At 56.9% G+C, this 54,027-nt stretch carries 64 protein-coding genes and 2 pseudogenes (1 of these 66 cut by a window edge); 49 read left to right on the top strand and 17 right to left on the bottom strand.

Going from position 1 to position 54,027, the window contains the following annotated elements:
• Positions 1-530: the final stretch of a nucleotide 5'-monophosphate nucleosidase PpnN gene (gene ppnN / locus LIY45_RS02430; RefSeq protein ID WP_017477293.1), read on the top strand. 844 nt of this gene lie to the left of the window's left edge; only the last 530 of its 1,374 coding nucleotides appear in the window; its start codon lies off the left edge, out of view; its stop codon occupies positions 528-530.
• Between the two features lies 1 nt (position 531).
• On the opposite strand, the gene LIY45_RS02425 is transcribed toward ppnN, so the two are convergent.
• Positions 532-924, bottom strand: a complete 393-nt coding sequence (locus LIY45_RS02425) for a RidA family protein (RefSeq protein WP_017477292.1) — start codon at positions 922-924, stop codon at positions 532-534.
• Positions 925-1,140: 216 nt separating this feature from the next.
• Between LIY45_RS02425 and LIY45_RS02420 the strand changes: the two genes are divergently transcribed.
• Positions 1,141-1,482, top strand: coding sequence for a hypothetical protein (locus LIY45_RS02420; protein ID WP_226475266.1), 342 nt, complete (start codon positions 1,141-1,143; stop codon positions 1,480-1,482).
• 15 nt (positions 1,483-1,497) lie between these two features.
• Here the strand turns inward: LIY45_RS02420 and LIY45_RS02415 are convergent, their stop codons facing one another.
• Both LIY45_RS02415 and LIY45_RS02410 read right to left on the bottom strand, forming a co-directional pair.
• The gene (locus LIY45_RS02415; RefSeq protein ID WP_023659079.1) at positions 1,498-1,827 is read right to left on the bottom strand and encodes a YXWGXW repeat-containing protein; all 330 of its coding nucleotides are present in this window, start codon (positions 1,825-1,827) and stop codon (positions 1,498-1,500) included.
• Between the two features lie 161 nt (positions 1,828-1,988).
• A complete protein-coding gene (locus LIY45_RS02410; RefSeq protein ID WP_226475192.1) occupies positions 1,989-2,885 on the bottom strand; it encodes a LysR family transcriptional regulator in 897 nt (298 codons plus the stop codon).
• A 97-nt stretch (positions 2,886-2,982) separates the two neighbouring features.
• Here LIY45_RS02410 and LIY45_RS02405 point away from each other — a divergent pair, with 97 nt between their 5' ends.
• Positions 2,983-3,636, top strand: coding sequence for an NAD(P)-binding domain-containing protein (locus tag LIY45_RS02405; RefSeq protein ID WP_226475191.1), 654 nt, complete (start codon positions 2,983-2,985; stop codon positions 3,634-3,636).
• Positions 3,637-3,722: 86 nt separating this feature from the next.
• Here LIY45_RS02405 and mqo read toward each other — a convergent pair whose 3' ends face one another.
• On the bottom strand, positions 3,723-5,369 hold the full coding sequence (gene mqo, locus LIY45_RS02400) for a malate dehydrogenase (quinone) (protein ID WP_226475190.1): 1,647 nt from the start codon (positions 5,367-5,369) through the stop codon (positions 3,723-3,725).
• 482 nt (positions 5,370-5,851) lie between these two features.
• Between mqo and LIY45_RS02395 the strand changes: the two genes are divergently transcribed.
• Positions 5,852-7,039: an MFS transporter gene (locus LIY45_RS02395; protein ID WP_063032214.1), complete on the top strand. Its 1,188-nt coding sequence runs from the start codon at positions 5,852-5,854 to the stop codon at positions 7,037-7,039.
• An 87-nt stretch (positions 7,040-7,126) separates the two neighbouring features.
• On the opposite strand, the gene LIY45_RS02390 is transcribed toward LIY45_RS02395, so the two are convergent.
• Entirely contained in the window at positions 7,127-7,348 is a 222-nt protein-coding gene (locus tag LIY45_RS02390) for a hypothetical protein (RefSeq protein ID WP_177036280.1), read from the bottom strand.
• A 145-nt stretch (positions 7,349-7,493) separates the two neighbouring features.
• Entirely contained in the window at positions 7,494-7,859 is a 366-nt protein-coding gene (locus tag LIY45_RS02385; RefSeq protein ID WP_226475189.1) for a DUF6124 family protein, read from the bottom strand.
• A 607-nt stretch (positions 7,860-8,466) separates the two neighbouring features.
• On the opposite strand from LIY45_RS02385, the pseudogene LIY45_RS02380 reads away from it, so the two are divergent.
• Positions 8,467-8,678, top strand: a pseudogene (locus tag LIY45_RS02380) (pyocin activator PrtN family protein).
• Between the two features lie 47 nt (positions 8,679-8,725).
• On the opposite strand, the gene LIY45_RS02375 reads toward LIY45_RS02380, so the two are convergent.
• From LIY45_RS02375 to LIY45_RS02365, 3 genes are read right to left on the bottom strand one after another with little or no spacing between them, the layout of a single operon-like run.
• Positions 8,726-9,955 (bottom strand): hypothetical protein, encoded by a 1,230-nt coding sequence (locus LIY45_RS02375; RefSeq protein ID WP_226475188.1) that lies wholly within the window; start codon positions 9,953-9,955, stop codon positions 8,726-8,728.
• 5 nt (positions 9,956-9,960) lie between these two features.
• On the bottom strand, positions 9,961-11,937 hold the full coding sequence (locus tag LIY45_RS02370) for an ATP-binding protein (protein WP_226475187.1): 1,977 nt from the start codon (positions 11,935-11,937) through the stop codon (positions 9,961-9,963).
• Positions 11,938-11,949: 12 nt separating this feature from the next.
• A complete protein-coding gene (locus LIY45_RS02365; RefSeq protein ID WP_226475186.1) occupies positions 11,950-13,041 on the bottom strand; it encodes a DNA cytosine methyltransferase in 1,092 nt (363 codons plus the stop codon).
• Between the two features lie 1,258 nt (positions 13,042-14,299).
• Between LIY45_RS02365 and LIY45_RS02360 the strand changes: the two genes are divergently transcribed.
• From LIY45_RS02360 to LIY45_RS02350, 3 genes are read left to right on the top strand one after another with little or no spacing between them, the layout of a single operon-like run.
• Positions 14,300-14,638 carry a hypothetical protein gene (locus tag LIY45_RS02360; RefSeq protein ID WP_226475185.1) on the top strand — a complete coding sequence of 113 codons (339 nt, stop codon included), beginning with the start codon at positions 14,300-14,302 and terminating at the stop codon, positions 14,636-14,638.
• Between the two features lie 28 nt (positions 14,639-14,666).
• Positions 14,667-15,344: an SOS response-associated peptidase family protein gene (locus tag LIY45_RS02355; RefSeq protein ID WP_226475265.1), complete on the top strand. Its 678-nt coding sequence runs from the start codon at positions 14,667-14,669 to the stop codon at positions 15,342-15,344.
• 33 nt (positions 15,345-15,377) lie between these two features.
• The gene (locus tag LIY45_RS02350) at positions 15,378-16,712 is read left to right on the top strand and encodes a P-loop NTPase fold protein (RefSeq protein WP_226475184.1); all 1,335 of its coding nucleotides are present in this window, start codon (positions 15,378-15,380) and stop codon (positions 16,710-16,712) included.
• A gap of 78 nt (positions 16,713-16,790) precedes the next feature.
• On the opposite strand, the gene LIY45_RS02345 is transcribed toward LIY45_RS02350, so the two are convergent.
• The 3 genes from LIY45_RS02345 to LIY45_RS02335 form a co-directional block, all read right to left on the bottom strand.
• Positions 16,791-17,585, bottom strand: coding sequence for a DNA adenine methylase (locus LIY45_RS02345; protein ID WP_226475183.1), 795 nt, complete (start codon positions 17,583-17,585; stop codon positions 16,791-16,793).
• Positions 17,586-17,744: 159 nt separating this feature from the next.
• Positions 17,745-18,794 carry a phage portal protein gene (locus tag LIY45_RS02340; protein WP_226475182.1) on the bottom strand — a complete coding sequence of 350 codons (1,050 nt, stop codon included), beginning with the start codon at positions 18,792-18,794 and terminating at the stop codon, positions 17,745-17,747.
• Positions 18,794-20,551, bottom strand: a complete 1,758-nt coding sequence (locus LIY45_RS02335; RefSeq protein WP_046035102.1) for a terminase ATPase subunit family protein — start codon at positions 20,549-20,551, stop codon at positions 18,794-18,796. The genes LIY45_RS02340 and LIY45_RS02335 overlap by 1 nt, the downstream gene beginning before the upstream one ends.
• A 154-nt stretch (positions 20,552-20,705) precedes the next feature.
• Here LIY45_RS02335 and LIY45_RS02330 point away from each other — a divergent pair, with 154 nt between their 5' ends.
• The 12 genes and pseudogenes from LIY45_RS02330 to LIY45_RS02275 all read left to right on the top strand — a co-directional run bounded on the left by LIY45_RS02330 (position 20,706) and on the right by LIY45_RS02275 (position 26,954).
• A complete protein-coding gene (locus LIY45_RS02330; RefSeq protein WP_226475181.1) occupies positions 20,706-21,536 on the top strand; it encodes a GPO family capsid scaffolding protein in 831 nt (276 codons plus the stop codon).
• Between the two features lie 40 nt (positions 21,537-21,576).
• A complete protein-coding gene (locus tag LIY45_RS02325; RefSeq protein WP_226475180.1) occupies positions 21,577-22,599 on the top strand; it encodes a phage major capsid protein, P2 family in 1,023 nt (340 codons plus the stop codon).
• 4 nt (positions 22,600-22,603) lie between these two features.
• Positions 22,604-23,305: a terminase endonuclease subunit gene (locus LIY45_RS02320; protein WP_226475179.1), complete on the top strand. Its 702-nt coding sequence runs from the start codon at positions 22,604-22,606 to the stop codon at positions 23,303-23,305.
• Between the two features lie 103 nt (positions 23,306-23,408).
• Positions 23,409-23,870: a head completion/stabilization protein gene (locus LIY45_RS02315; RefSeq protein WP_178902643.1), complete on the top strand. Its 462-nt coding sequence runs from the start codon at positions 23,409-23,411 to the stop codon at positions 23,868-23,870.
• The gene (locus tag LIY45_RS02310; protein ID WP_017477259.1) at positions 23,870-24,082 is read left to right on the top strand and encodes a tail protein X; all 213 of its coding nucleotides are present in this window, start codon (positions 23,870-23,872) and stop codon (positions 24,080-24,082) included. The genes LIY45_RS02315 and LIY45_RS02310 overlap by 1 nt, the downstream gene beginning before the upstream one ends.
• A gap of 45 nt (positions 24,083-24,127) precedes the next feature.
• A complete protein-coding gene (locus tag LIY45_RS02305) occupies positions 24,128-24,451 on the top strand; it encodes a phage holin, lambda family (protein WP_177026838.1) in 324 nt (107 codons plus the stop codon).
• Positions 24,448-25,290 carry an N-acetylmuramidase family protein gene (locus LIY45_RS02300; RefSeq protein WP_226475178.1) on the top strand — a complete coding sequence of 281 codons (843 nt, stop codon included), beginning with the start codon at positions 24,448-24,450 and terminating at the stop codon, positions 25,288-25,290. The genes LIY45_RS02305 and LIY45_RS02300 overlap by 4 nt, the downstream gene beginning before the upstream one ends.
• The gene (locus LIY45_RS02295) at positions 25,287-25,490 is read left to right on the top strand and encodes a hypothetical protein (RefSeq protein WP_226475177.1); all 204 of its coding nucleotides are present in this window, start codon (positions 25,287-25,289) and stop codon (positions 25,488-25,490) included. Before LIY45_RS02300 ends, LIY45_RS02295 begins: the two co-directional genes overlap by 4 nt.
• The gene (gene lysB, locus LIY45_RS02290) at positions 25,487-25,930 is read left to right on the top strand and encodes an Rz-like lysis system protein LysB (protein WP_226475176.1); all 444 of its coding nucleotides are present in this window, start codon (positions 25,487-25,489) and stop codon (positions 25,928-25,930) included. The genes LIY45_RS02295 and lysB overlap by 4 nt, the downstream gene beginning before the upstream one ends.
• Positions 25,845-26,030: pseudogene (gene lysC, locus LIY45_RS02285) on the top strand (Rz1-like lysis system protein LysC); the annotation flags it as partial. The gene lysB and the pseudogene lysC, both read left to right, overlap by 86 nt.
• Positions 26,027-26,509, top strand: coding sequence for a phage tail protein (locus tag LIY45_RS02280; RefSeq protein WP_226475175.1), 483 nt, complete (start codon positions 26,027-26,029; stop codon positions 26,507-26,509). The pseudogene lysC and the gene LIY45_RS02280, both read left to right, overlap by 4 nt.
• Positions 26,499-26,954 (top strand): phage virion morphogenesis protein, encoded by a 456-nt coding sequence (locus tag LIY45_RS02275; protein ID WP_226475174.1) that lies wholly within the window; start codon positions 26,499-26,501, stop codon positions 26,952-26,954. The genes LIY45_RS02280 and LIY45_RS02275 overlap by 11 nt, the downstream gene beginning before the upstream one ends.
• Positions 26,955-26,976: 22 nt before the next feature.
• On the opposite strand, the gene LIY45_RS02270 is transcribed toward LIY45_RS02275, so the two are convergent.
• A complete protein-coding gene (locus LIY45_RS02270) occupies positions 26,977-27,888 on the bottom strand; it encodes a hypothetical protein (RefSeq protein ID WP_226475173.1) in 912 nt (303 codons plus the stop codon).
• Positions 27,889-28,058: 170 nt separating this feature from the next.
• Here LIY45_RS02270 and LIY45_RS02265 point away from each other — a divergent pair, with 170 nt between their 5' ends.
• From LIY45_RS02265 to LIY45_RS02205, 13 genes are all read left to right on the top strand, one after another.
• Positions 28,059-28,637: a phage baseplate assembly protein V gene (locus tag LIY45_RS02265; protein ID WP_226475264.1), complete on the top strand. Its 579-nt coding sequence runs from the start codon at positions 28,059-28,061 to the stop codon at positions 28,635-28,637.
• Positions 28,634-28,978 (top strand): GPW/gp25 family protein, encoded by a 345-nt coding sequence (locus LIY45_RS02260; protein ID WP_226475172.1) that lies wholly within the window; start codon positions 28,634-28,636, stop codon positions 28,976-28,978. Before LIY45_RS02265 ends, LIY45_RS02260 begins: the two co-directional genes overlap by 4 nt.
• On the top strand, positions 28,975-29,886 hold the full coding sequence (locus LIY45_RS02255; RefSeq protein WP_226475171.1) for a baseplate assembly protein: 912 nt from the start codon (positions 28,975-28,977) through the stop codon (positions 29,884-29,886). The genes LIY45_RS02260 and LIY45_RS02255 overlap by 4 nt, the downstream gene beginning before the upstream one ends.
• Complete coding sequence (locus tag LIY45_RS02250) at positions 29,886-30,587, top strand: phage tail protein I (RefSeq protein ID WP_226475170.1); 702 nt, start codon at positions 29,886-29,888, stop codon at positions 30,585-30,587. Before LIY45_RS02255 ends, LIY45_RS02250 begins: the two co-directional genes overlap by 1 nt.
• Positions 30,584-32,473 (top strand): phage tail protein, encoded by a 1,890-nt coding sequence (locus LIY45_RS02245; protein WP_226475169.1) that lies wholly within the window; start codon positions 30,584-30,586, stop codon positions 32,471-32,473. Before LIY45_RS02250 ends, LIY45_RS02245 begins: the two co-directional genes overlap by 4 nt.
• A gap of 8 nt (positions 32,474-32,481) precedes the next feature.
• Entirely contained in the window at positions 32,482-32,859 is a 378-nt protein-coding gene (locus LIY45_RS02240; protein WP_226475168.1) for a phage tail assembly chaperone, read from the top strand.
• A 129-nt stretch (positions 32,860-32,988) separates the two neighbouring features.
• Positions 32,989-34,158 carry a phage tail sheath protein gene (locus LIY45_RS02235; RefSeq protein WP_226475167.1) on the top strand — a complete coding sequence of 390 codons (1,170 nt, stop codon included), beginning with the start codon at positions 32,989-32,991 and terminating at the stop codon, positions 34,156-34,158.
• 57 nt (positions 34,159-34,215) lie between these two features.
• The gene (locus LIY45_RS02230; protein WP_177026851.1) at positions 34,216-34,731 is read left to right on the top strand and encodes a phage major tail tube protein; all 516 of its coding nucleotides are present in this window, start codon (positions 34,216-34,218) and stop codon (positions 34,729-34,731) included.
• A 44-nt stretch (positions 34,732-34,775) separates the two neighbouring features.
• Positions 34,776-35,117, top strand: coding sequence for a phage tail assembly protein (locus tag LIY45_RS02225; RefSeq protein WP_177026852.1), 342 nt, complete (start codon positions 34,776-34,778; stop codon positions 35,115-35,117).
• 8 nt (positions 35,118-35,125) lie between these two features.
• Positions 35,126-35,245: a GpE family phage tail protein gene (locus tag LIY45_RS02220; RefSeq protein WP_177026853.1), complete on the top strand. Its 120-nt coding sequence runs from the start codon at positions 35,126-35,128 to the stop codon at positions 35,243-35,245.
• The gene (locus LIY45_RS02215; protein WP_226475166.1) at positions 35,235-38,381 is read left to right on the top strand and encodes a phage tail tape measure protein; all 3,147 of its coding nucleotides are present in this window, start codon (positions 35,235-35,237) and stop codon (positions 38,379-38,381) included. Before LIY45_RS02220 ends, LIY45_RS02215 begins: the two co-directional genes overlap by 11 nt.
• A 6-nt stretch (positions 38,382-38,387) precedes the next feature.
• Positions 38,388-38,828, top strand: coding sequence for a phage tail protein (locus tag LIY45_RS02210; protein ID WP_226475165.1), 441 nt, complete (start codon positions 38,388-38,390; stop codon positions 38,826-38,828).
• On the top strand, positions 38,825-40,129 hold the full coding sequence (locus LIY45_RS02205) for a phage late control D family protein (RefSeq protein ID WP_226475164.1): 1,305 nt from the start codon (positions 38,825-38,827) through the stop codon (positions 40,127-40,129). The genes LIY45_RS02210 and LIY45_RS02205 overlap by 4 nt, the downstream gene beginning before the upstream one ends.
• A gap of 5 nt (positions 40,130-40,134) precedes the next feature.
• Here LIY45_RS02205 and LIY45_RS02200 read toward each other — a convergent pair whose 3' ends face one another.
• Positions 40,135-40,593: a hypothetical protein gene (locus LIY45_RS02200; protein WP_226475163.1), complete on the bottom strand. Its 459-nt coding sequence runs from the start codon at positions 40,591-40,593 to the stop codon at positions 40,135-40,137.
• 171 nt (positions 40,594-40,764) lie between these two features.
• Between LIY45_RS02200 and LIY45_RS02195 the strand changes: the two genes are divergently transcribed.
• Positions 40,765-41,616, top strand: coding sequence for a hypothetical protein (locus LIY45_RS02195; protein ID WP_226475162.1), 852 nt, complete (start codon positions 40,765-40,767; stop codon positions 41,614-41,616).
• 187 nt (positions 41,617-41,803) lie between these two features.
• Here the strand turns inward: LIY45_RS02195 and LIY45_RS02190 are convergent, their stop codons facing one another.
• Positions 41,804-41,965 carry a hypothetical protein gene (locus tag LIY45_RS02190; RefSeq protein ID WP_226475161.1) on the bottom strand — a complete coding sequence of 54 codons (162 nt, stop codon included), beginning with the start codon at positions 41,963-41,965 and terminating at the stop codon, positions 41,804-41,806.
• A 217-nt stretch (positions 41,966-42,182) separates the two neighbouring features.
• Positions 42,183-42,521, bottom strand: coding sequence for a helix-turn-helix transcriptional regulator (locus LIY45_RS02185; RefSeq protein WP_226475160.1), 339 nt, complete (start codon positions 42,519-42,521; stop codon positions 42,183-42,185).
• Positions 42,522-42,605: 84 nt separating this feature from the next.
• On the opposite strand from LIY45_RS02185, the gene LIY45_RS02180 reads away from it, so the two are divergent.
• From LIY45_RS02180 to LIY45_RS02115, 14 genes are all read left to right on the top strand, one after another.
• Positions 42,606-42,806: a DNA-binding protein gene (locus LIY45_RS02180; RefSeq protein WP_083360378.1), complete on the top strand. Its 201-nt coding sequence runs from the start codon at positions 42,606-42,608 to the stop codon at positions 42,804-42,806.
• 29 nt (positions 42,807-42,835) lie between these two features.
• On the top strand, positions 42,836-43,309 hold the full coding sequence (locus LIY45_RS02175; RefSeq protein ID WP_226475159.1) for a YmfL family putative regulatory protein: 474 nt from the start codon (positions 42,836-42,838) through the stop codon (positions 43,307-43,309).
• Complete coding sequence (locus LIY45_RS02170) at positions 43,306-43,602, top strand: ogr/Delta-like zinc finger family protein (RefSeq protein WP_226475158.1); 297 nt, start codon at positions 43,306-43,308, stop codon at positions 43,600-43,602. Before LIY45_RS02175 ends, LIY45_RS02170 begins: the two co-directional genes overlap by 4 nt.
• Positions 43,602-43,973, top strand: a complete 372-nt coding sequence (locus LIY45_RS02165) for a hypothetical protein (RefSeq protein WP_226475157.1) — start codon at positions 43,602-43,604, stop codon at positions 43,971-43,973. Before LIY45_RS02170 ends, LIY45_RS02165 begins: the two co-directional genes overlap by 1 nt.
• Positions 43,974-44,045: 72 nt before the next feature.
• Complete coding sequence (locus LIY45_RS02160) at positions 44,046-44,279, top strand: hypothetical protein (RefSeq protein ID WP_226475156.1); 234 nt, start codon at positions 44,046-44,048, stop codon at positions 44,277-44,279.
• 6 nt (positions 44,280-44,285) lie between these two features.
• Positions 44,286-47,000, top strand: coding sequence for a toprim domain-containing protein (locus LIY45_RS02155; RefSeq protein ID WP_226475155.1), 2,715 nt, complete (start codon positions 44,286-44,288; stop codon positions 46,998-47,000).
• A 30-nt stretch (positions 47,001-47,030) separates the two neighbouring features.
• Positions 47,031-47,237 (top strand): hypothetical protein, encoded by a 207-nt coding sequence (locus tag LIY45_RS02150; protein WP_226475154.1) that lies wholly within the window; start codon positions 47,031-47,033, stop codon positions 47,235-47,237.
• A 53-nt stretch (positions 47,238-47,290) separates the two neighbouring features.
• Positions 47,291-47,602, top strand: coding sequence for a hypothetical protein (locus LIY45_RS02145; RefSeq protein WP_019818225.1), 312 nt, complete (start codon positions 47,291-47,293; stop codon positions 47,600-47,602).
• A 58-nt stretch (positions 47,603-47,660) separates the two neighbouring features.
• Positions 47,661-47,924: a hypothetical protein gene (locus tag LIY45_RS02140; RefSeq protein WP_226475153.1), complete on the top strand. Its 264-nt coding sequence runs from the start codon at positions 47,661-47,663 to the stop codon at positions 47,922-47,924.
• A 2-nt stretch (positions 47,925-47,926) separates the two neighbouring features.
• Complete coding sequence (locus LIY45_RS02135; protein WP_226475152.1) at positions 47,927-48,529, top strand: hypothetical protein; 603 nt, start codon at positions 47,927-47,929, stop codon at positions 48,527-48,529.
• Positions 48,522-50,516 carry a DNA cytosine methyltransferase gene (locus LIY45_RS02130; RefSeq protein ID WP_226475151.1) on the top strand — a complete coding sequence of 665 codons (1,995 nt, stop codon included), beginning with the start codon at positions 48,522-48,524 and terminating at the stop codon, positions 50,514-50,516. Before LIY45_RS02135 ends, LIY45_RS02130 begins: the two co-directional genes overlap by 8 nt.
• Complete coding sequence (locus LIY45_RS02125; protein WP_226475150.1) at positions 50,509-51,135, top strand: hypothetical protein; 627 nt, start codon at positions 50,509-50,511, stop codon at positions 51,133-51,135. Before LIY45_RS02130 ends, LIY45_RS02125 begins: the two co-directional genes overlap by 8 nt.
• The gene (locus tag LIY45_RS02120) at positions 51,132-51,383 is read left to right on the top strand and encodes a hypothetical protein (RefSeq protein ID WP_226475149.1); all 252 of its coding nucleotides are present in this window, start codon (positions 51,132-51,134) and stop codon (positions 51,381-51,383) included. The genes LIY45_RS02125 and LIY45_RS02120 overlap by 4 nt, the downstream gene beginning before the upstream one ends.
• Before the next feature lie 11 nt (positions 51,384-51,394).
• A complete protein-coding gene (locus LIY45_RS02115; RefSeq protein ID WP_226475148.1) occupies positions 51,395-51,670 on the top strand; it encodes a pyocin activator PrtN family protein in 276 nt (91 codons plus the stop codon).
• Here LIY45_RS02115 and LIY45_RS02110 read toward each other — a convergent pair.
• Entirely contained in the window at positions 51,645-52,796 is a 1,152-nt protein-coding gene (locus LIY45_RS02110) for a site-specific integrase (protein ID WP_226475147.1), read from the bottom strand. The two genes, LIY45_RS02115 and LIY45_RS02110, sit on opposite strands and share 26 nt — an antisense overlap.
• A 103-nt stretch (positions 52,797-52,899) precedes the next feature.
• Between LIY45_RS02110 and dusA the strand changes: the two genes are divergently transcribed.
• Entirely contained in the window at positions 52,900-53,910 is a 1,011-nt protein-coding gene (gene dusA, locus LIY45_RS02105; protein WP_226475146.1) for a tRNA dihydrouridine(20/20a) synthase DusA, read from the top strand.
• Positions 53,911-54,027 lie beyond the last annotated feature (117 nt).

Here is a 54,027-nt window from a genome sequence, read left to right as displayed (position 1 = left end):
TGCCGTTCCCGGTGATCCTCACCGGGCCGAAACACGCCGCGCCGTACTTGCAACAGCTGCACGCGTTTGTCGGCGCCACCTTGGGCGAAGCAGCCCAGGCCCACTACCAGATCATCATCGACGACCCGGCTGAAGTGGCGCGGCAAATGACCGCCGGCTTGAAAGCGGTCAAACAGTTCCGCCGCGAGCGCAATGACGCGTTCCACTTCAACTGGCTGCTGAAGATCGACGAAGGCTTCCAGCGCCCGTTCGACCCGACCCACGCCAACATGGCCAGCCTGCAACTGAGCCACGCCCTGCCGCCCCATGAACTGGCGGCCAACCTGCGCCGAGCGTTCTCGGGGATTGTGGCGGGCAACGTCAAGGACAAGGGCATCCGCCTGATCGAGCAGAACGGGCCGTATGAGATCCATGGCGACCCGGCGATCATGAAGCCGCTGGACGAGTTGCTGAAGGCGTTTGTGGAGCAGCACCGGATGAAACTGCCAGGCGGCGCCGCCTACGTACCGTGCTACCGCGTGGTGCAGTGAGTCAGCGCTGAACCGCTACGCACTTGATCTCCAGCAGCAAGCCTGGATTGGCCAGTTCTGATACGCCAATGACCGTCCAGGCGCACAACCCTCGGGGGAACACGCGGTTTTTCACTTCACGGAAAACCGCCATGTGTTCACTCAGGTTCACATGGTAGGTGGTCATGTCGACCACGTCTTCGAAGGTGCACCCACCCTCCTCCAACACCAGCCGCAGGCTCTCCCAGGCTGCGATGAACTGCGCCTCGGGGTCGGTGATGACTTCCAGGTTTTCCGTGCGGCCGACCTGGCCTGCGCAGTACAGGGTCTTGCCGACTTTTACCGCCGGGACGTAGCCGGCGCGTTCGACGATGGGGTGCATCGAGGTGGGGATGATGAGGTGGCGGTCGGTCATATGTTGTATCTCTTTGAGCAGCAGTATTCGATGCCGGGAAGAAAGCGGTTGGGCTATCTTTTTACCGCCTGGCGCTGCTCAGCGCATCCAAAAGTTTGCCCAAGGAACCTGGTCATGAACAACAAAACTTTGGCCTATCCCCGTCATATGCATGACGACTGACCCAAATCTGGAAGAACCAAAGTGCGCAAACTTCCGCTACTTTTCCTGACGCTGATGCCCTCCCTCGCCCTCGCCGAAGCCATCACCTGGCCCGACCTGCCCGACACCTGCTTCGTCAGCGGCCGTTCCGCCACCAGCGAGGATGTGGACAGCGGTTGTGCGGCGTTTCTGATCAATGTGAAGGGCAAGGCGGCAGGCACGCCGATCAAGCTGGATATCCCGCAATACGCGATGCATGTTGACGAAGGCACAGGGAAGGAAACACCGGTGATCCTCATCCAGGCCGAAGAGAACGGTGATGTAAAAGCCGTGGGTTACAAGGAGCTTGGCACCGGCCAGCTAGGCGCGGCGCTGCTCAGGGAAGTTCGGCTTCTGGGTACACAGAAGCCGATTTAAGCCATTGGAAAACGGTCAGCGAACCCAACCGCCGCCTTGCCAGTGATAGCCATCATTACGCTGCTCCCAATGCGGGTGAACGTAACGATAACCCGGCCGCACCGGCTCCCAGTGGCCGTGGACTGCCACATAGCGTCCGCCTTCCCAACGCCAGTAACCGCGCGACCACAAATAACCTGGCCGCCCTTCCGGCTCGACCTCGATGACCTGCACCGGCGGCGGTTGCGGTGCGACGACTTCTACATATTCACGCTGCACCGGTCGTCGATCATGCACGACCCGCTCCTCTACACACCCGGAAGCCGCGACGACCAGAGCCGCCAATGCCGCATAACGTAACAACATACAGAATCCTCGGGCGTCACCGCCCAGCGTTTATAACGGTAAAAAAATGCCCCCTTGTTCCAGCCGCGCTCCTGCTTGGCTATAAGACTTTTTAACAGGTGCCAACTGTCAGCTTGCTGAACCCACGGGTGGACGCTGGGTAAAGAAAAACTGACCTTGGATCAAGGCGGGCCGAAACGCAGCAGCACCGCGTCGACAAATTTCCGCAGCTTGGCGGTGCGCTGGCGGTGCGCGGTGTAGAGCAGATGCATCTGCCGACTTGGCGCTTCAAACCCTGGCAGCAAGCGCACCAGTTCGCCACGCTTCAGGGCCGAGCGTAAAAAATCTTCTGGCCCCAGGACAATGCCAAAGCCATCCAGCGCCGCAGTCATCAACGCCCGGCTTTCATTCACGTGCAGGCGGCTGGCAACCTGGGCCTTGTGCAGGATGGAGCCTTGGTAGAACGACCATTCGCGATCAGCCGGGCGTGACCAGTAGGCGTATCCCAGGCACTCGTGGTGTTCAAGGTCTGCGGGCGTGAGTGGCGTGCCTCGCTCGGCCAGGTATTCCGGCGACGCGCAGACCACCAGGCGGTAGGGCTGCAGCGGCCTGGCGGTAAGGCTGCTGTTCGCCAGCGGGCCGATGCGAAACGCCACCTCGTAGCCCTCCTCCACCAGGTCGACAAACCGGTCGGTCAGGTGCAGGTCGATTTCCACCTCGGGGTTGTCCCGTAAAAATTCGGTCACCAGTGGCATCAGGCTGTAGGAGCCAAAGGTCACGGGAGCGCTGACCTTGAGCTTGCCCCGTGGCGTGTCGTTCATGATCTGCGCGAGGGAGTCCGCCGCCTCTGCTTCCGTCAGGATATGTTTGCAACGCTCGTAGTACGCGCTTCCCAGTTCCGTCAGGCTTTGCCGGCGCGTGGTGCGATTGAGCAAGCGTGCGCCCAGGCGCTGCTCCAGGGCCGCCACATGCTTGGCCACCATCTGCGGCGACATCTCCAGGCGCTCGGCGGCCCGGGCGTAGGACCCCAGCTCGGCAGCCATCACAAAGGCACTCATGCTTGAAAGGCGGTCCATCATTCACTACTCCCAGTAACAACACCCAGACCAGAACGGCCATTTATCCTCATCCAGTAGCCAATCATCATAACGACTCTCTCAACCAAGGAGCACCGACATGAAAATTGGCATCATCGGAGCAGGCTTTATCGGACGCGCCGTTGCGCAGTTGGCGCTGGCCGCCGGCCATGAAGTGATGTTGAGCAACTCCCGTGGCCCGCAGTCCATGAGCAGCGTGCTGAGTGGCATTCGTGGGGTTCAAGTGGGCACTGCGCAAGACGCGGCGCAATTTGGCGAATTGGTGCTGCTGGCCATTCCGTTCGAGCACTACCGCAGCGTGCCGGCGCAGTGGCTGGAAGGCAAAACCGTGATGGATGCCAACAACTACTACCCGAATCGCGACGGGCATATTCCCGTGCTCGACCGTTTTGAAACCACCACCAGCCGGTTGGTGGCCGAGCACCTGTCGCAGTCGAAGGTGGTGAAAGTGTTCAATGCCATCCTGGCGCCGGACCTGACCCAGGACGCCCGCACCCGCGGTGCGCCGGACCGGCGTGCACTCCCGGTCGCAGCGGACGACCCGGCCGCCAAGGCGCAAGTCATCGCCCTGCTGGACGAGATCGGCTTCGACGCAGTAGATGCCGGTGGGCTGGATGAGAGCTGGCGGTTTGAACGCGCCAAACCGGCGTACTGCATACCTCTGGATAAAGAGGGACTGAAAGCCGCGTTGGCAGCTGCAGAGCGCCAGGTCGAGTTGCCCGTGCGCTGGTAACACCTGCAAAAAGCCCGCTGACCGTTACCGGTTCAGCGGGCTTTTTTTACATCGGTTTGATCCTGAATCAGGACCTCGCCAACGTCTTACAACGCGATGTCAGAAGCTGGCTTGCTCGGCTCAGCCGCAGGCTTGGCAGCCTCGGTGGCTTTTGGAGCAGTCAGTTGCGGAATCGCTGGCGGAGGCGTCAGCTGCAGAATGTTGGCGGTGTAGGCCCATTCTTTAGCCACAGCTTCCGGGCTGTCGTTCAGCTTGGTGCCGTAGCTAGGCACGATCTGGTGCAGCTTTTCCTGCCAGGCCGGCGAAGCAACCTGTTCCTTGAACACTTTCTGCAGCACGGTCAGCATGATCGGAGCCGCGGTGGAAGCGCCTGGCGATGCACCCAACAGGCCTGCAATGGTGTTGTCAGCCGAGCTGACCACTTCGGTACCGAGTTTCAGGACGCCGCCCTGCTCTTCGTCACGCTTGATGATCTGCACACGCTGACCGGCTTGCCACAGGCGCCAGTCTTCTTTCTTGGCGTTCGGGAAGTACTCTTGCAGCGCCTTGAAGCGGTCGTCATCCGACAGCATCAGTTGGCCAGCGAGGTACTCGACCAGTGGGTATTCGCGGATACCGACTTTGGTCATTGGCCAGATGTTGTGGGTGGTGGTGCTGGTCAGCAGGTCCAGGTACGAGCCTTCTTTCAGGAACTTGGTCGAGAAGGTCGCGAATGGGCCAAACAGAATCACGCGCTTGCCATCCAGCACGCGGGTGTCCAGGTGCGGAACCGACATCGGCGGTGCGCCAACGGAAGCTTTACCGTAGGCCTTGGCCAGGTGCTGCTCGGCAATCGTTGCGTTATCGGTCACCAGGAACGAACCGCCAACAGGGAAGCCCGCGTATTCCTTGGCTTCAGGAATGCCCGACTTCTGCAGCAGGTGCAGTGCACCGCCGCCCGCGCCGATGAACACGAACTTGGCGTCGGTTTCAGTCTTGGTGCCGTCTTTCAGGTTTTTGTAGCTGACGCGCCACGAACCGTCGGCGTTCTTGGTGATGTCCTGCACTTCACTCGACAGTTTCAGGTCGAACTTCGGCGTAGTTTGCAGGTGAGCGACGAACTGGCGGGTGATCTCGCCGAAGTTCACGTCCGTACCGATCGGGGTCCAGGTGGCCGCGATTTTCTGGTTCGGGTCACGCCCTTCCATCATCAGCGGGACCCATTTGGCGATTTGCGCCGGGTCTTCGGAGTACTGCATGCCGGCGAACAGCGGGCTCGCTTGCAGCGCTTCGTAACGCTTCTTCAGGAACTTGATGTTGTCATCGCCCCACACAAAGCTCATGTGCGGAGTGGAGTTGATGAACGAACGCGGGTTCTTCAGGACGCCCTGCTGAACCTGCCAGGACCAGAACTGACGGGAGATCTGGAACGCTTCGTTGATCTCGACCGCTTTCGGGATTTCAACGTTGCCGTTCTTGTCTTCCGGGGTGTAGTTCAGCTCAGCCAAAGCGGAGTGACCGGTACCGGCGTTGTTCCAGCCGTTGGAGCTTTCTTCGGCCACGCCATCGAGGCGCTCGACCATCTCCATCGACCAATCCGGTTGCAGCTCATTGAGCCACACACCCAGGGTTGCACTCATGATGCCGCCGCCGATCAGCAGCACATCGACTTTCTTTGCCTCTTCCGCGTGAACGGAAGTGATCCCCATCGACAAAGCCAGCCCCAGCAGGGCAGTGTTTACTTTTTTAAACATCAGTAGCACCTATGATAAAACGCCATCCGCCCCACCGCCCCTGATCATGGGCAACCCTCAATCACGCTGCGCCAGGCAACGCACCGCGGGGTTTGCACATTCATTCGGGGACCGCAGGGTGGGCACACAAGGCCGACGTATCGACCTCACTTTTATGTCCCTTCTGCGCTGACTTCTTATCATTATTGGCTTCAGCTACCTGGGCGACAGCCAACCGCCGGGACGTATACGGGTGTACGCACCGGAGAAAGACTAGACCAAGACGGCGCGCAGAATATCACGGCAAACAGGCGGTATGCGCTGTTTGGCCAATTGACAGCTCTAAATCGCGGGTTTTAACGCTCCAGTGTCAAGCTCGACAGGCGCGACGTGGGGTCACAGGGATGGAACTCTGCCGAAAAAGGCTGTTCTAGACACCTTCGTCGCTGCTTGCGTAGCATCGGCGGCTCTCCACCGTGTCATCCATCCAAACAGAGCGATCCATGTCTATCCACCAAACACCCGGGCACGTGTTGCCCGCGCGCAGCGCCGCCAAAATGGAAGCGGCCATGGCCGTGGGCGCGTTCGCTATCGGCACCGGCGAATTTGCCATCATGGGCCTGATGCCCGACATCGCCCACAACCTCAACCTCAGTGAGCCACAAGTGGGCCACGCCATCAGCGCCTACGCATTGGGCGTGATGGTCGGCGCCCCGCTGCTGGCGATCCTCGGCGCCAAGTTGCTGCGCAAACACATGCTCCTGCTGCTGATGGGGCTGTATGCCCTTGGCAACCTGGCCACGGCGTTTACCCCGACTTTCGGCTCGCTGGTGGCTTTCCGCTTTATCAGCGGCCTGCCCCACGGCGCCTACTTCGGCATCGCCGCGGTGGTCGCCTCCAGCATGGTGCCCAACGACAAACGTGCCGGCGCGGTCGCGCGGGTGATGATGGGCCTGACCCTGGCCATGCTGCTCGGCAACCCCATCGCCACCTTCCTCGGTCAACACCTGGGCTGGCGCTCGGCGTTCGCGCTGGTCAGCGCCATCGCCCTGTGCACCATCGCGCTGGTCTGGCAATTCGTACCGGACCGCCACGACGAACCCCGCAGCGACCCGCGCAAAGAGCTGCGCGCCTTCACCAAACCACAGGTGTGGATGGCGCTGTCCATTGGTGCTATTGGGTTTGCCGGGATGTTCTGCGTGTTCAGCTACCTGGCGCCGACCATGCTCGAAGTGACCAAAGTCTCGCCGCAGTGGATCCCCTTCGGTCTGGCCGCGTTTGGCGTAGGCGGCATCATCGGCAACATCGCCGGCGGCAAGCTGTTTGATCGCCTGCAATTTCGCGCCGTGGGCTGGATCATGGTGTGGTCGATGGCCGTGCTGATCTTCTTCACCTTCGCCGCCAGCTCGCTGTGGGGCGTACTGCTGGGCATCGGCCTGGTCGGCACCATGATCGCCATGGCCGCGCCGCTGCAAATCCGCTTGATGGACATTGCGCATGAAGCACCGAGCCTCGCGGCGGCGTCCAACCACGCGGCGTTCAACCTGGCGAATGCGCTGGGGCCGTGGTTTGGCGGGATGGCGATTACGGCGGGGTATGGGTGGACCAGCACGGGCTACATCGGCGCTGCCACGGCACTGGTGGGCTTGGGCATCTACCTGATCGCCCGACGTATGAAAGGCGGTCACTAAAGCCCACCCACGATCCAATGTGGGAGCGGGCTGGCTCGCGAAAGCGGTGGGTCAGTCACTGAGTAACTGGCTGCCCCACCCGCTCACTCAGTCATCATGCATCAACCCCGAACCATACTCCCCGTAACTACTCCCCAGCGCATTGCCCCCAAAATTCATCTTGGCGGCCTTGCTGGGGCTATGGTCCCCAAAGGCCTGGCATCCCCCTGAAAAACATGGGTCGCTACTCACGTCCGACGAACCCGTCGAACAAGCGGCCAACAGCAACGTGCCAGCGATCATCGCGACTTTGACGAGATTGGAGATCATTTTTCAGTTCCCTTTGGGCTGGAGGCGTATAGGTCCTCTCTCAAGGAGGATCGTAGACCTCAAAAGCGCAGGGAATTATGAAACTTTGCAGGATGACAGGATGGGTTCAGGTTGCCGCCTTGAGGTAAGGCGGCAGGGTTCGGCGTCAGGCGGTGGCCGTGCTACCTACAGGCGCGACTTGCTCCAAGGCTCGGTCAACGAGTAGAACACTCAGGTCGATTAGCTGCTGGATGCCCAAGACGATAGCGCGGTGGGGTTCTTCTAGGTCGAAAGCCAAGGTTGCAGCCATTTGGTTGGCGGATTCCAGGTTTTCGGCGGCGTTGGCTAGAAGGGTTTCGGTGTCTATGTTGGGGCTGACGCGGAATAGGTTGCTGCTAGGTTGCTCGGCGGGTACGTCGTTATCGGATGACGGCAAGTAATGATGGATGGCACGCTGAGCCGCAGCTTGAAGCTTGGCGTCAGTGGGTGCGGCATTTGGGGCGTGAGGCGGGTTCGGTGTGATTTTGTACATGGCGAAGCTCCTTTAGCGTTTAAGGAACTGCCTATCTCACTTCCACATGAGGGGTGGCAGCTGTACGCAGGTGTGGAAGACCAGGGCTAAAGGACCCGGCGCACCGAAGTGCCCCGCGCACAGCCGCCATAAGCAATCATACAGACGTAAAAAAACGCCGGTAGGTGTTTATTGGCGATTGAGCGCCTTCAGCTTGGTCGGACTTCCACATCCGGCCGCTAGATTGGTAGCGGCTTGAGGAGGTTAGCTATGGGGGATCTGAAGGGCAAGCCGATAAAAGCGTAGGAGTTTTCTCAAAGAACAATGTCGATCAAATCAAAATACATAGTTACAAGAACAACACAAAACAATATAAATCCAGCGAAGCGATATTAAAAAGCATCTACAACTTGCTTCAACTCCTCCAATAGCATTACAGACAATCCGAAACTTTTTAAGTCAGCAGACTTTAGCCAAGAAACAACAGCCAAGACATTCATATTTTATTTCTAGCAACTTCAGCAATTTTCTTTGGAAATAAACGGGACGATTTTATTTAAGATTGAAACTAGATTATTAGGCATCAAATAAATCTGTCCCATTTACCTCATACAGTGGGCAAGCAGTAATACCACTCAGCCAAGTACGTACCGATCATATGGATTTAACCGTTGAGAAATTCAAAAATAAATGCTCAGCTGGGGAAATAGATATCCCTATAGTTAGGCTGGGAGCTGAATCTCAAAAAGCCGCACTGTTCATGTATCTGATCTGGCCAAGTATATAGATAAACAAAGAGCTAGAGCGAAATCAGATCATGAAAAACTGATGGGAAGATAAGAACCCTAGGGCAGAGTCTTCTAGGCCTCTGCCCCCTATACTTCCAACTATCCGCGCTCAGCCAGTAACCGCATAACTTTAGCATGCTCTTTCCTAGCCCAAGCAACATATGAAATCACATCATATCTTGCAGACTTCATCAGCCTTACAGATGAGTTGAGAGCGAGCTCAAATTCTTCATCATTTGAAAGGTGCTGATCAACATCAACGATTTTAGAAATTGACTCAATAACAGAGACCCGACACCTGCTAACCGCAACCTCAGAGTCTTCACTATTTAAATTTACTCCGCCTGCCGCCAACCCAAACACATCAACTGCCTTAGTAGGCATTTTAGTACACCAAAATCCAAAAGAAATCATGTCACATGTAGAATTAGGATCAAGCTTTACGTTATACCCAAACAACTTTAACATTTTTGATTTAAAAGATGGAGTTTGAGAAGTCAGAGCACTTAAAACCCACTTGCCTATTCCTGCACTTACCAAATTATTGAACGAGAGATTGTCAACCTTTGATATATCGATTTTACGATCAACCAAAACATCAGCAGAAAATATATTTAGCTCATTACACTTATCGTATACAGCCTGATCAACATCAAAAATATCCTCCAAAACCTTTACAAATCGCTTAAAGGTTTCCACATGAACCATGTCTTGATTGGTGCGAGTCGTAATGAAAAAAAGCCAATCATCACTCCGATTGTCCGCTTGAAATCTAAGAAGCTCAAAAAGAGCCTCATAATAGTTATTCTGCTCATCTTTAGGTGGAGACTCTAAAAAACTCCCACAAAGATCAATATTTATCACATCGTATGTCGGGGCTTGTTTAATAACATTCTGATAAGCAATGGAACTTTTATTTGACAACCTTTGAAGCTGATCTTGATGCACTCCAGATGAAGGATCAATAAACTCTAACCCACGGAGTTCATCGAGCGAAATCAGCTGATCCATCGTAGATGCCTTATCTTCTACAGCTATCGCGTTCAAACCCGTAAACCTAATCCGGACTTTTTTCTCCGCACAAGTAGAATACAAAGCTCTAACATCAAGCAAATCGGGGCCAGGCAAACTCAAATACTCTAACGACCTCGCTTTAGACTTCAAATCAAGAACATCTATTAAGCGACCAATTACATTATTCCACTGATTACTACGAATATATTGCTTTCGCGGCTTATGCCACGGCAAAAAATCTCTCTTAAGAGTGACTTTTGCATGGCTAACATCTTCATAACCAAGCCCCGAATCCAGTTCGTCTCCGCGATCCATGCCTATCATTTCTTAACATCCAGTAGAAAGATATTACCGATTGCACTGATGAGTTTTTCTACTTCGCCAGGCTTCAAACTAGACAACAAACCATACGATTCTAAAATGTTAGCAACTGCAATGAGCTTATCTTCGTGAAGGGCTATTCGAGCCTTCTCCGTACTGGAGACAGAGCGAGCTGATGGAAGCACAACTCCGCGATCAATACTAATTGTACCTGGAGAATCCAAAAGCGAGGGCTGCTCCCCCTTCGATGAAGAGTAAAATTTAACAGGCTTAGAATCCGTAAAATTTTCAACCACAGATTCAATACTAGCCTTTATTTCATCAACTTTTGCTTTGTTCTTCTCAGCAGCGTCGCCCTTACTCAGCGCTTTATTTTTACTCATGAACTGACGAAGTGCATTATGCATCCACTTCTTTAAATACTGATAATGCGGATGAGCGATATTATAAGATTCCCGATCTATATTTAGCGCCGGATCTAGTCCTTTTATAGCAAAGACCTCGCCAGTTAGCTGCCTAAGGCGAGTCTGTTCAGATATCTGATACTCAAGAAAGCCAGCATCAAACAAAGTGCCCGTCGCACCATTGATACGAATCAGACAACCATTATGCTCTAGCGGAACAACTTTATGATTCCATAGCATATAATATTCAAATTCTAGCTCTCCACCTCGATAGCTCTCAGGCACGCTGCTCAACGAGGGATTTGCACTCCCAACGAACATAAGTTGGCCTTTTTTTCTATCGGCTTCCCCTGCAATAGAAATAGGCCTGCGCAACTCAATATCGTCAATTAACACTACAAAGGGCAATTCGCTCTCGGTACGCTTCGCAGAAAACTGCAGCTTAGATTCAAGTGTTTCCCCTGGAGAAAGCTCAACTTTTGTAGCTGAACTACCGCGCCCTCCATTGCTAATTAAATACACATCAACATTGTCAGATGACTTTATATCAAATGGGTGCTTTTCAATATACTTAACCGGAACGGAAAGACTGATGGACCATATCATCCTCAAGTAAGAATCTATGCTTTCCTTGAGCTTTACGTTTCCGCGCTTGGTATCAACCGTTAATTGAGAAACTTCTAACACAAGTTTCTTGAATTTTTCTAAAGGCTTATCTTCTGGCAACCAAGGCAATACAGCTGTGGTTATAAGCCGCTCGCTGTCATTTGGATCCACTTCTCCTATGTGAAAATCTGGAATTCGAGGAAGTTCTTTCAACTCATCCTCAAGATCAAACTCGACCTCGTCAGGATCCTCTTCAGCTTGTCGCTGAAACTGAATAGCATTCCAAGTAAGTTTGGACTGCAAGCTCTCCCTTACAAAAGGACGAACCTTCAGCAAGGTAATTTCTGTTCCCGAGTGCTCTATATCTTCGGCTGGCACATAGGTAATTTCGGCTCTACCTGTGACGTAAGTATCCTCATCAACCTCAGCCACAACCTCAGACTGAGGACGAAGAATAATGTCACATACCAAGCGCTTATCTGCGCCTTTAACTTTTGAAACTATAACGATGTGATGGGTAATTTGCGACACCGAAAACAGCCCGATACCCAATTTACCAATAAGGCGTCGTCCATTTGGACTTAAATTTTTATCATCCTCACTGGTAACCTCATGCTCCTTTCCGTCCTTACTTCTCTTTAAACTCCCACCAATATTACAAATGATGTGAGCTAAGGTTTTCTCATCTAATCCATGACCATTATCACGGACTACTATTTGAGAAAATCGAGGGGCATCAGTAAATACTCGGACTTCAGTTGCATCTGCGTCATAGGAGTTCGCAATCAACTCACGAATTGCAGAGGCTGGCTCCCGATAAATACCGTCTGTAATACGAGCAAAAACCCGCTCATTGGTTTTCAGTGTAGCTACCACAGGCTCGTCATAGAGCTTCGTTTTCGACAACTGCTCCCGAAGAGCAATCTCCTCTTCGGATAGTTTACTGTTCTCAGCTACGTCTTCCATAACATATTTGCCTTACAGTACTTGTTCCATTATAGATTCTGCAATTTTCTCGGCTACCGGCGGCGGTACAGCATTCGAAATTTGCTTGACCTGCTGACTCATATTCCCCTCAAGCACATACTTAAAAGGAAAACCTTGCAACTGCAGCGCCTCAAAAATACTCAGACGACGCTTACCATTTGGGTGCACATGTATCTCACGATTTCCATACGCCACCGTCCTGCTTGGTTTTTTCCAGTCCAATTGAATAAATGAACGGCCACCGACGGGCATTATCCCCGTTTCAAAGCGCTTCGATTTCGGTCGAGATGTCCAGTGGTTCTGGTGATACGGAATCGACTCCGCGACCAAGTCGCTAGATAGATAAACAGGATCAGGTAAATCACTAATCACATCACTGACAACCTTTTCTTTCAAAGGAGATGATGCAGGAAATACAAACTCACCAACACCAGAAGCCTTACAGACTCCGACAATAAACAAACGTCTGCGTGACTGGGCAACTTGATAATTACTAGCGTTCAACTCTTTCTCATAAATATCAAAGTTCAGAGACAGCTCCGCACGCAGCCCCTCTAGAAAATCTTTATTTTTCTGAGCACGTATTTCTGGGACGTTTTCAAATACAAAAAATTTCAACCCGAATTTATGGTAAAAAGAATTTACGATAGCCGCATACTTGAGAGCCAATTGATTTCGCGGATCCTCTGCATGACGCCCTACATTACCACGTGAAAAGCCTTGGCAAGGAGGACCACCGATGATTCCGGAAATCTCTGGACTCTCACCACACACCTCAACTATAGCGTCACAAAGCTGTTCTACAGTGGTATCCAAGAGGTCCACAACACGACCCAAACCTCCAGGATGATTTCTGTTATATGATTTTATTGCCGCAGAGTCATAATCAGCCGCATAGCAAACTTCAAAGCCGGCATTAGTAAAACCTAAATCAAGACCACCTGCGCCACAGAACAAACTAACAACTTTATGCGAACTAGATGAGAGGCCGTTGCCTTCAGTCTTATTTTTTACTATAGCCATATTAGCGACTGAAGCTTCCATTAAAAAAACCCGCTCAAAAATTACAGCTTTATACCACATTCAATGCAAGCACTCAATCCGACATCACCGAGACCGCCGCACTGAAAATTACGACTCAATCGTTGCCTTAAGCCATGGCCATCCTTTGTAAACGTCTCTCCGGCCACGCAAATGCGTATACCTTCTGAGCGAAGAAAAGGGGACAGATTTATTTAATATTGATCTAGCCTCGCACGATCAACCCCAGCCCCTCTAACCCATTCCTGATAAACTGCCAAACCTTCGCAATCTCCGTCCCAGATCCCAATGCCCTCAGACATAGCGCCACCGCAAGCCCTGTCCCGTCGCTTCAGCGTTGCCCCCATGATGGATTGGAACTGCTAATCCTGTAGGCCACGTATTCCGTGCATTACAGAGCCGGCCTGAAAACCGTGTACCACTTTCGTACCACCCCTCCTGTAAATCTGCACCGCAATCGGGCCGCGCACGCCACCATGCTGACGTCCTGGCTCAAGGTTCTATCGCTCCAATCCCGACACGACTGACAAGCGCATCCAAGCGGCAACAGCCATGTGCGCGAGAGCATCTGCGCATGATCGTCATGAGTGCATAGAGGAGCGCGCGCAGGCGCCGCGTGTATAGCGATTGCGTTTTTTGGGTTCGGCGTCGGAAATAGGTAAGACAAGCAATTTCAGCCACAGAATCGGCCCTACCCCTTTATTTCTGCGGCTTTGAGGGTAAAGCGGAAAGGTAATATCTAAGTAATAAATAGGTTATGCAATTACTTCTACTAAAGGTAATATCAGAAAACAATAAAACCCTTTAAAATCAACATCTTAATAAAAAATTACTTAAAGGATTACTAAAAATAACTTACCCAGGTAATTCACGAACCCCAACGAATCCGGGGCTTTCAGGCGCTTGCCTAACGCCATATTTCCTAATTACTTTTTTCCGACGCCTTTCCTGAAAAAGCCTACAAGCATCACCAAACCCCTTCAGCTATTTCCCTACCCTCGCAGGGTTCCGCAGGTTTTCACCTCTCCCAAAACGCCAACCAAGCGCCCAGCCTGGGCCGTCGCGAGGGGGTTGCAGAAGTGCAGAAAAAATGACCCATTTAGCCCGCAGGCGAGGTGGGGGGACGACGGCGCGCGCCGGGTGATGAAGCACGTCACAGCCCCTTTTGTAGCACGTCAACTCCCCGAATTGCGCGACTTAGCACGCCACTGCCCAACCTCCTACAGCTCGTCGCCAAAAGTCCCACAATTTGCCAAGCTAGATTACTGTATGCACATACAGCATGCGGAACCACACCCCCATGAACATAGACGAAGACACCTGCGGGTGGCTTGGCATCCCCACGCCTCTCGAAATGCACAAACAGCACGCCCGCCTACTGGAGAATGAGATCCAGGAACTGAACCTGCAGCTGCGTAAAGCGAGGGAGGATATTCACGGCCTGGTGCAGATGCTGGCCGAGGCCGAGGCCGTCAAAACACAGTTCCGTGGATACCTCGCCGAGAGAGGCGCTGAAGCCGCCGCCATGCGCAAACAGATCAACGATCTGACGACCTCGTCAAGGGCTGACAAGAAACGCGCCGATCAACTGAAAGAACTGCTTGATGGCCTCATCATTCGTCCAAAAAACATCGTCTAAGCTCAGGTTTCAGATTGAGGGCTTGACCATGTGCGGAAGACTTTCCCAGTACAGCGGCATTCACGACTTCGTTGCGGCACTGAGCATGCCCAATGCTTTGGCGAACTCCGTGGGTGAGCTGCCCCTGGACCGGTACAACGTCGCCCCGACAACTCAAGTCGCCCTGCTCCACCTGCAGGGTGATCTGCTGCACGCGGACATGGTGCGATGGGGATGGCGCCCGCACTGGGCCAAGGATCGTGCAGCGCCGATCAATGCCCGCGTCGAGAAGGTGGCTCACGGCCCTTTCTTCCGCGCGATCTGGCCGCACCGCGCGATCACACCTATCGACAACTGGTTTGAGTGGGTGGACGAAGGTGGTCCCAAGAAACAGCCTTATCTGATCCGGCAACGTGGTGGTGCTCCGATACTTTGCGCGGCCATAGGCCATTTACCGGACGCGGATGAAGGCCCGGCTGAAGATGACGGTTTCGTGATTATCACTGCCGACAGCACTGGAGGCATGGTGGACATTCACGACCGACGGCCGGTAGTGCTTACACCAGAACTGGCCCGAGAATGGTTGGACCCGGCAACGCCCAAAGAGCGTGCTGAACAAATGTTATTGTTTGAAGGGAAGCCTTCGGAAAGCTTTGAGTGGTTCAAAGTTGACATCAATGTTGGAAACACGCGTAATAAAGGGCCAAACTTAATAAACCCTATCTGAAACCACACCTAACCACTGCCACAAGGATGAAGCATGAAATTAGTAGCCGCGCCCCTGAACATAGCGAACAACGGAAAGTTTGAGGGTGATCTATTTGAGCGAAAAAGCTTCGGCGTTTCACTATCCAATATAATTAAAAACTCGACAGATCCTCTAGTAATCGGCCTGGACGGTAGTTGGGGTGAAGGTAAGACCACATTTGTAAAGATGTGGCAAGGTTTGCTTACAGATGAAGGTCTTCCAAGCATATATATAGATGCTTTTGCCAATGATCATACAGATGATGCGTTCATGGTGGTTGCGAGCGCTATAACGGACTACGCAAGTTTAAAACTTCCAACCCCAATAATAAAAGAACTTATAGACAAAACCAAAAAAGTAGGCGCCCAACTATTTTCGTGGGGCACAAAAATAGCAATCAAGGCGCTGACCCTTGGAGTAATAAAGGGTAGCGACATTGATGATTTGAAAAGCATAAGCAAAGACGTATCAGACAGCTTTAGCAACACCGCAGAGAACCTCATAAAAGAAAAACTTATAAGCCACAAAGATGACTTAGAAAGCATTCAATCGTTCAAGGATTTTTTGTCCACTTTACCAAGCCTTCTCGCCGGCAGAGAGGACGGCCCACCACTAACATTAATAATCGACGAACTTGATAGATGTCGCCCATCCTTCGCAGTTGAAATACTCGAAAAAGTCAAACATCTGTTTTCTGTAGAAAACATTACATTTGTTCTTGTAATGAATAAAAAGCAACTTGAAGAATCAATAAAATTCACTTACGGACCAAACATTGATGCGCATACATACTTACAAAAATTTCTCACTTTAGAAGCAACTCTTCCAAAACGCCTACAAGAACAACATAACGACATCAGAATTTACTGTGAGAGTTTATATACGCGTCATGATCTACCTTCCGGCCTCGACACAAACTTTATCAGATTCACATCAGGACTCGCCAACCATCTAAACCTCTCACTACGACAGATCGAAAAAGTATTCGCAAATATCACACTCTCACTTAGCTCCTTCTCATCGCCTTCACAATCAACGGCCCCTATCCTCATACTGATTTGCACCATAAAATCTATCAGGCCAGATCTATTTGTACGAATTGTAAAAAGCGAATTAACTTTTACCCAATTACGTGAAGAGATAAACTTTATTCATAAAAATAAAACTGATCACTATTTAATAGTTATGATGCTTTGGGCAGAATATTGTCTGATGCCGGATGCAGAGTTTGACAAGCTCCCACCTGACCATGAACTCGTAAGATTAGGTCAATCCATGTGGGGCGATCATCGCGACGGCATACTTACTAGGCATGTAAAATCACTCACAAACTTTTCGATAAGATGACTTAAAATTTGGCGAGCACTATCAACTCGCCAAATTCACTCACAAAAAGCGACTAAAGAGGTTTTTACTCTTTCTAAATTAGAAAAGGCCTCCCAACGCTGCTGGTTCCCAATTCATGATCACCAGCTCTCCGCTGACCTCGGCCTTCCCCTGCCGCTGATTAGTAGTGCTGTACCGAATATCCACCATCTCGAAGTAGAACCCCTCAAATACACGTCGGATATCAAGGTGGTCGTTGATACTCACCATCACCTTGCCCTTGCAACGCCGCATAAACTCGGCCATCCGCTCGTAGTTTTCAAAGGGAAAGTCCACGCCATACCCGGCAGTCTGCCAGTAAGGCGGATCCATGTAATGGAAGGTGTGTGGCCGGTCGTACCGTTCAGCGCATTCAAGCCAGCCCAGGTTCTCGACGTAGGTACCCGACAGCCGTTGCCAGGCAGCAGAAAGGTTCTCCTCGATCCGCAGCAGGTTAATGGCAGGGCCAGTGGTGGCGGTACCGAAGGTCTGTCCGCTCACCTTGCCGGCAAAGGCATGGTGCTGCAGATAGAAAAACCGCGCAGCCCTCTGGATGTCGGTGAGCGTTTCCGGCCTGGTCATCTTCTGCCATTCGAACACCTGGCGGGAGCTGAGCGCCCACTTGAACTGGCGCACGAATTCCTCCAGGTGGTTCTGCACCACGCGGTATAGCGTCACCAGATCGCCGTTGATGTCATTGAGGACTTCAACCGGCGCAGCCTGGGGCCGCATGAAGTAAAGCGCGGCGCCGCCGGCGAAGACCTCGACGTAACATTCATGCGGCGGGAACAGCGGAATAAGACGATCTGCCAGGCGACGCTTGCCGCCCATCCACGGGATTATTGGTGTGCTCATAAGTGATCCTTGTTTCGACAATTGGATTCGCTTAGGCTTCGCACCCCCTGCGCAGTGGGGCGAGGCCTTGGTTGGAGCACTCGGCTGGTTCGAGTGTTTCAGCGTCGAACCGGTGTTGACGCACCGGTTCGTCGCCTCGTTTTTTCTGCGCAGGGGGTTTTAGGCCCCCACGGGAATGTCATAGGGTTTGAAACGCACGACCTCCTCCCCGAGCCAGTCATTCACCTGCGCCATCCGCGCCTGAATCGGCTCCAGCTCATTGGCCGCATAGATCTGCGCCGCCTCCCTAATCGATCCAAACCCACCCGCGTTCTGCGGCACGATGCCCATCAACTGCGGCGGAATGCGCAAGCTGGCCAGCACGTCGTCGCGGGTCTGGTTTTTGATCGAGTTGAATTCGTCCTTGGCCGTCACTTCACTGACCGGAATGATCTGCAGTCCGTCCTTTTTGCCATTCGGTGAGTACACGAACAGGTTGCGGAAGTTGCCAGGCCCCTTGGAGTCCTTGAGCGCCTTGCGAAGAGAATCGACGTCCGCTTCGTTTTGCGCGGCGTCGGTCATGTAAAGGATGAAACCGGCGTGACTCCCGTTCTCGTAGTACTTGCGGCGGAACAGCGTGGCCGACTCATTCAGCAACGCCGACTGCAAGGCGCTGATCCACTCGGGCAGTCCGTACACTTCCTGGTGCAGATCCGCCTCCCGCAAATGGAAAACGGTACCGGGTTCGAACTCGTGCTCCTCCTTCCATCCCTGGACCATGAACTGCCGGCCGTCCTTGCCCGAGCGCATGTACTTCGCCAGCGGCGGTACCAGCTCGCGCACCGGGCCGAGCATCGAGCGCCGTCCCTCCAGATAGCCGTTACCCAGGCACAGGAAGTCCAGGGCGAACTGTTCGAACGCTGCCCGCGACAGCAGCCGGTGTGGAATGAAGGTTTTGCTCAGCAAATTGCGCTTGAACATCAGCCCCGAGTGAAGGTGCACGCTGGAACCCACAGACCGTGCCAGACCGTCCAGCGACAGCGGCGGCTCGTACCACCGCCCGTTAAACCAGCATTCCAGATAATCAAACACCTCCCGGCCACTCAACACTGGTGACGGATCGCCAAAGCTGAACGCCTCCATCTTGCTGTCACTGCGCGGGATGAACTCCTGCGTTGCAACCGTGGCGGCCTGGGCTACCTGCTTGGTATTTCTGCGGCGGTTCGACATCAAAAAATCTCCATCCGCCCGGTATTGGCAGTGGTCTGCCCCTCCAGCGGTTCGTTGTGCAATGCGTGAAAGAGCGCCCACGCCAGGTCGGCGTGGCCGGTGTTGTCGTTTCGGCCGGCGGTATAGGTGAATTGGCGACCGCCTGCGGTGATGGTCTTGCGGATCGCCATCAACGACTGCGCCATGTCGGTCCAGCCGGCGTCGAACTCAAGCCGGCCCCGGTGGATCACGTCGTAAGCCTTCAGCACCAGGCGGGTCTTGACCTCAGGTGAATAGCTGAACGTGGTGACATTGGGGAAGAATTGGCGCACCAGCTGCGCCACGCCGCTGCCCAGACCGGTGACGTCAATGCCGATGTACGTCACCCAGTAGCGGTCGCAGACGGCTTTGATCACGCTCGCCTGCGCCGCGAAGTCCATGCCTCGGAATTGGTGACGCTCCAGCACCCGGAACTTGCCCCCAGGTACCAAAGGCGGTGCGACCACCACCAGACCCGAGCAATCACCGGTTTCCGCCGGGTCATACCCCACCCACACCTGGCGGTCGCCGAACGGTCGCATCGCAAACGGCTTGTAGTCCTCTGCCCACTCGACCCAGCTGTCGACCATGCAGGGCTGCAACACCGTCAGCGGGAAAATGCTAGCGCCGTCGTCGACGAATTCGCACATGAGCAGGTTGGCGAACGCTTCCGGGCTGTACTCCCGCCGCAGTTCTTCAATGTCGAACAGGTCGCAACCGCCCTGCTCCGCGTCGAGGATGGTGACGATCTGTCGCCACAACCGGTCTTCGCAGAACCTACCCTGCTGGAGCGCCCCGTGGGATACGTCGACTTTGGTGTGCTGAGCCGCCGGCTTGCCCTTGTTGAAGCGCTCGCCCGTCCAGAAGGTGTAGGCCTCATGGGCCATGGTCGACGGCGTCGAGAAGTAGGTTTTACGCCACTTCTTGTGCATCGCCATACCCGATGCAACCTTGTTCAGCTCCTCAAACTTGAACGTCCAGAAGAATTCGTCGAAGTAGAAATTGCCGTGGTAGCCCTGAGCCGTGCGCGCGTTGGTACCGAGAAAAAACAGTTCGGCGCCGTTCGGCAGCACGATGGGATCACCGGTCAGCTCAACGCCGATGACCTCGCGGGCAAACGCTTGGATGTAACCACGGAACAAGTAGGCCTGGTTCTTCGAAGCCGACAAGAAAATCTGATTGCGTCCGGTTTCCAGCGCATCAATAAACGCCTCACGTGCGAAGTAGTAAGTGGCGCCGATCTGCCGGCTTTTGAGGATGACGCGGGTGCGCTGATTGCCCGCCCGATGCCAGTCTTTCTGGTAGTCGAAACATCCATCGATAAACGCCTCGCGCAGCAGCTCGATCTGGTCTTCGCTGATGTCGTTTTTCGGGGTCTTTTTCTTCGGGCCTTCGTTGCGTTTTGCGAGGTTGGGGTTGAGTTCGGTTTCGGTACCGCCACCCTGGAAGCGCTGGATGCGAGCCTGTCGCTCCAACTGCCGGTGAAGCAGGTCGATCTCTTTGAAGTCCCCGCCGCTCTTGCCTTCCTTGAGGATCAACTGCACAAGACGCGCTTCCAGCGCCCCACCGATGCGCTCGACGTTATCCGCCCGGTCCCACTCGTCGCGGGCCTTCCAGCTGTGTAGCGTTTTTTCCTTTTCGCCCGTAGCCTCGGCAATCTCGCAGATACGCCAACCCATCCAATACAGGAACTTGGATTGGCGTCGGGGATCGATTGGGAGCAGTTCAGTCGTAGTCATGGCCGCGATGCTGCCGCCCGCGCCTGCGAGTCAGTAGCGCCGCCCCTTGTAGTCCCGCTCTCTACAATCCCGTCCCGTTGCCGCAACTCGCGCGCGTCACGACCATGCCCCTCATTGCAACGCACTTAGCGCCCAACGCATTGAGGATTCCCGCATGAAGAAATTCCGCAGCAATTGGTTCCGCGTCGCCGTCGAGGGCGCTACCTCTGACAAGCGCACCATCAAACGCAGCTGGCTGGAACAGGCGGCGAAGAACTTCAATCCAGCCACGTATGGTGCTCGCATCTGGCTGGAGCACTTCCGCAGCCTGCTGCCCGACAGCCCTTTCAAGGCCTACGGTGACGTGCTCGCGGTCAAGACCGAAGAAGTGGAAATCAACGGCCAGAAGAAGCTGGCCCTGTTCGCCCAGGTCGAGCCGACGCCCGATCTGATCGCCATGAACAAGGCAAAGCAGAAGATTTACACCTCGATCGAAATCGACGACAGCTTCTCGGACACCGGCGAGGCCTACATCGTCGGCCTGGCGGTGACCGACTCCCCGGCCAGCCTGGGCACAGATGTACTGTCTTTCTCCGCGCAGAAGCCAGAATCCAGCCCATTCAAAGACCGCCATTATTCCGCGACATCGATGTTCACCGAGGCGGTGGAAACTGAGTTGCAGTTTGAGGAAATCGAGGACAAACCCAGCCTCGGCGCCCAGCTCTTCAGCAAGGTGCAGGCACTGCTCGGCGGCAAACAGGCGAAGGACGATGCCGAATTCGCCCAGATCGGCCAGGCCGTCGAAGCGATTGCCGACCACGTCAAAGACCTGCCGGATCAAATCGCCGCCGAGAAGAAATTCTCCGGCGAGCTGAATACCAAGGTTGAGCAGCTCAGCAAAGACCTGGTCGAGCTGAAAACCACCCTCGGCAAAACCCAAGACCATTCCCAAACCCAGCGACCACCGGTAACCGGCGGCGGCAAACAAGCCCTGGCTGAGTTCTGACCTGCGGCCTACACCGCCCAGCCCACCATCGGAGACACCCATGCGTAACGACACTCGAAAACTCTTCACCGGCTACCTCAGTCAGGTCGCACTGCTCAACGGCGTTGAATCGGCCACTGCCACATTCAGCGTCGACCCAACCATCCAGCAGCGCCTGGAAACCAAGATTCAGGAGTCGAGCGAGTTCCTGACCAAGGTCAACGTCATCGGCGTTGATGAACAGGAAGGCGAAAAGGTCGGACTGGGCGTGGGCGGCACCGTTGCCAGCCGTACCAACACCAACGTCAAAAAACGTGAGCCGCGCAGCATCGGCACTCTGTCGAGCGATAAGTACAAGGCCGAGCAGACCGACTTCGATACCTTCGTCAGTTACAAACAGCTCGACGCCTGGGCCAAGTTCCCGGACTTCCAAACCCGCCTGTCCAGCGCCATCGCCCAACGTCAGGCGCTCGACCGTATCCAGATCGGTTTCTACGGCACCTCGGCTGCCGAGCAGACCGACCGCACCGCGCACCCGCTGTTGGAAGACGTCAACATCGGCTGGCTCCAGCAGTACCGCACCCACGCGCCCGACCGCGTGCTGAAGGAAGGTGCCGTCGCCGGCAAGATCACCATTGGCAAAACCGGCGACTTCAAGAACATCGACGCACTTGTCTACGACGCCATCCAGTTGCTCGACCCTTGGTACCGCCGCAATCCAGGGTTGGTGGTGCTGACAGGACGCGAACTGGTCCACGACAAGTTCCTGGCCTTGGTCAACAAGGACCAGGACTCGACCAACACCCTGGCCAGCGATCTGATCATCTCGCAACGCCGCGTCGGGGGCTTGCCGCTGTACGAGGTGCCGTACATCCCCGAAGGCACGATCCTCATCACTACCTTCGCCAACCTATCGGTGTACTGGCAGATCGGCGGGCGCCGCCGCTACCTCAAGGAAGAGCCGGAGTGGAACCGCGTCAGCAACTTCGAATCGTCGAACGAGGCGTACGTGGTCGAGGAATACGGCCTGGGTTGCCTGCTGGAAAACATCACCCCAGTCGAAGACGCCGGCGGCGAGGGTTAATCCCATGGCACTCAGCATCGCCCAAGCCCACCAACGCCGCGCTCGCGCGGCCATGGAAGCAGCGAAAACAGCACCGCAGCAATCCATGACTGGTGCGACCGCTTATGAGCATCAGTTGAATCAGTTGCTGCAAGACCGGTTGCGCCTGAAAGCCATCCAGTCCAACGAGGGCAAGGCTGCACTCAAGGCACAGTTGTTGCCCGAGTACATCCCGTATGTCGAGGGAGTACTTGCATCGGGCAACGGTGCTCAGGACGACGTCTTAACCACCGTCATGGTCTGGCGCATTGACGTCGAGGACTACAGCGGTGCCCTGGACATCGCCGACTACGTGCTCAAGCACAAGCTGATCATGCCGGACCGTTTCGAACGCACCACCGGTTGCCTGGTGGCGGAAGAAATCGCCACGGCCGCGCTGAAATCGCAAAAGGCCAATGGCAGTTTCGACCTGAGCATCTTGCACCGCACCGTCGAACTGACCGACGCCGAAGACATGCCCGACCAGGCCCGCGCCAAGCTGTACCTGGCAACCGGCCGCGCGACGTTGGATGGCATCACCGCCGAAGAGCCAGGCCAGCCTGGACAGATCCAGGCTGGCACTGACCTGCTCAAACGCGCCATCGAACTGCACGACGGCTGCGGCGGTAAGAAAGATTTGGATGGCGCAGAACGCCTCCTGAAAAAGCACGCTGCCACCAGCAGCTAACCGAGCGTCCCCACGCACCCCGCCGGCTCGGGGCGGATCGGCCAGGCCGCTCCTCCTGAACGTGAAGCCCCGACCACCGGCGACCTATTTTTCGAGTGCAGTCATGAGCGCATTTGTTGCCAGCGGCACCGTCGACAGCGGCCACATCAACACCGACCCATTCTGGCCGTCGATTGACTTAGACGGTTTACGCTCCACCTTGCGCATCGACGCCAGCGTCACTCCGGCTCGTCTGGAGACTGCCGTGATCGCCGCCGCGATCAATCTAAATAACGAACTGAGCGAATGGCGAACGACCCAACAGGCTGCGGGCTACAACACTCTGGCCGAAGTTCCGGGTGACCGCATCAAAGACGTGTCGGTAAAGGTTCATCTCTATCGCCGCGCGATCGAAGCCGGCACCGGAGCCGAAGTCTGCGAGCGTTACCGCGACTACAGCGCCACCAATGCCGGTAGCCAAAAAGCTGAAGAGCTTACCCCCAACATCGACGACTACCGCCGCGACTTGCGCTGGGCTGTGCGCGACTTCCTCGGCCGCAGCCGCACCACCGTGGAGCTGATCTGATGCCTGTCGCCGTCCGCGCCAATCAGAACGACACCGTCGACGCCCTCTGCTGGCGCCACTACGGCCGCACTGCTGGCGTCACCGAGGCAGTACTTGAAGCGAACCCAGGCCTGGCCGACCACGGCCCAATCCTGCCGCAAGGCCTTGTCGTCAACATGCCCGAAGTCCAAACCAGCGCGCCCCAGCGGCAGATGGTGAACCTATGGGACTGACACCGCAGCACCAAGCCCTTGAACCCACCAACCCTGGACAACGGAATGAAGCGCATGCCTGACCGTCCCGACACCTGGGCCTGGCTCGCCGCCTGGCTCGAACAGAACTGGCCGACTCTTTACGCCGGAGTCCTCGCCCTGATCATCGCCGCCCTGCGGATCATGTACGGCGGCGGCACCCTGCGCCGCATGGTGGTCGAGGCTCCGCTGTGCGGATCCTTGGCACTGGCCGCCAGCCATGGCTTGGCGCTGCTGGGCATCCCGACCTCCACCGCGCCATTTTTCGGTGGAGTGATCGGCCTGCTCGGCGTTGAAGGCACCCGCGCTGCGGCCAAGAAGTTTTTCAACCGAAAGGTAGAGCAACTATGACCACACTTCGCCACGGTGACCGCTCGCAAGCGGTGCTGATGCTGCAAAAGAACCTGAACAAGCACGGCGCCAGCCTGGTGCCGGATGGTGACTACGGCGATGCTACCGAGGCTGCCGTTCGCGCTTACCAGGTCAAAGTCGGTCTGGTCGCCGATGGTGTAGCCGGCAACAATACGCAAACCAGCCTTACCGGCGGCGATTGCGCCCAGCTGCTGCGCAACAATGACCTGGTGCTCGCTGCCGAACGCCTCGGAGTGCCGCTGGCGAGCATCTACGCGGTCAACGAAGTGGAATCCAAGGGGAAGGGCTTTCTCGACAACGACAAGCCGGTAATTCTGTTCGAACGCCACATCATGTACCGCCAGCTCGCCACGGTTCGAAACGCTGGCGATGACCCGGCCGAACTCAAGCGGCACGCCGACCAGCTCGCCACGGCCAACCCCGCCCTGGTCAACCCGAAGCCCGGCGGATACATCGGTGGTACCGCCGAGCACCAGCGCTTGGCCATGGCCCGACTGATTGACGACTCCGCCGCCCTAGAGTCGGCTTCCTGGGGCGCCTTCCAGATCATGGGTTTCCACTGGAAGCGCCTCGGCTATGCCAGCGTGCAGGACTTTGTCGCGGCAATGAGTGCCGGCGAATCACAGCAGTTCGACGCCTTCACCCGCTTCATCGAGACCGACCCGACGCTACACAAGGCTCTGAAAGCGCGCAAATGGGCCGAGTTCGCCAAGCTCTACAACGGGCCGGACTATCTGCGCAATCTCTACGACACCAAGCTCCAGCGCGCCTACGAGCGGCACGCCGGTTGCGAGTGTGGGCAAGGAGTGGCGGCATGATCGACTTCGACGCGGTAGAAAAACTGCGGGTGCAGGACGGTGACGTGCTGGTGGTGCCGGAGTCGTCCGAGCAGGACGACATGCAGCTCTTGGCCGAGTCCATTCAGATAATGAACGGTGCCAGAGCGGTGATCGTGCGCGGCCCCATCAAGCAGCTCAACATCGCCGCGATGAACAAACTCGGCTGGTACCGCGCGTGAGCACCCTGCGCCAGGCCCTATACGGCTTCGCCCTGCTCGGTGCCCTGGCGCTGCTGATCTGGGGTCAGGAAAAACGGATCGACGTCGCCGAGGGCCAAACCCAATTGGCGAAAGATGCGGCCAAGACGGCCCGCGATGACGCCGATCGCAACCTGGCGACCGCCAACACGCTTAGCACCACCCTGAAGCAGGAGCGCGATGCACAGAGCAACCTGCGCACTCAGCAGGACCAACTGCGCTTGAGCCTGGCAAAACGCGAGCGAACCATAGAGGACCTGAAACGTGAAAACTCCGAACTACGCGACTGGGCTGCTCAGCCTTTGCCTGACGCTGCTCGCCGGTTGCGCGAGCGCCCCGCCCTCACCGGCGCCGCAGCTTACCGTGACTGGCTGTCCGGCCGTGGTGCCGTGCCAACTACCGGCGACCAGCCCGCGCAATAACGGTGACCAGTTGACCGATCAGGACCGCGCCGAAGCTGCATGGGCCGATTGCGCCGCCCAGGTAGACATGGTCTACAAACACCAGCAGGCCCAACCATGAACAAGCCCGAAAGCCTGCGCGCCCACCTGCTGGCCACCGTTGCGGAGTTCAAGCACAACCCCGACCGCCTGCTGATCTTCATCGACAACGGCAGGGTTCGTTGCACCGCTGCTCATACCCTGTCGTTTGAATACAGCTTTGACCTGCAGATCATCCTTACCGAGTTCGCCGGCCACCCCGACAGCGTGATCCTACCGATCCTGGGCTGGCTCAGCGTCAACCAGTCCGAGCTGCTGGAAAACCTCGACAAGGTCAAAGACGGCATTCAGTTCGAAGCCGACATCCTGGACAAGAACAAGGTGGACCTCAGCATTACCCTGCAGCTAACAGAGCGCGTAGTCGTGGGCAGCGACGACCAGGGCAACACCACCGTCAAACATCCGAATGAACCGCAGCGAGTGGCTGGCTATCTCGATCCGAATTGGAAGCCCGGGGCCCAGGGCAACACCAGTGAATGGATAGTGCCAGATGTCCAGTAACCTAGAAGCGCTGGAGACATGGGCGGCGGTGCTATTGGCACGGCTGGAGCCTGGGGAGCGCAGCAAACTTGCGCGGAGCATCGGCCAAAAACTGCGCCGCAACCAGCAGAAACGCGTGGTAGCGCAGGAAAATCCGGACGGTAGTAAGTACGCCCCTCGAAAAAAGCGGGACCTGCGAGGTAAACAGGGGCGGGTTCGCCGCAAGCTGGCGATGTTCCAGAAACTGAGAACCGCGAAATACCTGAAGATCCGAGGCGAGGCCAACAGCGTTTCAGTCGGTTTTACCGGGCGTATCGCCCGGATTTCTCGGGTTCATCAATATGGTCTGAAAGACCGCGCTGAACGTGGCGCTCCTGAAGTGCGCTACGAGCAACGCGAATTGCTTGGATTTACGGACGATGACATCGAGTTAATTCGCGATCACCTACTCAGTCACCTCATATAGTCCTTACTCCAATACAAACGAATTATTTTTTACTACTAGAAACAATATCTATAATTTTCTCTAGCACTTCCAGCTCGCTTTTCTCCAACTTTCGCGACTCTATAATTTCAGTAGTCTGGTCCTTACTCAAAAACTTACCTTCAGAGAAAAAGCACCCATTTTTCACCAGCTCCAGAACCTCGGCACCTTTTCCACTCTCAAAGGTAAGTTGAATAAGCGCCAAAGTTTCTTCCCGCTTCCGTTTTACTGCCTCGTAGTATCGAAATTCGTCCATTGCGGATCGATACTGTCGAAGGAAGAAAAATGCCACTAACTCTATAAAAAAGAGAATCCCGAATTTTGGTGCTAAAACAATAACAAGCTCAGCCCCTTTATAAGCAGTGGAGTTCAACGTTTCCATGTAGAAAAACGCGAGACCTGAGAATGCTACAAAAACGCCTACCAGTAGATATACACCTGACCTACCATATAAATTCTGAGACAAATTCCTCGACGTCGAAGCATAATATGAGAAAAGTTCAGATGCTGAAAAATTTGCGTGATCTCCTCGTTCAATAACCTCAGACAAAGCTATAACCTCCGCACTTCTAATTTTAGAAGTAACAACCGAAGACTGTGACACTTCTGAGAGTCCTGAAGACTCAGCCAATGAACGTTTCCGCCTCAACAACTCAACAGGATAAGCATTAAATATCAATCTAAAAAGAACTGGAAAGAACAGCACCATCAACGCGATCATAAAGTCGCTGTAGCGCTCAGACATGACCTGCGCAGGATTTCGACCTATAAGCAGATCGATAAAAACTCCGCCTAATACGCCAACACTTGCGAACCCCCACAGATACAGTTCCATCTCTCGACTATGTTTCTCACGAACTATTACTTCACGCACAATCTCAGCATCACCATTCACCTTATCCGATCCTGTACTCATCACGTCTTCCCTGCCCAAAGTTGGCTCATAAAAGTCCCAGAATAATACATGTTCTCGAGAGCAAAATATCAAAAAGCCATCACGATTAGGATTGAGACGTAGCCTGTATCGAAGGCGCCTACAAAATGCAGATGATGTCTCGACGCGCGCGAGCAATCACCATCGGCGCCATGAACGATCTCGCCGCCCTCGCCCGCATGCTCGAAAACCTCATCCGTTTCGGCGTCATAGCCGCCGTGCAGATGGAGCCCCCGCGCGTGCAGGTTAAAACCGGGGCACTGACCACCGCCTGGCTGCCATGGCTCGCCCTGCGCGCCGGAGCTGACCGCGAGTGGGACCCACCGACCGTCGACGAACAGGTGATCCTGTTCAGCCCATCCGGCCAACTCGCAAATGGTGTCGTCATCACCGGCCTGCCCAGCGATCACATTCCCGCCAACGGTAACCGAGCCGGCCTACATCGTCGAACCTACGCCGACGGCACGGTGATTGAGTACGACAGTGTCGCCCACCACCTCAACGCCACCCTGGTCGACGGCGGCACCACCAACCTGATCAGCACGGGCGGCATAAACCTGGTTGGCGATATCACACACAAGGGCGACTACACCCAGACAGGCAACCAAAACGTCACCGGCAAGGTCACCGTCTCGATTGATGTCGTTGCGGCCGGGGTCAGCCTGGTCAAACACCCACACACAGGCGTCAAGTCCGGTGGCGATCAATCCGGGGGGCCTATCCCATCATGAACAGACAAACCGGCGGCGCCATCGACAACCGCGCCCATATCAGCCAGTGCATCACTGACATTCTCACCACCCGACTCGGTACCCGCGTGATGCGCCGCGAATATGGCAGCCTGCTGCCCGAGCTGGTGGACCATCCGTTCAACGATGTCATCCGTTTACAGGTCTACGCCGCCACGGTCATGGCACTGATGCGCTGGGAGCCACGCATCAGCCTCAGCCGCGTGCAGTTCACCGGGGCCAGCTTGCAAGGCCAAGCCGTGATTGATCTGGAAGGCAGCGTGGTCGACACCAATGAACCACTGAGCCTCAGCTTACCGCTGCAACTGGGAGGCAGTGTATGAACAGCTTCGCCGCCATCGACCTCAGCCAGCTCCCACCGCCGCAGATCGTCGAGCAGATCGACTTCGAATTGATCCTGGCCGAGCGCAAGGCTTACATGATCAGCCTCTGGCCGGCCGAGGAACAGGCTGAAATCGCCGCACGACTCGACATGGAATCGGAGCCGCTGGCCAAACTGCTGCAAGAGAACGCCTACCGCGAAACCATCTGGCGTCAACGGGTCAACGAAGCCTCCCTGGCTAACCTGCTCGCCACCGCTCGTGGGACCGACTTGGAACAACTGGCGGCCAACTTCAACGTGAAAAAGCTGGTCATTCAGGAAGGCAAGCCATCGGCGGTGCCACCTGTGCCAAGGCTCATGGAGAGTGACGACAGCCTACGCGAACGGGCGCAAATGGCCTGGGAGGGACTGAGCACCGCCGGCCCTCGCAACAGCTACATCTTCCACGCCCGAGCAGCGGACGGCCGGGTTGCCGACGCTACCGCTGAAAGCCCGTCGCCCGCAGTGGCGGTGGTCACGGTGCAATCGCTGCTCGGCGATGGCACGGCCTCCCCTGACTTGCTCGCCCTGGTCAACACATACCTCAGCGACGAAGACCGCCGGCCGGTGGCCGACCGTTTGCTTGTCCAGGGCGCGGAGATTCTCAACTACCAGGTCAAAGCCCAGCTCTTCCTGCTCTCCAGCGGGCCAGAGTCGGAACCGATCCTTGCAGCCGCCGAGCAGCGTTTATTGGCCTACGTTCACCAACGGCGTCGCTTGGGCATGGAGGTCTCGGAGTCAGCCCTGCATGCGGCTTTGCATGTTGAGGGCGTGCGCAAGGTCGAGCTGGAAGGCTGGGTCGATATCGTCGCGACCAAAGCCCAGGCGCCCTTCTGCACCAAAGTCACCGTCACCCGAGGCGCCGAATAATGACCGCCCAGCAGCTGCTGCCGGGGAACTCCACGCCGCTGGAACGCCAAGCGGCGCAGGCGCTCGCGCAGATCCAGCGCGTACCGATCCCTCTACGCCAGCTCTGCAACCCTGGCACCTGCCCCGTCGATCTTCTGCCGTACCTGGCCTGGGCCTTTTCGGTTGACCGCTGGGACAGCAAGTGGACGGAAGCGGCGAAGCGCGCCGCCATTCGTTCATCCCACTACATCCACTCGCGCAAGGGCACCATCGGGGCACTGCGCCGCGTCGTCGAGCCGCTGGGCTACCTGATTGAGGTGCTGGAGTGGTGGCAGACCACGCCCTTGGGCGTGCCAGGGACGTTCGCCATCAAGGTGGGCGTGCTGGAAACCGGTATCACCGAAGAGATGTATCAGGAGCTGACCTGGCTCATCGATGACGCCAGGCCGGTCACCCGCCACCTGACGGGTCTGGCCATCAGCCTCGAAACCACCGGGACCACCAACATTTTCGCCAGCGTTTACGACGGCGATGAGATCGACGTTTATCCGCCCGTTCTCCGCGACATCGTTACCACTGGCGTCATCGGCGCCGCTGGTCGCGAACACACCATCGACACCGTCGACATCTATCCGCCGGTACCGGGCGTTATCGACCTCGCGTGCCACATCCGCGCCGCCGGCCGGGAACACACCATCGACACTCTGGACATCTACCCATGATCGATCCCAACTCTCAATTCTTCGCGATTCTCACCGCTGTCGGTGAAGCCAAACAGGCCAATGCGGACGCCCTGGGCATTCCCTGGAAACTCACGGAACTGGGGGTGGGTGATGCCAACGGCACCGACCCGATCCCCGACAGGACGCAGAAGAAACTGATCAACGAGCGTCGACGCCGGCAGTTGAACAAGCTATCGATCGATCCGGCCAACCCAAACATCCTGATTGCCGAACAGATCATCCCCGCCGATGAAGGTGGGTGGTGGATTCGGGAGATCGGCCTATACGACGCTGACGGGGACCTGGTCGCCGTGGCTAACTGCGCGCCGAGCTACAAGCCGCTGATGTCCCAGGGCTCCGGGCGTACCCAAGTCGTGCGCGTGAACTTCATCGTGTCCAGTGCTGCAAACGTAGTCCTGTTGATCGATCCATCAGTGGTGCTGGCAACCCGTAAGTTCGTTACGGACTCCATTACCGACGCAATCAACCAACAGGACGTGAAACAGTCAGTGGTGGTCGCCACCACCGGCCCTATCGTCCTAGCAGGTGCACAGACAATTGACGGTATCGCAGTGCCGGCCGGCTCGCGTGTGTTGGTGAAGGACCAGGCACAGAGCAAAGACAATGGGCTCTATCTTACCGCCGCAGATATCTGGCCCCGTGCCGCTGATGCTGATAGCAGCGTTGAAGTGACCCCTGGGTTACTGGTGCATGTCGAACGCGGCACCGTCAACGGCGACACTCTGTGGCACTTGACTACTGATGCCCCGATCATACTGGGTACCACGCCGCTGACGTTTCAGTGGGCCGGTGGCCTATCGGTTCCTACTCCGGCGGTGGATGATCGTTCGAAACGTGTCACCAATACCGAAGCCGTACGAGCGCAGATCGAAAGTCCCAGCCAGGCTTTCCCCGCTCACGTCTTTCGTAAAAACCGTCTGATCAATGGCAACTTCGATATTTGGCAGCGAGGCGCGCTTGGCCAGGTTGGCAATGCGTCTGGGCCGCCCCAAGCGTTCTACGGCCCTGACCGCTGGATCGTTTATATGCCCACCAATTCGACCGCAACCTGGGAGCGCCTTGCTTTTGAGCCGGGTGCAGGATTTGACGAAGGACGTTATGGCTTAAGAGTTTCGCGCTCGGGTAGCAGTGACGGCCTCAACATCAGCCAAAGAATCGAAGGCGTAGAAACTTGTGCAGGCAAAAGCGTCACGGTTTCGTTCTATATGCGCTCGTCGATTAGCCACAAGTGTGGCGTGATCTTGCGTCAATCATTTGGTGTTGGTGGTTCAGATGGCGGTGCAGGTGTTGGCACAGAAATTACCGTAACGACCGAGTTCAAAAAGTATGTAGTTTCATTAGATGTTCCCTCTATCAAGGGTAAAAAAAGAGCCTCCGATGGGGATTACCTTGAGTTGGTTTTCGGTAGCCTGGGTAAGGGTGCATATAGTTTAGATTTAGCCCGTGTGCAGCTAGAGAGCGGTTATATCTCCACTGAGTTTGAATTGAGACCAGTTGCTGAAGAACTGATTCTGTGCCAGCGGTACTTTGAAAAAACGTTCTCGCAAAACATCGAACCCAAAAATGGTGTCGATATTTCCGGCGCCTTGATTTCCATTGTGTATGCCGGCCAGGGTGGTGCGAGTAGTCAGCCTGTCGGGCACTGGGCGTTCAGGGTAGAAAAGAGGGCAACTCCGAGCGTTCGCCTGTACAGGCCCATGGGCGGCGGGGCTGACGGCCAATGGCGTTCCGGCAGCGACGTGATTTCAAGTGGAAATGCTCGGGCGTTTATAGTGGGTACCCGTCAGGCGTCTATTGATAACAGCGACGTAGGTATTGCTGCCCAAACCTATTACATCCATGCAACCGCAGACGCAGAACTATAGGAGTCGTCATGAACTATCGGCTGACTGAAAACCCAGACACCGTTATTCAATTGCCTGACGGGGCAACTGTTCCGCGTGGACATCGGTTCTGGACTGATTACGAGAAGTGGCTAAAGGCTGGTGGAAAACCTGACCCCGCCTTTATCCTCGACCCGGCTATACCCGAAAGGGCCTGGCGCGACGCTGAGATTGAAAGCGTCAAATGGCTGCGCGAGCGGCACCGAGACGAAGTTGACTCCGAACGCAAGACGACGCTGACCCCCGCGCAGTCAGGCGAACTGTTGGATTACGTCCAAGCGTTGCGCGACTGGCCGTTGTCCCCTGACTTTCCCGCAACCGCGTTGCGTCCGAAAGCGCCTGCATGGATCGCGGACCAGGTCCAATAACCAATACCTCTTGGGCGCTACCGCCGTGGCGCCCTGTAATGCCCTTCCCTACAAGCCCCAGCGCTCGCTCAACCGGCGCGCGCGCGGCAGCCTGTGCACTGTCATTCCATCACAGCGCAGGCACAACCCATGGCCGATTATCTCCACGGCGTGCGGGTCATCGAACTCAACGACGGCACCCGCCCCATTCGCACTATCCCCACCGCAGTTATCGGCATGGTTTGCACGGCTGAAGATGCGGACGCCACTGTTTTCCCCTTGGACACTCCCGTCCTGATCACCAACGTGCAAACGGCTGTCGGCAAGGCCGGCGTGAAGGGCACCCTGGCTGCGAGCCTGCAAGGCATCGCCGACCAGACAAAACCCTATGTCATCGTGGTGCGGGTCAAGGAAGGCGCCGACGACGCGGCAACTACCACCGCGCTTATTGGCACAACCACTGCCGATGGCAAATACACCGGCATGAAAGCGCTGCTCGCCGCGAAGGCCCGCCTGGGCATGACCCCGCGTATTCTTGGCGTGCCAGGCCTGGACAGTTTGCCGGTGGCCACCGCCCTCGGCGCCATCGCCAAAGACTTGCGCGCATTCGCCTACGTCAGCGCTTGGAACTGCAAAACCAAGGAAGAGGTGGTCGCCTACCGCGAAAACTTCGGCTCCCGTGAAATGATGGTGATCTGGCCGGACTTCCTCAGTTGGGACACCGTCGCTAACAAGACCGCCAACGCCTCGGCTGTAGCACGGGCTCTCGGCCTGCGAGCGAAGATCGATCAGGAAACGGGCTGGCACAAAACCCTCTCCAACGTCGCCGTCAGCGGCGTCACTGGTATCAGCGCCGACGTGTTCTGGGACCTGCAAAACCCGGCCACCGACGCCAACTACCTCAACAGCAACGACGTCACCACCCTGATCAACGCCAACGGCTTTCGCTTCTGGGGTAGCCGCACCTGCAGCGACGATCCGCAGTTTGCTTTCGAGAACTACACCCGCACCGCACAAATCCTCGCTGACACCATGGCCGAGGCGCATATGTGGGCAGTTGACCGTCCCATGCATGCCTCGCTCGTGCGCGACCTGGTCGAAGGGGTGAACGCCAAGATGCGCGAGCTGAAATCGCAGGGCTACCTGATCGGCGGCAGCTGCTGGTACCCGGAAGACGTCAACGACAAAGACACCCTCAAGGCCGGCAAGCTCTGGGTGGATTACGACTACACGCCCGTACCGCCCCTGGAAGACCTCACCTTCCGCCAGCGAATCACCGACCGCTACCTGATCGACTTCGCCAAAGGCATCAACAGCTAAACCGGGCCTCCCCGCGAGGGGAGTTCACCCTGAACCCGAATCCCGGAGAACACTGCCATGGCCCTGCCTCGCAAACTCAAGAACCTCAACCTGTTCAACGACGGCAACAACTACTTGGGCGTGGTGAAGTCCGTCACCCTGCCGCCGCTCGGCCGCAAGATGGAAGCCTACCGTGGTGGAGGCATGAACGGTCCCGTCAAAGTAGACCTTGGCATGGCCGACGACGGTATCCAGTTCGAATGGAAGACCGGTGGTCTGGATCTCATCTCCTTGAAACAGTTCGGCGCGGTGAATGCCTCGGCCGTGGCCTTGCGTTTCTCTGGCCCTTTTCAGCAGGACGACACCGACGAAGTCAGCACCGTGGAAGTCGTGGTGCGCGGGCGACATGAAAACATCGAGATGGGGGAAGCCAAAGCCGGCGAAGACACGGAACACACCATCAAAACCACCTGCAGCTATTACAAGCTGACGGTCGACGGCACCGAGATCATTGAAATCGACCTGCTGAACTTCATCGAGAAGGTCAATGGCGTCGACATGCTCGCCAAACAGCGCAACGCCCTGGGCGTCTGATCCCAACACTCAACCACCGACAACATTCATCAGGAGCTTTTCCAATGACAGCCAAAGCAGCAGCCACCGACCAGCCAGACGTTCAGCCGCTGGCCGACGACAACACCGTCACCCTCGACACCCCGATCCGTCGTGGCACCACCACCATCGACACCATCACCCTGCGCAAACCTTCCTCGGGTGAGCTTCGCGGTGTGAGCCTGTCCGATCTTCTGAACCTGGATGTCGCCAGCCTGATCAAGGTCATCCCACGCATCAGCAACCCGGGCATTACCGCAGTTGAAGCAGCCGGCCTAGACCCGGCCGACCTGGTCGCCATTGGTAGCAAGGTCATTGGTTTTTTGTTGCAGAAGTCGGTGAAAACGGATGCATCCCTCGTTGCGTAGAGGACGCCATGGCCGACCTGGCCGTGGTTTTTCACTGGGCACCATCTGACATGGATCAGTTGGGCTTGCAGGAATTGATGGACTGGCGCGAACGGGCGCGAATGCGGAGCTGTGTCGATGGCGAATGATTTAAGACTGCGCGTGTTGCTGGACGCCATCGACAAAGCCACTGGCCCGTTGAAGAAAATCTCCGGGGCCAGCACTGAAACCGCCAGAGCATTGAAAGCCGCCCGTGAGCGCCTGAAGGAACTCAACACCCAGCAGAAAGACGTGAGCGCCTGGCGCTCTCAAAAGACTGCTGCTGACGAAACTAAGCAGTCCCTCGACGCAGCCCGCGAACGGGTTAAAGCCCTCAGCCAGCAATTCGCCGCGACCGGCGTACCCACCAAGGCCATGACCAGGGACGTCCGCGCGGCGGTGCGCGAAGCACAGCGTCTGAAACAAGAACACCAGCAGCAAAGCGAGCTGCTTCAGCGGCTGCGCTCCAAGCTCTCCGACGCCGGCATCAGCACCAAGAATCTCAGTGCCCACGAACGTCAGCTGCGCGAGCAGATCAGCTCCACGAATAACAGCATCAGCGAGCAAGGCCGGCGCCTGCGTGCGTTGAACGCCACCCAGGAACGAATGGCAAAGGCCCGAGCACGACTCGACAGCACTTACAGCGGACGCAAACAGTTCGCGGGGGATGCTGCGATGGCCGGCGCCGCTGGTATGGGCACCGGCTATGCCATCGGTCGTGGTCTGTACGCCCCCTTGCAGGAAGGCAAGCAGTTCGCACTTGAAGAGAACCGCGTCGCCGCCTTGGGCCTGGGCAAAGAAGACACCGGCAAAGCAATCGAGTTTGCCAAGCGCATGAAGACCTACGGCACCAGCGTTACGGAAAACCTGACGTTGGTACGGGATGCAATGACGGTGTTCGCCGATGAGCACGAAGCCGAAATGGTTGCCCCAACTTTGGCAAAAATGAAGTTCGCGAACCACGCCATGTACGGCGAGGAAGAAGGCTCCGAGAACGAACGCAAGTTCATGGACATGCTCAAGGTGATCGAGCTGCGTGGTGGCCTGGCAAGCAAAGAGGCGTTCATCAATCAAGCCGATATCGTGCAACGCATCCTCACCGCCACTGGTGGCCGTGTGGGACCCAATGAATGGCTGAACGTGATCAAGACCGGTGGCGTTGCGGCCAAAGGCATCAAGGACGAGGCGTTCTATTACCAGATGGAACCTCTGGTGCAGGAAATGGGCGGCCACCGCGTCGGTACGGCGATGATGAGCGCCTACTCCAACATCTATCAGGGCAAAACCACCAAGCGTGCGGCCAATAATCTGGAGAAATTGGGGTTGGTCGATCCGGCCAAGGTCAAGCACGACAAGGCAGGACAAATTGCCTTTCTCGATGTTGGGGCAATCAAGGGCAGTGAGCTGTTCCGGGAAAACCAGTTTGAATGGATGGAAAAAATCCTCTTGCCGCAGCTCGCCGCCAAAGGCATCACGGATAAAAAGCAGGTGCTGGACAGTATTGGCAGCATCTTCTCCAACCGCACCGCATCCAACCTATTCGCGCAGATGTATTTGCAACGCGAGCAAATTCACAAAAACGCCAAGCTCAATGCCGGCGCCGACGGCATCGACCAGCTCTACGACAAGGGTATGAACACCGCCCAGGGCGTCGAGCTGGAGCTGCTCGCTCAGAAAGCCAACGCTTACCGGGAGATGAGCGCGGCGATTCTGCCCACCTACGTCGAAGCACTGAAAAGCATCACCGAAGCGATTAAAGGCGTTACCGCCTGGATGAAGGAGAACCCAGCTGCTGCCGCTGCCATGTTGAAAACCCTGATGGTGGTCGGTGTGCTGGCCGGTGTCTTTGGCGCGCTTGCCTTGACCCTGGCTAGCTTGATCGGTCCTTTCGCAGTGGTCAGTTACGGCATGGGCTTGTTCGGCCTCAAGAGCGCCGGGATTGTCGCAGTAACCCAGCGGCTGTTCCCGACGTTGGTTGGCCTCGCCAGAAACGCCTTTCCTATGCTGATGCAGGGCATTCGTTTGCTGGCCATGAGTATGGGCGGTGCACTGCTGACCGCAATTCGGACGGTCGGTATGGCCCTGTGGAGCTTGGCGGCAAACCCGATTGTTCTAATCATCGCCGCCGTTGTTGCCGCGATTGCCGGTGGCGCGTACCTGATCTACCGAAACTGGGACGCGGTGAAGCTGTACTTCAGCAATGCCTGGACTGAAATCAAGGCAGGATTCGACGGCGGCATTGCTGGCATCATCACCACGCTTGTGAACTTCAGCCCTCTGGGGCTGGTGTATCAGGCATTTGCCGGAGTACTGAGTTACCTGGGCATTGAACTGCCCTCACGCTTCACCGAATTCGGCAGCATGATCGTCAACGGCCTGGTCAATGGCCTGATTTCCGGCATGGGCCTGGTGAAGGACACCATCGTATCGATCGGCGATTCGACCATTGGATGGTTCAAGGAAAAGCTTGGCATTCACAGCCCGTCGCGGGTGTTTGCGGAGCTGGGCGGCTTTACTATGGCTGGATTGACCCAAGGGTTGGAAGCCGGCGAGAAAGGTCCACTCGGGGCGATCAACGACCTCAGCAAGCAGATCACTCAAGCGGGACAGCTGTCCTTGCCAGTACCCGCGTTCCCGGCCCCTCTGATCGCCACCCCGAGCGGTGATAGTAATCCGGTTTCAGTCGTACGCCTCAGCGACGCCAGAGGGTTCGCGCTGGACAGGCCGTTGATCCCTTCCGTGCCCACGACTGCACAGTCTCCAGCACCGCTTGAGGAAAACCCTCTCACAGCCTTGATCAACTTTGGCAAGCAGTTCATCAATTCCGGCACGCGGGCACCGGGAACCGCAGCGGCACCTTCAATCGCGGTAGAAAAGAAGCCATACGCGCAATTGCACTCTGCAGACAGGCCCTTCATTCCTTCATTACCCGCCACTGCACAGGCTCCAGCACCGCTTGAGGAAAACCCTCTCACAGCCTTGATCAACTTCGGCAAGCAGTTCATCACCGCTGGGACGTTGGCGCTGGGAACGGTAGCGACACCCGCAATCGCTATCGATGAACGCCCCCCAATTAATCAGCTCGCGGCGCCTAGCTATGACAGCCATGACCACTATGAAATCAACATCCACCCAGCCCCAGGTGACGATGCACGAGCGATTGCCCGGGCTGTGCGTGCCGAGCTGGCCCGCATCGCTAGCGAGAAAAGTGCCCGCACGCGCAGCAAGCTGTCTGATCTGGAGTAATGCCCAATGATGCTCGCCCTTGGCATGTTCGTTTTCAGCCTCACGACCGCCGCCTACCAGGAGCTGCAGCGCCAAACCAACTGGCGCCATGCAAGCAATAGCCGAATCGGTGCAGCACCTGCACGGCAGTTCCTCGGGCGTGGCGAGGACACCATCACGCTGCCAGGTATCCTCCTCCCGGAACTGGCAGGCACCACTCTCAGCTTGGACACCCTTCGATTAATGGCCAACACCGGCACGGCCTGGCCCATGGTCGAAGGCAGTGGCCGCATATACGGCTTGTGGGTCATCGAAAGCCTGAGCGAAACCAAGACCTTTTTCTTTCGCGATGGGACGCCTCGGCGCATTGAGTTTAACCTTTCCCTCACACGTACCGACGATGACCGGATCGACCTGCTCGGCGCAGGCACTGCCGTCGGCATGAACATCCTGCGCGGGTTGCTATGATCGAGGCCGCCCTTTCCCGTGTAACCGGTTTTTTGAAGGACACGGTCGGTCGCTACAAGCGCGATGCGGCATATCCGGTACCGGCTTTCCGCCTGACCGTCGACGGCAACGACATCGCCCAGCTCATCAGCCCGCGGCTGATGAGCCTGGAGCTAACCGACAATCGCGGAATCGAGGCCGACCAGCTCAGCATCACTCTTAGCGACCACGACGGCTTGCTGTCGATTCCACCCAAAGGCGCTGTGGTGCGGTTATGGCTGGGCTGGAGCGACACCGGTCTAGTCGATAAAGGCACTTACACCGTCGACGAAACAGAACACAGCGGCGCCCCGGACGTGCTGAGCATCCGTGCCCGCTCGGCAGACCTGCGCAAGGGGCTCAAGACCAAGCGCGAACGCAGCTGGAGCAATACAACCCTCGGTGACGTCCTGGGCGATATCGCCATCGGTAATGGCCTCACCGCCACCATTGCCGGTGCCCTCGATGGCCTGCCCATCCTGCAGCTGGATCAGGCCAACGAGTCAGACGCTAATCTGATCAGCCGCCTGGGCGAAGAATTCGACGCTGTGGCCAGCGTCAAGGCCGGGTGCCTGTTGTGCATGCCTGCCGGTGGTGGAAAGACTGCCAGCGGCCTGGATCTGCCTCACATCACCCTCACCCGCTCCGACGGTGACCAACACCGCTACCTGATGGCGGACCGTGATAGCTACGACGGCGTGCGCGCCTACTTCTACGACGTGAACAGTGCCAAAAAACAGGAAGCCATTGCCGGCGGCGGCGAAAACCTCAAAGACCTGCGCCACACCTACAGCGACAAACAGTCAGCCCTACGTGCGGCCCGGGCAGAATTCAACCGCCTGCGCCGTGGCAGCGCCACGCTCAGCTACACGCTCGCTATGGGACGGCCCGATCTGATCCCGGAACTGACCTACACGCTCCACGGCGTGAAGGACGAAATCGACGAAATCATCTGGTACGGCGGCAACGTGCAGCACAACCTCAGCCCAGACAACGGCTACACGATGAGCCTGGAGCTGGAAAGCAAGCTGCCGGAAGACACGGTCGACGACCTGGCTGAAGAGAACAAACTGAATTACACCGGGATCATCGCCTACTACCGCGACGACAAAACTGGCAAAGAGAAAACCATGACGGCCGGCGACCAGGCAAAGCCGAGACGGCTGCTGTGGCTGTACGCCAACAAGAATACGGCGAAGCGCGCGGTGGATCGGGAATGGAAGAGGTTACAGGCGGCGAAGGCCGAGGTGGAAGGCCCCACAAGCGGCAGGGCCAAGGTGTAGGGATGTTATTCGCCAAACACAGTAATGACCGTGCCACCACCATCACGAGCGAAGGCTTGGCATTCGACGGCCAAACCTTTTTGCTCGACAGTGGCAATCTCACTGTCGTCCTTCAGTGCTTCTTTGCGGCACTGCTTGGACGCCTTCACGACCGCTGCCGCAGACTGGATTGAAACCAGACTACCAGCACGACCGACAAGGTCATAGAAAGCTTGGTCCGGGGCTGGACCATCCCAGGTGATGGCGATGTTAGGGCTGCTCATGGCACAGCTGAGAGACAGCGCAGTGTTCTGCCCGTCACGATATTCAGTGGTCTGTTTGCCTTCGGTTTGCTTGACGAGGGACAGATGGCGTTCCTGCTGGAGGGCAGCAAGAATGGTATCGCAAGGTTCAGCGAGCGCATTTGTGGAAAGCGCCAGCAACAGCGCGCAAGCTCCAATATCAATCAATACGTCAGTTTTCACAGCAGCCCCTCTCTGGATCATTCCTTGATACCTTTGCATCTGGCGTGTTGCCAAGTTCCATAGGCTATTAAGCGATGGCCGTTTCGGCAATAGCAGCATTATGAGTGATTGCGCCAACTTGACCACCTACAAAAACATCGATGCATCCGGCATCGGACCGAGAGGAATACCATGGCGTTGATCATTGGTGATGGTTTGGACGAGTTTCGCGAGAAGCTTTCTAATGCCCCCGTTTTGGTCCCCAACTGGCATGTAGGAAACGACAACTGGCTCGAACAGGTACTGATAGGTCTTTGGCCGCAGTTTGTCGCGTTGCGTGACGAGATCAAAAAAGATGCTGCCTGTGCCACCGTAGAGGCAAGCGCTAACTATGAAAAGTGGCGCGCACAGCTGATCCCCCTGAACCCCAAAGCGTCTGACGTGGAGATTGATGAAGAAGCGAAACGTCGATCCGGTATCGACAAAACACCCGAAGAGCGAGTTTCCCACCGCTACTTAGGGCGGATCATGATTCTTTATACCGAGGTGGCAATACTCTCAGCGGCACTTTGTGAAGCTGAGATAAATCTTGCCTTAGCTTGGGCACTCTCGATGCTTGATAGGGAGGATGAATTCCGACTCATCGAGTTGAAACCGACGCCGGAAAAATGGTTGCATGGTCCGAAAACAGTGCTACCTAACTACGTGTTACCTTCAGGTTGTGCCGAGGCCGAAACGCTACGTAAAGTCTTTAGTCAGAGAAATCGTTTAGTTCATCCCAAATCGACGATCCACAAAGCTGGTAAGCACAAACTGGGCGCAAAGGTGTTGAATCCTCCAAAGCTTAAGGATTTGCTTATGTGGATAGAACGCTACTTCAGCCTGCCTTTTGATCTGGCCGATTTTTTGCGAACTCAACCGCCGATCAACGGTGACCAATTTCCCGTTATGACTTGGAGAGATACGATCGAGAGGGCAACTCAGCATAAGCTTCCACGACCAGACGATCCGCCTTGCGACCAGCCGATATCACCCCATGCCTAACTAGGTTCGTTCTCTGCCGGCCATAGTGCGAAGCATGCTGGTCCAAACGATGCAATCATCGGCCAGGTTGGATGAACAAGGCTGGTCATGTCGCATACAAATAGGTGGTGAGCTGGAGTGCGCCTTTGCACATGATGCGCACCGCATCTGCCTTATTTAAAAGCCCGGCGTACCGGGCTTCTCCCCTCTACTGGGCGTTCAAGAGCACATCAATGAACCGAAGGATGTCGTTCCGGTGTTCTTCACTCAACTGCCTGAACCCCTTCAAGAGGTGCAACTCGGCGGTGGTCAAACGCTGGTCTTCATTGCTTCCGTTTTGATTGGTCTCTGCATCGCTGTTCACCGACATGTTCTACTCCCTTTACAACACGTAACGGGTGCCCGGCACCGTCAGTAGTGCCGTCGAAAACACCCGGCGAACGAACGATTCTCAGCATGTTTGGATGTGCCACCACCCCTACCATGCAATAAAAAGCGACGGACGCTGTGGGTAGAGAAGTAATCAGATGTAGTCCATAGAGAACTCGGCCAAGTGAATGCCACCGGCCCGTGATGCAGAAGAAAACTTAATGAGCCGGCGCTATTGCCAGGGCATTGGTGAGACGCACGACGGACGCTTTGTCGCCGTCGGAAAGCGATCGGTAACTTTCAAGAATTTTGGATTCGACGCTATCAATCCCGTCCTCTGACAGCAGCGCCTTGGCGCCTGTCAGCACGTATTGAACATCCACCCCAGCCTTTTCCAGCGCTGACAGATAACGCAGATCAGGCGAATTGGTACCCAGTTCGTACGCTTTCTGTGTCCCTCGGCTGACGCTTCCCAACGCCCCAAAATCTGTCTGATTCAGGCCCAAACGGTCGCGCTCTTCTCTCAGGCGATCGCCCACCCCATCAGAAATGTACATTTTTTTGATCAACCCTTATTGACTTGAACATTTTTTTATTCAAGAATGACCCCACATCAACACGAACCAACACACATGAACACTATGCCCGCCCCCCTTACACCCGAGCAAGCCCGCGCGGCTCTTGACCGCAAAGGCGTGAGCATTGCCGAGTTCTGCCGAAAGTATGAGCTGAACAGAAATCTGGTCAGCGACCTGCTCAACGGCCGCAAGAAAGGTCGTCGTGGAGAAGCGCACCGGGCAGCAGTACTGCTCGGGATCAAAGACGGCGTGATTACAAACTAGGGCCTCTGGCTCCAAGGGGAAACCAGAAGATGAAACGCCGAGTTCTAGACAGCAGAAAGAACGTGGTCATGGCCGTTATCAGCGCCTATCCAGGTGGCCGCGCCTACGCAGCCGCAAACCTCGGGATGCCGCTCAAGAAGTTCGACAATCAGGCCTACGAAAACGCAGGCAGCCGCCCTCTTACCGACGAACATATCCATCGGTTGGAGCAGGTCGCGAAAACAGCCTTTCTCCCTGACTACATCGCCTCAATGTACGGCGGCATGTTCGTACCGTTGAGCCTCCCGGAAACGCTGGACAACGTGGAGCTGTACAGCCGCTCGCTCAAGGCTTCGGCCAAGCGGGGCAAGGTCGACCAGATCATGTCCGCCGCCCTGGATGATGGGGTTATCGAAAAGCGAGAGGCCGACGCGATCGTCGCCGCGTTGATCACCTACATGTCGGCCCGGTATGCCGAGGTGTTCGCGACCATCCAGCTTTACAGCGCGGGAGCTGTCCAGTGAGTACTTACAAACTGGTCTGCCCTTGCTGCAACAGTTCGATGCGTATCCGCACCTCCGAAGGGCAAACGCCTTGTTTCCGTTCGATGTACTCGGAATGCACCAACCTGCTGTGCGGCGCCACCTTTTCCGGCTCCTTGGTCTGGGAATATCAGCTCAGCCCGTCGGGCATTGACCGCCCACTTACAGTGCTGCCGATGGCTCCTACGAAAGTGCGTTTGCTTGCACGTCGAAACCTCACGGTAAAGAACGATCAACCCGACCTGCTGGACCAACTGGAAATGGAGCGTGCGTGATGAATACAGCTACCGATACCGATTACCAGGAATACCAGGCGACCATGCAAACCGCTGGCCTGTCCTTCTTGCAACGTCACCAGGCCGAGTACCTCGGCAACGACCAATTGCTTTTCTGCCGCGCGGTGCAGCACTTGGTGGCCAGCCTGGAAGTGCCTTTGCACATGGCTGAAAAACTGATCAGCCGCGCCTACGGTGAACTCAAATCCAACAACGACCGCCACCAGCTGGACGTCGATGCAAGCTCCGGTGCCGTGGCTGTCATCACAGACCCGGCCAGCGGAATGACCTGGGCCGTCCCGGTCAGCCTGATCTACCAACGCATCATCAACGCACCGGAAAACCGCCGACTGCGCCTCGTAACACCGTAAACCCCGACTAACCCCGCCCGCCCCCGTTTTCAATGGGTTTGGGTGAGCTTTGCCCGCAATCCGAGGTGGACCATGGAAATCGACATCGCCGTCACCGCAAAACTGCCCCGTGACCAGGCAGAGGCCCTGCTCCAGGACCTGCGCGTGCAGTACTCGGCACTGCTCAACGAGCACTGGTATGACGATCGGTTTCGCATGATCCCCGAGGGTTTTCGGCATGACTCGTTGCTCGCGGCCTTCCCGGTGATGGCCGCGCAAAAACGCCTGATCGGCGCCCTTAAATACAGCCTTGGCGAAGTGAAGTAAGCCACGATGAAGATGGAATACGAATTGCGCGCCGACATCTTGGACCGCCTGAAATCCGACTATGGATTCAAGTACAAGACCGGTAAATACATGCGAGAGGGCAAGTGCCCTGCCTGCAACAAAAAGGAGCTGTTCGCTTTCCACGATGATCCGTGGGTCATCCGCTGCGGCCGTGGTAAGTGCGGCCAAACCTGGCACGTAAAAGAACTCTACGAGGATCTGTTCAATGACTGGAGCACCCGTGCACCGGCTACTGAACAGCACCCAAACGCTACTGCCCGTGCTTACTTGGAATTCGCCCGGGGTTTCCGCTTCGATGTAATTCAGGGCTGGTTTACCCAGGACTCATACTTTTCCAACGAGCTGAACGAAGGCAGCGCCACAGTGCGGTTCGCGCTGGACAAAGGCGGCTACTGGGAACGGTTAATTGACCGCCCACATCGCTTCGGCAAGATGAAGGCTCGCTTCAAACCAGGCGACAGCCCCCGTGGCGTGTGGTGGTGCCCGCCATGCGTCGAGTTGTTGGATGTCAAAGAGCTGTGGATTGTCGAGGGCATCTTTGACGCCATCGCCCTGGTACACAACGGCATTGCAGCAGTGTCAGCGATGTCCTCCGGTGCATATCCAGAGGAGTCGCTTAAAGAGCTGGCTCGCCAACGCGGCGGGAAGCTACCCAAGCTGATCTGGGCCTTGGACAACGAACCCGGTGCCCATCGATACACCAAGCGCTGGGTACGTCAGGCACGCGCCCTCGGTTTTGTCTGCGAAGCAGCGCAGATTCCCCAACCAGATAGCCGCAAGGTTGACTGGAATGACCTGCATCAGCGCTGGCAGTTTGTCGACGGCGACGAACAGCGTGCCCAACAGATCGAAAAGGATCTGAAGGCTGCCCGCTATCACGGCGACCTGCTTTTAGCCGAAAGCGCCTCAGAGAAAGGCGTGTTGATGTACGACTGGAGCGAGCGCCATGAATTCTTTTTCGGGTTCGAAAGCCGGATGTACTGGTTCAAAATGGACCTGGAGAAATTCCACAAGGCCATGCAGTCGCTGGAATCTTCCGAACGTCAGGAAGACCAACTGCTCAACGACAAACAGCGCCGTGACAAGGCTCTGCGCCAATGCGGTGGCGTGGTCGAAATTGCGAACTGCTACCCCCAGGCTCTGTACTTCCAGCGCAACGAAGTTACCGACGAGTCTTGGTACTACTTCCGCGTGGACTTCCCCCATGACGGGGGCAGCGTTAAAAACACCTTCACCGGCGGCCAGGTCGCCGCCGCCAGCGAATTCAAGAAACGTTTGCTCAGCATGGCGGCAGGCGCTGTATTCACCGGCAGCGGCCAGCAGCTCGACAAGATTATGAAGGACCAGCTCTACGGCTTGAAAACCGTGGAGACCATCGACTACGTGGGCTACAGCAAGGAACACGGCGCCTATGTGTTCGGCGATATCGCGGTGCGTAACGGTGTGGTCAGCCAGGTCAACAAGGAAGACTTCTTTGAGTTCGGCAAGCTGCGCCTCAAGACGCTGCAGAAGTCGATCGCCATGCACATCCAACGCGACGCCAAGCAGTACCGCAGCGACTGGCTTCCGATGTTATGGATGTGCTTCGGTGCCAAGGGCATCGTGGCCCTGGCCTTTTGGTTTGGCTCGCTGTTCGCTGAGCAGATCCGCGCTCAGTACAAGTCATATCCCTTCCTGGAAGTCACGGGCGAGGCCGGCGCCGGTAAAACCACTTTGCTCACTTTTCTATGGAAACTGCTGGGCCGTGAACACGAAGGTTTCGACCCATCGAAGTCAACCCGCGCCGGCCGGCAGCGGGCCATGGGCCAGGTATCCAACATGCCAGTGGTGCTCATTGAGGGAGACCGTAATGAGCCGGATAAAGCGCATGCAAAGGGATTCGATTGGGATGAACTGAAGGACTTTTTCGGAGGTGGCACCCTCGGTACCAAGGGCATGAAAACCAGCGGCAATGAGACCTACGAGCCGCCGTTTCGCGGGGCGATCGCTATCAGCCAAAACGCCGATGTCAGCGCATCTGAAGCGATCCTGACCCGGATTATCAAATCTCACTTCGCGCGGCCAGAGGTGACCACGGAGAGCCGAGCAGCGGCCGATAACCTCAACCTGATCCCAGTAGAACAGCTAAGCCACTTCCTGCTAATGGCCGTGCGCGCGGAAGCCCAGATCATGGCGAAATTTGCCGAGCGCGTCCTGGTTCATGAACAGCACCTGCGCAAGCTCAAGGACATTCGCGTCGAGCGGATCATCAAGAACCACAGCCAGATCATGGCCCTGGTGGATTGCCTGTGCCTGATTTGCCCGTTGGACGAAAACCAGCGGGTCACTACCCAGCAGGCTTTGACCGTCATGGCCTTGGAACGCCAGTCAGCGATTAGCGCCGACCACCCGCTGGTGGCTGAATTCTGGGAAGTCTACGAATACCTGGAAAGTCTGGGCGATGGCCCGCAGGTCAACCACAGCACTGACCCGAAGCTGATCGCCATAAATCTCAACGAATTCGCCGAGCTGGCCAGCATCCACCGCCAGAACCTGGCCGACCTCAAGACCTTGCGTTCCCTGCTGACGGAGAGCCGCAGCAGAAAGCTGCTGGAAACCAACAAGTCAACGTACAGCGCGGTCCGCGCCTCTCAAAGCGCCGGCAATGCCTTGTTCAACAAACCACTCACCGTGCGCTGCTGGGTGTTCAAGAGCGCGTAACTGCGGGACCTAGTCAACGAAGGTATGACCATGAAATGGGCAATCAAACGAAACAGAGACGGGCAAGTGCAGCAGAACTGCTGGATCACCGACAACGGTTACACCGTCGCCGAATGCCGGTTACCTGAGTCGCGCTACCCCGTAACTCGACCTGGGGGAGAACTGCCGTTTGCTTATGCAAAGGACCGGGACGAAGTCATAGCAATCATTGAGCAGGACATGGCCGACGAAGCCTGAAAACACACCGGGGCTGCAACCCCTCGACACCGATCACCCAAAGGAGAAGCACCATGCACGTACAAGTCATCACCGGTGACGGCCAACAAGGCGAAACCAACCGCCTTCGGCACCTGAAAGAGCTGAAGGACTGGTTTAACGAGTCCGGGAAGATCGTTCACGCCGAAGCATACGACCCGGCCGGCCTGGTCGCGATCCTGGAGGTTCGTGCAGTAAGCGACAAAGAAATTCTGGTGCTTGAGTGCAGCCGGGAACAGATCCAGGCAGTCCTGGAATGGCAGTCAGCAACGGACGAGGTTGTTGAATTTGAAAACCTGCTGCTGCACCTGGTGCGGAAGCAAAACCCAACCGGCGAAAGCCAGTAAGAAGGTGGTGTCGAGGGGCTGCAACCCCTCGACACCGACCACCCAAAGGAGAAGCACCATGCAAGTGAATCAACCCCAAGGCGGCACCGCAGAGGCTACCACAACACCGCTAGCTGTCGGCGACAAGGTCAGTTACATCGCCATCAGTGGTGGTGGTCGTAGCTACAGGTTCAGCGCCCGCAAAGCCGTAATCGAGGCAATCACTGGCGATATCGCGACATTGCGCAGTGCAAATGGCCGAACCACCACACAGCCGCTAAGCAAATTGACACCCGGCGGCCAGCCCAACGCGCTAACTCGCATGCTCATGGGAGGGCAGTGATCATGTCTGATTTCTTCTATAAGTCCAGCGAGCCTGAAACCGTTGCCATCGTTCGCGAATTTTACTTAATGAAGCACGTTCTCAGCGCTCAGTTGATAGCACTGGGGGTGCACTTCGGGGGCAAAGTCGCGCAAATGCGGGACATCACCTCCCACTTCGCTGGTGGCGTGAAACTCAGCGGGGGAGCTGAGCTGGATGTCCATTGGTGCCGCCCTGATGACCATGGCTACCGTTCACTGCGCACCGCTGCCAAGCCTGGCAAGGGCATATCCAAGGAAGACCGCGCATCAATTCGAGCAGAGCACGAGCGTCTCATTGGCTTGTGGAACGAGCACTGCCCTGAACGTCTCAGAACCCATGGATATTGGGAACGGCTGGGGGTGAACACCGGCAGCGTACTTTTGAGCGGCGGGGTCAAATTTGAACTCGGCGACACCGCGTATTTCCACCTTGGTTTTCAAATCAATGAAGCGGAGCACCTGGCCGATATCGCAGACGGCAAGCCAACGAACGGCTGGATCGTCGGTGCAGTTGAAATCCTGGCTAGCGAATACGAGGCAGCACGCCTGGCGAAGTTGAAGGCAGTCGAGGTGTCCAATGCTTAAGCGCACCCTCACCCACTTCCACCTCTGCTGCGGCCTCGGCAGCGGCGCCGCTGGCTTCAGCGACTCCAAACCAGCCCTAGGCCCCGTGCAAGCCGAATGGCGCTGCCTGGGCGGCGTCGACGTGGACCCGGCCGGCTTGCGTGACTTCCAGATGATGACTGGTGTGCCTGGCACGCTGATGGACTTGTTCACCCGCGAGCAGTTCACCGCGTTCCACGGCCAGCAGCCGCCCGCCGGATGGAAGGAAGCCACCGCCGAGGATCTGCGCCGCGCCGCCGGCAACGAAGACCCGGACGCCGTGTTCATCAGCAGCCCCTGCAAGGGGGCCTCTGGCCTGTTGTCCGAGACAATGAGCCAGACGCCCAAATACCGGGCGCTCAACGAGCTGACGTTGCGCTGTGTGTGGCTGATGTGCGAAGCCTGGAAGCACAACCCGGTGTCACTGATCGTGTTCGAAAACGTGCCGCGCCTGGCAACCCGGGGCCGGTACCTGCTGGACCAGATCACCAAGCTGCTCAGGCACTACGGTTACGCGGTGGCGGAAACCACCCATGACTGCGGCGAAATTGGCGGGTTAGCCCAGAGCCGCAAGCGCTTCTTGCTGGTGGCCAGGCACGTCGAGAAGGTGCCGGCGTTCCTTTACGAGCCGGAAAAACGCAGCCTGCGGGCCGTTGGTGATGTGCTGAGCCGCATGCCGCTGGCCGGCGATATCGACCAGGCGGGGCCGATGCACCGGGTACCGGCATTGCAGTGGAAAACATGGGTTCGCCTGGCATTGGTGGAAGCAGGTAAGGACTGGCGCAGCCTGAGCCGGTTTGCGATCGAGGACGGCTACCTGCGCGACTTCGTGATCGTGCCGGAATACCGCGCCGGTTATATGGGAGTGCATGACTGGCAGGACACCGCCGGGACGGTCGCCGGCCGGTCGAGCCCAACCAATGGCAAGTTCTCGGTGGCGGACCCTCGGCCCACCAGCAAATTTGAATACACCCAATACGGGGTACTGCCCTACGACCGCCACTGCGGCGTGGTCACAGGGCAACGGAGCCCAGGGCAAGGCACGTTCAGCGTTGCAGACCCACGCATGGGCGGCGAGCGGCATAACAACGTCTTCCGCGTGGTGCACAACGACCAAGCCGCCGGAACTGTCACTGCGGGGCATGGCCCCAGCTCCGGCGGGCAAGCCGTGGCCGACCCTCGGCAACCATCCAAAGGTTTCGGCAAGTACCTGGTCACCGACTACAGCAAGCATGCCGGCACGGTCATCGCCGGCAGCACCACCGGCCAGGGCGCTTTTGCCGTGGCCGATCCGGCTTACAAGAACTGGCACCCAGCGGCCAGCACGCAAAAGCTGCGAATCACTCCCTGGTGCGACAGCGCCAAGACCGTGACCGGCTCGCAGCAGGTTGCGAGTGGAGCGTTATCGATCGCGGATCCGCGCCCGGGTATGTCGCGCACCAAGGGCGACGCGTACCTGACTGGCGGGCATTACGGTGTCGTCGACTACAACGCACCGGCCGGCGCTGTGTCCGCTAGTGCCTGTCACGACAACGGCCGGTGGTCGGTAGCGGATCAGCGCATGCCGGCGCCCAACGACCGACTGACCTGCATGATCACCAGCCTCGACGGTACCTGGCACCGCCCGTTCACCACCCTGGAGCTGGCCGCGCTGCAATCGCTGTTTGATCCAGAGGATCACTGGTCAACGGATCCACAGACAGCCCATGAAATCCAGGTGATGCAACGGGTGCGCAAGATCGAGCAAGCGCCGTTCTTCCTGCTGGACGGTATCAACGATGGCAACCACCGGGAACGGATCGGCAACGCGGTACCGCGCGCGGCGGCAAAAGCGATGGCGGATGTTTTCGGCATGACCCTGCTGCTTTCCGAAGCTGGGGAGACATTCATGCTCAGCAACGTGTCGATTTGGGTGCAGCCGGTGGCGATTGCGTTGAGCATGGCTCAGCAGGAGGTTGGTCATGTCTGACCTCTTTTTCTTGCAGGACAGCCGCAGTAACGTCGGCAGCCGGGCCATGTTCTGGCGCAACGGAGGCGGCTACACCTCGAACCTGAACGAGGCTGAGCAGTTCAAACACGAGTCAGCAATCAAGCAGTACGAGTGCCGCGAAACCGATCTGCCCTGGCCAGTGGAGTACGTCCGACCCCGGGCAGAGGTCGGCGTTGACTGCCAGTACCTCACCAAGTCAGAGGCCGAGGCCTACTGCAACGAAGACGGCCGCGTATATGTGGCCTACGCACGCGAGTGGGATGGCAATGATCTGGTGTGGCACGGCGGCAAAGGCCCAACCGCGAACCTGGATGACGCCATCCACCCAGGGGTGGCAGATGCCGCCGGGTACCTGGCCCAAGGCTTCGAGCTTTGGCCATGCGGATACATCGTCGAGCGTTCCCGGCCGGTAGTCCCTGCCGCTTTGCTCGACCACAGGCAGGCACTACGCTCGGTCGGCCTCAAGCTGCCCAAGCTCAAGCGCCCGCGAAACCGCATCTACAGCGACCGGCTCAACTGCGAAGGTTGCGGGCGTTTCCTCAGCGAGCGTCAACGCTTCGACGACTGCCCGAACTGCGGGGCGAGGAATGCACCATGACCGTATTCCTTTTGCTTTACCTGTGCGCGGATGCGACCCGTACGGATTGCCAGGTGGTGAGGGCTGATAGCTGGAACGGCCCTCACGCCTACGAACGATGCGAAGAAGCCGTACCAAGCCTGACCGAGGCGCTGACTGCGCCCAACCGGAAACAGCATCGATTTGTGTGTGAGATCCAGGACGACGGAGCAAAACCCGCAGAACACAGAGCGCCGCCAATATTTATTCATCAATCGTTTCGGATGTAAGAGGGACCACCATGAACACAGCGTTCATTCTTATGGCCCAATACGACGGCCAGGCGATTATCTCGCTGGAGCTAGTGTGCCGGGATTACTTCACACACCTAACGCCGGACATGTTTCAGCGCAAGGTGATGAGCGGTCAGATCAAGTTGCCCATCACCCGGTTGGAGCCTAGCCAGAAGTCGGCCAAGGGTATCCACCTCACCGACTTGGCCGCGTACCTAGACTTACAACGCGCGGCCGCGGTTAAAGAGCACCGACAGCTCAACGGGATAAAACACGCCGTTTGAGCCACTTCTCTGATGCGGCGCCCAGTTGGACGGGCGCCCTCAGTATCTTTTCATGCCATTCCCAGCCCACATAACGATCACCCTTGCCACGTAGATGGGTGTAGCGCCTCATTGAATTCCAATCCCGATGGCCAGACACACTTGCCACACGCGGGATATCCCAATCCATTTCGAACAGTCGGCTGACGCCCTCATGGCGAAGGTCATGAAAGTGCAGATCCACAATTTCCAGGAACTTGCAGGCTCTCGCCCAGGACGTGGAGATTGACTCAGGGCTGTAGGGGAATATGTCGTCGCCGGCCTTCGGCATTGACTGGAGGATCTGCCACGCCTCGTCCGGCAGGTAACACCAAACATCGTTGCCGATCTTCTGCCCGGGGTTCTTCATGTCGCGCACCAGCACCCGCTGGCCAGCCTCGTCGACGTCCGGCCAGCGAATACGGGTTATTTCATCCAGCCGGCGCGTGGAAAACAGTGCAAAGCCCACAACTTTCAGCATGTTGGTGACGGTGGGACGCCTCGCCTGCATGTCCTGGTAGTGCTGCAGCACACTCGCCAACTCGTCCAACGTCGGCCGACGGTCACGCTCACGGCTTTTCAGGTTGTAGCCCAGCTTGCGTAGCACCCGGCGCGCACCGCCCATCGCGAGAGGATCGACCTGGTAACCCCACGCATCTTTAGCAATCGCCAGTACAGCGCCGAGGTGCGCCAGGTCATTGCCGGCGGTTTGTGGCTGAACCCTGCCGCCTTCCGCGCTCATTCTCCACAGGGCGAAGTCGACCAGGCACTGAGTGTTGATGTCCGTATCGGTCAACTCGCCCAGGTACGTCTCACCGATGGCGGTGAGCGTCGCACGCTTGGTTTTTCCCAGCGGCCGGGCTTTCTCGACTTCGACCAAGTAGCGAGCGGTCATCTCTTTGAGCGTGGCGCCTTTGCGACTCGCCCGCTCGATCGCACCAGGTTCATCCAGTTCCGACTCACGTTTGCGTGCCCAAGCCTGGGCAGCCTGTTTTCGGGCGAAGGTCTGGCTCTCTTGGTAGACTTGCACTCCGTCGCGTTTGATGCGGATTTGAGCCGTGTAGCTCACAGTCCCATCCGCCAGTTTTCTTGCCCTGATAGTCGCCATATCGAAAGTGGTACGCGTCAGTTTTGAAGTGGTACATCGTACCACCCAGCCCTCAAAAACGCCTGAAAACGCCCTAAAACACGTCAAGAACACGTTGAGTAAAATGCTAGATAAACAGAGCTTTAGCCCAGCAGAATCAAGCCCCGCACTGTCTCGGCGCTTTAGCGTTGCACCCATGATGGATTGGACCGACAGACACTGCCGCTTCTTCCTGCGCCTTCTCTCCAAAAACGCCCTGCTCTACACCGAGATGGTCACCACCGGCGCAATCCTCCACGGCGACCACGAACGCTTCCTGCGTCACAACGAAGCCGAGCACCCGCTCGCCTTGCAGTTGGGCGGTAGCGTCCCCGCTGATTTGGCCGCCTGCGCCCGCATGGCCCAGGACGCTGGTTACGATGAAGTGAACCTCAACGTCGGCTGCCCCAGCGACCGGGTGCAAAACAACATGATCGGCGCGATCCTGATGGCCCACCCTGCGTTGGTGGCGGATTGTGTGAAGGCAATGCAGGACGCGGTCTCGATCCCGGTAACGGTTAAGCACCGCATCGGCATCAACGGCCGGGACAGTTATGCCGAGCTGTGCGATTTCGTCGGCAAGGTGAAAGACGCGGGCTGCACCAGTTTCACCGTGCATGCGCGAATCGCCATTCTGGAAGGGCTGTCACCGAAGGAAAATCGGGACATCCCGCCCTTGCGCTACGACGTGGCGGCGCAGTTGAAGCGGGATTTCCCTGAACTGGAGATCATCCTCAACGGCGGCATCAAGACGCTCGAACAGTGCCAGGAGCATCTACAGACCTTCGACGGCGTGATGCTGGGTCGCGAGGCTTATCACAACCCGTATTTGCTGGCCGAGGTGGATCAGCAGCTGTTTGGCAGCACCGCGCCTGTGATCAGCCGCGCCGAGGCGTTGGCGCAGTTGCGTCCTTATATAGCCGAACACCTGGCAACAGGCGGCTCGATGCATCACATCACGCGCCACGTGCTGGGGCTGGGGACGGGTTTCCCGGGGGCTCGGAAGTTTCGGCAGTTGTTGTCGGTGGATATTCATAAGGCCAGTGATCCGTTGGCGTTGCTGGATAAGGCCGGGGCGTTGTTGGAGGGGCGGTGATCTGGGTGTCAGTGGGTTTATCTGGAGGCTGACACTCCGCTTTCGCGGGCAAGCCCGCTCCCACAGTTGGATGAGGGTACATCAGGAAGATTGGGGCCTCATCGCAGGCAAGGCTGC

The organism is Pseudomonas sp. MWU16-30323 (genome assembly GCF_020515595.1).
GTDB lineage: Bacteria > Pseudomonadota > Gammaproteobacteria > Pseudomonadales > Pseudomonadaceae > Aquipseudomonas > Aquipseudomonas yamanorum.
The sequence above is the reverse complement of the archived record's forward strand: the minus strand, read 5'-3'. Positions and strand labels throughout refer to the sequence as shown.

What these genes read in the sequence shown, in the direction of transcription:
- LIY45_RS02365 (WP_226475186.1), bottom strand. Translation starts at nt 13,041, where the DNA reads ATGTGGTATAAAGCTGTAATTTTTGAGCGGGTTTTTTTAATGGAAGCT.
- LIY45_RS02270 (WP_226475173.1), bottom strand. Translation starts at nt 27,888, where the DNA reads ATGAGTACAGGATCGGATAAGGTGAATGGTGATGCTGAGATTGTGCGT.
- LIY45_RS02295 (WP_226475177.1), top strand. Translation starts at nt 25,287, where the DNA reads ATGATCGACTTCGACGCGGTAGAAAAACTGCGGGTGCAGGACGGTGAC.
- LIY45_RS02305 (WP_177026838.1), top strand. Translation starts at nt 24,128, where the DNA reads ATGAAGCGCATGCCTGACCGTCCCGACACCTGGGCCTGGCTCGCCGCC.
- LIY45_RS02355 (WP_226475265.1), top strand. Translation starts at nt 14,667, where the DNA reads ATGTGCGGAAGACTTTCCCAGTACAGCGGCATTCACGACTTCGTTGCG.
- LIY45_RS02320 (WP_226475179.1), top strand. Translation starts at nt 22,604, where the DNA reads ATGGCACTCAGCATCGCCCAAGCCCACCAACGCCGCGCTCGCGCGGCC.
- LIY45_RS02220 (WP_177026853.1), top strand. Translation starts at nt 35,126, where the DNA reads ATGGCCGACCTGGCCGTGGTTTTTCACTGGGCACCATCTGACATGGAT.
- mqo (WP_226475190.1), bottom strand. Translation starts at nt 5,369, where the DNA reads ATGTTTAAAAAAGTAAACACTGCCCTGCTGGGGCTGGCTTTGTCGATG.
- LIY45_RS02180 (WP_083360378.1), top strand. Translation starts at nt 42,606, where the DNA reads ATGCCCGCCCCCCTTACACCCGAGCAAGCCCGCGCGGCTCTTGACCGC.
- LIY45_RS02275 (WP_226475174.1), top strand. Translation starts at nt 26,499, where the DNA reads ATGTCCAGTAACCTAGAAGCGCTGGAGACATGGGCGGCGGTGCTATTG.
- LIY45_RS02240 (WP_226475168.1), top strand. Translation starts at nt 32,482, where the DNA reads ATGAACTATCGGCTGACTGAAAACCCAGACACCGTTATTCAATTGCCT.
- LIY45_RS02125 (WP_226475150.1), top strand. Translation starts at nt 50,509, where the DNA reads ATGTCTGACCTCTTTTTCTTGCAGGACAGCCGCAGTAACGTCGGCAGC.
- LIY45_RS02235 (WP_226475167.1), top strand. Translation starts at nt 32,989, where the DNA reads ATGGCCGATTATCTCCACGGCGTGCGGGTCATCGAACTCAACGACGGC.
- LIY45_RS02280 (WP_226475175.1), top strand. Translation starts at nt 26,027, where the DNA reads ATGAACAAGCCCGAAAGCCTGCGCGCCCACCTGCTGGCCACCGTTGCG.
- LIY45_RS02255 (WP_226475171.1), top strand. Translation starts at nt 28,975, where the DNA reads ATGAACAGCTTCGCCGCCATCGACCTCAGCCAGCTCCCACCGCCGCAG.
- LIY45_RS02420 (WP_226475266.1), top strand. Translation starts at nt 1,141, where the DNA reads ATGCCCTCCCTCGCCCTCGCCGAAGCCATCACCTGGCCCGACCTGCCC.
- LIY45_RS02345 (WP_226475183.1), bottom strand. Translation starts at nt 17,585, where the DNA reads ATGAGCACACCAATAATCCCGTGGATGGGCGGCAAGCGTCGCCTGGCA.
- LIY45_RS02370 (WP_226475187.1), bottom strand. Translation starts at nt 11,937, where the DNA reads ATGGAAGACGTAGCTGAGAACAGTAAACTATCCGAAGAGGAGATTGCT.
- LIY45_RS02160 (WP_226475156.1), top strand. Translation starts at nt 44,046, where the DNA reads ATGGAAATCGACATCGCCGTCACCGCAAAACTGCCCCGTGACCAGGCA.
- LIY45_RS02210 (WP_226475165.1), top strand. Translation starts at nt 38,388, where the DNA reads ATGATGCTCGCCCTTGGCATGTTCGTTTTCAGCCTCACGACCGCCGCC.
- LIY45_RS02205 (WP_226475164.1), top strand. Translation starts at nt 38,825, where the DNA reads ATGATCGAGGCCGCCCTTTCCCGTGTAACCGGTTTTTTGAAGGACACG.
- LIY45_RS02375 (WP_226475188.1), bottom strand. Translation starts at nt 9,955, where the DNA reads ATGGATCGCGGAGACGAACTGGATTCGGGGCTTGGTTATGAAGATGTT.
- LIY45_RS02225 (WP_177026852.1), top strand. Translation starts at nt 34,776, where the DNA reads ATGACAGCCAAAGCAGCAGCCACCGACCAGCCAGACGTTCAGCCGCTG.
- LIY45_RS02190 (WP_226475161.1), bottom strand. Translation starts at nt 41,965, where the DNA reads ATGTCGGTGAACAGCGATGCAGAGACCAATCAAAACGGAAGCAATGAA.
- LIY45_RS02145 (WP_019818225.1), top strand. Translation starts at nt 47,291, where the DNA reads ATGCACGTACAAGTCATCACCGGTGACGGCCAACAAGGCGAAACCAAC.
- LIY45_RS02110 (WP_226475147.1), bottom strand. Translation starts at nt 52,796, where the DNA reads ATGGCGACTATCAGGGCAAGAAAACTGGCGGATGGGACTGTGAGCTAC.
- LIY45_RS02390 (WP_177036280.1), bottom strand. Translation starts at nt 7,348, where the DNA reads ATGATCTCCAATCTCGTCAAAGTCGCGATGATCGCTGGCACGTTGCTG.
- LIY45_RS02360 (WP_226475185.1), top strand. Translation starts at nt 14,300, where the DNA reads ATGAACATAGACGAAGACACCTGCGGGTGGCTTGGCATCCCCACGCCT.
- LIY45_RS02245 (WP_226475169.1), top strand. Translation starts at nt 30,584, where the DNA reads ATGATCGATCCCAACTCTCAATTCTTCGCGATTCTCACCGCTGTCGGT.
- LIY45_RS02315 (WP_178902643.1), top strand. Translation starts at nt 23,409, where the DNA reads ATGAGCGCATTTGTTGCCAGCGGCACCGTCGACAGCGGCCACATCAAC.
- dusA (WP_226475146.1), top strand. Translation starts at nt 52,900, where the DNA reads ATGCTAGATAAACAGAGCTTTAGCCCAGCAGAATCAAGCCCCGCACTG.
- LIY45_RS02230 (WP_177026851.1), top strand. Translation starts at nt 34,216, where the DNA reads ATGGCCCTGCCTCGCAAACTCAAGAACCTCAACCTGTTCAACGACGGC.
- LIY45_RS02195 (WP_226475162.1), top strand. Translation starts at nt 40,765, where the DNA reads ATGGCGTTGATCATTGGTGATGGTTTGGACGAGTTTCGCGAGAAGCTT.
- LIY45_RS02265 (WP_226475264.1), top strand. Translation starts at nt 28,059, where the DNA reads ATGAACGATCTCGCCGCCCTCGCCCGCATGCTCGAAAACCTCATCCGT.
- LIY45_RS02335 (WP_046035102.1), bottom strand. Translation starts at nt 20,551, where the DNA reads ATGACTACGACTGAACTGCTCCCAATCGATCCCCGACGCCAATCCAAG.
- LIY45_RS02410 (WP_226475192.1), bottom strand. Translation starts at nt 2,885, where the DNA reads ATGATGGACCGCCTTTCAAGCATGAGTGCCTTTGTGATGGCTGCCGAG.
- LIY45_RS02130 (WP_226475151.1), top strand. Translation starts at nt 48,522, where the DNA reads ATGCTTAAGCGCACCCTCACCCACTTCCACCTCTGCTGCGGCCTCGGC.
- LIY45_RS02385 (WP_226475189.1), bottom strand. Translation starts at nt 7,859, where the DNA reads ATGTACAAAATCACACCGAACCCGCCTCACGCCCCAAATGCCGCACCC.
- LIY45_RS02140 (WP_226475153.1), top strand. Translation starts at nt 47,661, where the DNA reads ATGCAAGTGAATCAACCCCAAGGCGGCACCGCAGAGGCTACCACAACA.
- LIY45_RS02310 (WP_017477259.1), top strand. Translation starts at nt 23,870, where the DNA reads ATGCCTGTCGCCGTCCGCGCCAATCAGAACGACACCGTCGACGCCCTC.
- LIY45_RS02425 (WP_017477292.1), bottom strand. Translation starts at nt 924, where the DNA reads ATGACCGACCGCCACCTCATCATCCCCACCTCGATGCACCCCATCGTC.
- LIY45_RS02115 (WP_226475148.1), top strand. Translation starts at nt 51,395, where the DNA reads ATGAACACAGCGTTCATTCTTATGGCCCAATACGACGGCCAGGCGATT.
- LIY45_RS02175 (WP_226475159.1), top strand. Translation starts at nt 42,836, where the DNA reads ATGAAACGCCGAGTTCTAGACAGCAGAAAGAACGTGGTCATGGCCGTT.
- LIY45_RS02150 (WP_226475154.1), top strand. Translation starts at nt 47,031, where the DNA reads ATGAAATGGGCAATCAAACGAAACAGAGACGGGCAAGTGCAGCAGAAC.
- LIY45_RS02340 (WP_226475182.1), bottom strand. Translation starts at nt 18,794, where the DNA reads ATGTCGAACCGCCGCAGAAATACCAAGCAGGTAGCCCAGGCCGCCACG.
- LIY45_RS02300 (WP_226475178.1), top strand. Translation starts at nt 24,448, where the DNA reads ATGACCACACTTCGCCACGGTGACCGCTCGCAAGCGGTGCTGATGCTG.
- LIY45_RS02185 (WP_226475160.1), bottom strand. Translation starts at nt 42,521, where the DNA reads ATGTACATTTCTGATGGGGTGGGCGATCGCCTGAGAGAAGAGCGCGAC.
- LIY45_RS02415 (WP_023659079.1), bottom strand. Translation starts at nt 1,827, where the DNA reads ATGTTGTTACGTTATGCGGCATTGGCGGCTCTGGTCGTCGCGGCTTCC.
- LIY45_RS02350 (WP_226475184.1), top strand. Translation starts at nt 15,378, where the DNA reads ATGAAATTAGTAGCCGCGCCCCTGAACATAGCGAACAACGGAAAGTTT.
- LIY45_RS02250 (WP_226475170.1), top strand. Translation starts at nt 29,886, where the DNA reads ATGACCGCCCAGCAGCTGCTGCCGGGGAACTCCACGCCGCTGGAACGC.
- LIY45_RS02155 (WP_226475155.1), top strand. Translation starts at nt 44,286, where the DNA reads ATGAAGATGGAATACGAATTGCGCGCCGACATCTTGGACCGCCTGAAA.
- LIY45_RS02395 (WP_063032214.1), top strand. Translation starts at nt 5,852, where the DNA reads ATGTCTATCCACCAAACACCCGGGCACGTGTTGCCCGCGCGCAGCGCC.
- LIY45_RS02120 (WP_226475149.1), top strand. Translation starts at nt 51,132, where the DNA reads ATGACCGTATTCCTTTTGCTTTACCTGTGCGCGGATGCGACCCGTACG.
- LIY45_RS02405 (WP_226475191.1), top strand. Translation starts at nt 2,983, where the DNA reads ATGAAAATTGGCATCATCGGAGCAGGCTTTATCGGACGCGCCGTTGCG.
- LIY45_RS02330 (WP_226475181.1), top strand. Translation starts at nt 20,706, where the DNA reads ATGAAGAAATTCCGCAGCAATTGGTTCCGCGTCGCCGTCGAGGGCGCT.
- LIY45_RS02325 (WP_226475180.1), top strand. Translation starts at nt 21,577, where the DNA reads ATGCGTAACGACACTCGAAAACTCTTCACCGGCTACCTCAGTCAGGTC.
- LIY45_RS02215 (WP_226475166.1), top strand. Translation starts at nt 35,235, where the DNA reads ATGGCGAATGATTTAAGACTGCGCGTGTTGCTGGACGCCATCGACAAA.
- LIY45_RS02165 (WP_226475157.1), top strand. Translation starts at nt 43,602, where the DNA reads ATGAATACAGCTACCGATACCGATTACCAGGAATACCAGGCGACCATG.
- LIY45_RS02260 (WP_226475172.1), top strand. Translation starts at nt 28,634, where the DNA reads ATGAACAGACAAACCGGCGGCGCCATCGACAACCGCGCCCATATCAGC.
- LIY45_RS02135 (WP_226475152.1), top strand. Translation starts at nt 47,927, where the DNA reads ATGTCTGATTTCTTCTATAAGTCCAGCGAGCCTGAAACCGTTGCCATC.